Annotated in this window: 43 protein-coding genes (2 of these 43 only partly in view); 22 read left to right on the top strand and 21 right to left on the bottom strand. The window is 65.9% G+C overall.

The window, feature by feature from the left end; genetic code table 11:
- Nucleotides 1-1,083, top strand: partial view of a zinc metallochaperone GTPase ZigA gene (gene zigA, locus ACZ1A1_RS03665; RefSeq protein ID WP_463618807.1) — the 3' portion only. The gene continues 123 nt to the left of window position 1, outside the view; only the last 1,083 of its 1,206 coding nucleotides appear in the window; its start codon lies beyond the left edge, outside the window; it ends in the stop codon at nucleotides 1,081-1,083.
- A 137-nt stretch (nucleotides 1,084-1,220) separates the two neighbouring features.
- Nucleotides 1,221-2,222, top strand: a complete 1,002-nt coding sequence (locus ACZ1A1_RS03660; RefSeq protein WP_463618806.1) for a hypothetical protein — start codon at nucleotides 1,221-1,223, stop codon at nucleotides 2,220-2,222.
- A gap of 6 nt (nucleotides 2,223-2,228) precedes the next feature.
- Here ACZ1A1_RS03660 and ACZ1A1_RS03655 read toward each other — a convergent pair whose 3' ends face one another.
- The 6 genes from ACZ1A1_RS03655 to ACZ1A1_RS03630 form a co-directional block, all read right to left on the bottom strand.
- Nucleotides 2,229-3,248 carry a nickel/cobalt transporter gene (locus ACZ1A1_RS03655; protein WP_463618805.1) on the bottom strand — a complete coding sequence of 340 codons (1,020 nt, stop codon included), beginning with the start codon at nucleotides 3,246-3,248 and terminating at the stop codon, nucleotides 2,229-2,231.
- Nucleotides 3,245-3,901, bottom strand: a complete 657-nt coding sequence (locus tag ACZ1A1_RS03650) for a DUF1007 family protein (RefSeq protein ID WP_463618804.1) — start codon at nucleotides 3,899-3,901, stop codon at nucleotides 3,245-3,247. Before ACZ1A1_RS03650 ends, ACZ1A1_RS03655 begins: the two co-directional genes overlap by 4 nt.
- Nucleotides 3,902-4,027: 126 nt before the next feature.
- Nucleotides 4,028-4,786, bottom strand: coding sequence for an iron ABC transporter ATP-binding protein (locus ACZ1A1_RS03645; protein WP_463618803.1), 759 nt, complete (start codon nucleotides 4,784-4,786; stop codon nucleotides 4,028-4,030).
- Entirely contained in the window at nucleotides 4,783-5,751 is a 969-nt protein-coding gene (locus ACZ1A1_RS03640) for an iron chelate uptake ABC transporter family permease subunit (RefSeq protein WP_463618802.1), read from the bottom strand. Before ACZ1A1_RS03640 ends, ACZ1A1_RS03645 begins: the two co-directional genes overlap by 4 nt.
- Nucleotides 5,744-6,697 (bottom strand): ABC transporter permease, encoded by a 954-nt coding sequence (locus tag ACZ1A1_RS03635; protein ID WP_463618801.1) that lies wholly within the window; start codon nucleotides 6,695-6,697, stop codon nucleotides 5,744-5,746. The genes ACZ1A1_RS03640 and ACZ1A1_RS03635 overlap by 8 nt, the downstream gene beginning before the upstream one ends.
- Before the next feature lie 73 nt (nucleotides 6,698-6,770).
- Nucleotides 6,771-7,703 carry a siderophore ABC transporter substrate-binding protein gene (locus tag ACZ1A1_RS03630; RefSeq protein WP_463618800.1) on the bottom strand — a complete coding sequence of 311 codons (933 nt, stop codon included), beginning with the start codon at nucleotides 7,701-7,703 and terminating at the stop codon, nucleotides 6,771-6,773.
- A gap of 186 nt (nucleotides 7,704-7,889) precedes the next feature.
- Here ACZ1A1_RS03630 and ACZ1A1_RS03625 point away from each other — a divergent pair, with 186 nt between their 5' ends.
- From ACZ1A1_RS03625 to ACZ1A1_RS03600, 6 genes are all read left to right on the top strand, one after another.
- Nucleotides 7,890-9,371 (top strand): glycosyl transferase family protein, encoded by a 1,482-nt coding sequence (locus ACZ1A1_RS03625; RefSeq protein WP_463618799.1) that lies wholly within the window; start codon nucleotides 7,890-7,892, stop codon nucleotides 9,369-9,371.
- A 353-nt stretch (nucleotides 9,372-9,724) separates the two neighbouring features.
- Nucleotides 9,725-12,013, top strand: a complete 2,289-nt coding sequence (locus tag ACZ1A1_RS03620) for a TonB-dependent receptor (protein WP_463618798.1) — start codon at nucleotides 9,725-9,727, stop codon at nucleotides 12,011-12,013.
- A gap of 79 nt (nucleotides 12,014-12,092) precedes the next feature.
- Nucleotides 12,093-12,779 carry a Fe2+-dependent dioxygenase gene (locus ACZ1A1_RS03615; protein ID WP_463618797.1) on the top strand — a complete coding sequence of 229 codons (687 nt, stop codon included), beginning with the start codon at nucleotides 12,093-12,095 and terminating at the stop codon, nucleotides 12,777-12,779.
- Nucleotides 12,764-13,471, top strand: coding sequence for a tetratricopeptide repeat protein (locus ACZ1A1_RS03610; protein ID WP_463618796.1), 708 nt, complete (start codon nucleotides 12,764-12,766; stop codon nucleotides 13,469-13,471). The genes ACZ1A1_RS03615 and ACZ1A1_RS03610 overlap by 16 nt, the downstream gene beginning before the upstream one ends.
- Entirely contained in the window at nucleotides 13,468-14,559 is a 1,092-nt protein-coding gene (locus ACZ1A1_RS03605; RefSeq protein WP_463618795.1) for an alpha-hydroxy acid oxidase, read from the top strand. Before ACZ1A1_RS03610 ends, ACZ1A1_RS03605 begins: the two co-directional genes overlap by 4 nt.
- A gap of 167 nt (nucleotides 14,560-14,726) precedes the next feature.
- Nucleotides 14,727-14,993: a hypothetical protein gene (locus tag ACZ1A1_RS03600; protein WP_463618794.1), complete on the top strand. Its 267-nt coding sequence runs from the start codon at nucleotides 14,727-14,729 to the stop codon at nucleotides 14,991-14,993.
- Nucleotides 14,994-15,044: 51 nt separating this feature from the next.
- Here the strand turns inward: ACZ1A1_RS03600 and ACZ1A1_RS03595 are convergent, their stop codons facing one another.
- On the bottom strand, nucleotides 15,045-17,087 hold the full coding sequence (locus ACZ1A1_RS03595) for a S8 family serine peptidase (RefSeq protein WP_463618793.1): 2,043 nt from the start codon (nucleotides 17,085-17,087) through the stop codon (nucleotides 15,045-15,047).
- Nucleotides 17,077-17,976 (bottom strand): trypsin-like serine peptidase, encoded by a 900-nt coding sequence (locus tag ACZ1A1_RS03590; RefSeq protein ID WP_415214113.1) that lies wholly within the window; start codon nucleotides 17,974-17,976, stop codon nucleotides 17,077-17,079. Before ACZ1A1_RS03590 ends, ACZ1A1_RS03595 begins: the two co-directional genes overlap by 11 nt.
- 273 nt (nucleotides 17,977-18,249) lie before the next feature.
- Here ACZ1A1_RS03590 and ACZ1A1_RS03585 point away from each other — a divergent pair, with 273 nt between their 5' ends.
- Genes ACZ1A1_RS03585 through ACZ1A1_RS03570 form a run of 4 tightly spaced genes read left to right on the top strand, consistent with a single transcriptional unit; the run spans nucleotide 18,250 to nucleotide 29,225 of the window.
- Nucleotides 18,250-25,470 carry a hypothetical protein gene (locus ACZ1A1_RS03585; RefSeq protein WP_463618792.1) on the top strand — a complete coding sequence of 2,407 codons (7,221 nt, stop codon included), beginning with the start codon at nucleotides 18,250-18,252 and terminating at the stop codon, nucleotides 25,468-25,470.
- A 10-nt stretch (nucleotides 25,471-25,480) separates the two neighbouring features.
- Nucleotides 25,481-27,334, top strand: coding sequence for an NHL repeat-containing protein (locus tag ACZ1A1_RS03580; RefSeq protein ID WP_463618791.1), 1,854 nt, complete (start codon nucleotides 25,481-25,483; stop codon nucleotides 27,332-27,334).
- On the top strand, nucleotides 27,331-27,924 hold the full coding sequence (locus tag ACZ1A1_RS03575) for an SCO family protein (protein ID WP_463618790.1): 594 nt from the start codon (nucleotides 27,331-27,333) through the stop codon (nucleotides 27,922-27,924). The genes ACZ1A1_RS03580 and ACZ1A1_RS03575 overlap by 4 nt, the downstream gene beginning before the upstream one ends.
- On the top strand, nucleotides 27,921-29,225 hold the full coding sequence (locus ACZ1A1_RS03570) for a c-type cytochrome (protein ID WP_463618789.1): 1,305 nt from the start codon (nucleotides 27,921-27,923) through the stop codon (nucleotides 29,223-29,225). The genes ACZ1A1_RS03575 and ACZ1A1_RS03570 overlap by 4 nt, the downstream gene beginning before the upstream one ends.
- A gap of 125 nt (nucleotides 29,226-29,350) precedes the next feature.
- On the opposite strand, the gene ACZ1A1_RS03565 is transcribed toward ACZ1A1_RS03570, so the two are convergent.
- Entirely contained in the window at nucleotides 29,351-31,522 is a 2,172-nt protein-coding gene (locus ACZ1A1_RS03565) for a TonB-dependent siderophore receptor (protein ID WP_463618788.1), read from the bottom strand.
- 274 nt (nucleotides 31,523-31,796) lie between these two features.
- Here ACZ1A1_RS03565 and ACZ1A1_RS03560 point away from each other — a divergent pair, with 274 nt between their 5' ends.
- From ACZ1A1_RS03560 to ACZ1A1_RS03540, 5 genes are all read left to right on the top strand, one after another.
- On the top strand, nucleotides 31,797-32,606 hold the full coding sequence (locus ACZ1A1_RS03560; protein ID WP_463618787.1) for an ABC transporter ATP-binding protein: 810 nt from the start codon (nucleotides 31,797-31,799) through the stop codon (nucleotides 32,604-32,606).
- The gene (locus ACZ1A1_RS03555; protein ID WP_463618786.1) at nucleotides 32,603-33,628 is read left to right on the top strand and encodes a FecCD family ABC transporter permease; all 1,026 of its coding nucleotides are present in this window, start codon (nucleotides 32,603-32,605) and stop codon (nucleotides 33,626-33,628) included. Before ACZ1A1_RS03560 ends, ACZ1A1_RS03555 begins: the two co-directional genes overlap by 4 nt.
- Complete coding sequence (locus tag ACZ1A1_RS03550) at nucleotides 33,625-34,656, top strand: FecCD family ABC transporter permease (RefSeq protein WP_463618785.1); 1,032 nt, start codon at nucleotides 33,625-33,627, stop codon at nucleotides 34,654-34,656. Before ACZ1A1_RS03555 ends, ACZ1A1_RS03550 begins: the two co-directional genes overlap by 4 nt.
- A gap of 15 nt (nucleotides 34,657-34,671) precedes the next feature.
- Nucleotides 34,672-35,610, top strand: a complete 939-nt coding sequence (locus tag ACZ1A1_RS03545; RefSeq protein ID WP_463618784.1) for an ABC transporter substrate-binding protein — start codon at nucleotides 34,672-34,674, stop codon at nucleotides 35,608-35,610.
- A 64-nt stretch (nucleotides 35,611-35,674) separates the two neighbouring features.
- Nucleotides 35,675-36,556 carry a MurR/RpiR family transcriptional regulator gene (locus ACZ1A1_RS03540; RefSeq protein ID WP_463618783.1) on the top strand — a complete coding sequence of 294 codons (882 nt, stop codon included), beginning with the start codon at nucleotides 35,675-35,677 and terminating at the stop codon, nucleotides 36,554-36,556.
- A 72-nt stretch (nucleotides 36,557-36,628) separates the two neighbouring features.
- On the opposite strand, the gene ACZ1A1_RS03535 is transcribed toward ACZ1A1_RS03540, so the two are convergent.
- From ACZ1A1_RS03535 to ACZ1A1_RS03520, 4 genes are all read right to left on the bottom strand, one after another.
- Nucleotides 36,629-38,548: a putative bifunctional diguanylate cyclase/phosphodiesterase gene (locus ACZ1A1_RS03535; protein WP_463618782.1), complete on the bottom strand. Its 1,920-nt coding sequence runs from the start codon at nucleotides 38,546-38,548 to the stop codon at nucleotides 36,629-36,631.
- 4 nt (nucleotides 38,549-38,552) lie between these two features.
- Nucleotides 38,553-39,668 (bottom strand): FIST signal transduction protein, encoded by a 1,116-nt coding sequence (locus tag ACZ1A1_RS03530; RefSeq protein WP_463618781.1) that lies wholly within the window; start codon nucleotides 39,666-39,668, stop codon nucleotides 38,553-38,555.
- Between the two features lie 292 nt (nucleotides 39,669-39,960).
- Nucleotides 39,961-40,431 (bottom strand): chemotaxis protein CheW, encoded by a 471-nt coding sequence (locus ACZ1A1_RS03525; RefSeq protein WP_463618780.1) that lies wholly within the window; start codon nucleotides 40,429-40,431, stop codon nucleotides 39,961-39,963.
- The gene (locus ACZ1A1_RS03520) at nucleotides 40,431-42,350 is read right to left on the bottom strand and encodes a HAMP domain-containing methyl-accepting chemotaxis protein (RefSeq protein WP_463618779.1); all 1,920 of its coding nucleotides are present in this window, start codon (nucleotides 42,348-42,350) and stop codon (nucleotides 40,431-40,433) included. Before ACZ1A1_RS03520 ends, ACZ1A1_RS03525 begins: the two co-directional genes overlap by 1 nt.
- 427 nt (nucleotides 42,351-42,777) lie before the next feature.
- On the opposite strand from ACZ1A1_RS03520, the gene ACZ1A1_RS03515 reads away from it, so the two are divergent.
- Nucleotides 42,778-43,776, top strand: a complete 999-nt coding sequence (locus ACZ1A1_RS03515) for an AraC family transcriptional regulator (protein WP_463618778.1) — start codon at nucleotides 42,778-42,780, stop codon at nucleotides 43,774-43,776.
- 365 nt (nucleotides 43,777-44,141) lie between these two features.
- Here the strand turns inward: ACZ1A1_RS03515 and ACZ1A1_RS03510 are convergent, their stop codons facing one another.
- From ACZ1A1_RS03510 to ACZ1A1_RS03485, 6 genes are all read right to left on the bottom strand, one after another.
- Nucleotides 44,142-44,786 carry an invasion associated locus B family protein gene (locus ACZ1A1_RS03510; RefSeq protein WP_463618777.1) on the bottom strand — a complete coding sequence of 215 codons (645 nt, stop codon included), beginning with the start codon at nucleotides 44,784-44,786 and terminating at the stop codon, nucleotides 44,142-44,144.
- 29 nt (nucleotides 44,787-44,815) lie between these two features.
- Nucleotides 44,816-45,193, bottom strand: coding sequence for a hypothetical protein (locus tag ACZ1A1_RS03505; RefSeq protein ID WP_463618775.1), 378 nt, complete (start codon nucleotides 45,191-45,193; stop codon nucleotides 44,816-44,818).
- A gap of 43 nt (nucleotides 45,194-45,236) precedes the next feature.
- Nucleotides 45,237-45,608, bottom strand: a complete 372-nt coding sequence (locus tag ACZ1A1_RS03500) for a hypothetical protein (protein ID WP_313193784.1) — start codon at nucleotides 45,606-45,608, stop codon at nucleotides 45,237-45,239.
- Entirely contained in the window at nucleotides 45,605-46,126 is a 522-nt protein-coding gene (locus ACZ1A1_RS03495; RefSeq protein ID WP_463618774.1) for a DoxX family protein, read from the bottom strand. Before ACZ1A1_RS03495 ends, ACZ1A1_RS03500 begins: the two co-directional genes overlap by 4 nt.
- Before the next feature lie 49 nt (nucleotides 46,127-46,175).
- On the bottom strand, nucleotides 46,176-50,042 hold the full coding sequence (locus ACZ1A1_RS03490; protein WP_463618773.1) for an autotransporter outer membrane beta-barrel domain-containing protein: 3,867 nt from the start codon (nucleotides 50,040-50,042) through the stop codon (nucleotides 46,176-46,178).
- 542 nt (nucleotides 50,043-50,584) lie between these two features.
- Complete coding sequence (locus ACZ1A1_RS03485) at nucleotides 50,585-51,469, bottom strand: helix-turn-helix transcriptional regulator (protein ID WP_463618772.1); 885 nt, start codon at nucleotides 51,467-51,469, stop codon at nucleotides 50,585-50,587.
- A 375-nt stretch (nucleotides 51,470-51,844) separates the two neighbouring features.
- Between ACZ1A1_RS03485 and ACZ1A1_RS03480 the strand changes: the two genes are divergently transcribed.
- A complete protein-coding gene (locus ACZ1A1_RS03480; RefSeq protein WP_415214839.1) occupies nucleotides 51,845-53,488 on the top strand; it encodes a Na+/H+ antiporter in 1,644 nt (547 codons plus the stop codon).
- A gap of 87 nt (nucleotides 53,489-53,575) precedes the next feature.
- Here the strand turns inward: ACZ1A1_RS03480 and ACZ1A1_RS03475 are convergent, their stop codons facing one another.
- A complete protein-coding gene (locus ACZ1A1_RS03475; protein WP_409530008.1) occupies nucleotides 53,576-53,764 on the bottom strand; it encodes a con-10 family general stress protein in 189 nt (62 codons plus the stop codon).
- 325 nt (nucleotides 53,765-54,089) lie between these two features.
- Here ACZ1A1_RS03475 and tauA point away from each other — a divergent pair, with 325 nt between their 5' ends.
- The 3 genes from tauA (at nucleotide 54,090) to ACZ1A1_RS03460 (ending at nucleotide 56,829) form a co-directional block, all read left to right on the top strand.
- Nucleotides 54,090-55,094 carry a taurine ABC transporter substrate-binding protein gene (tauA, locus tag ACZ1A1_RS03470; RefSeq protein ID WP_463618771.1) on the top strand — a complete coding sequence of 335 codons (1,005 nt, stop codon included), beginning with the start codon at nucleotides 54,090-54,092 and terminating at the stop codon, nucleotides 55,092-55,094.
- A gap of 89 nt (nucleotides 55,095-55,183) precedes the next feature.
- Nucleotides 55,184-55,990: a taurine ABC transporter ATP-binding protein gene (locus ACZ1A1_RS03465; protein ID WP_318914301.1), complete on the top strand. Its 807-nt coding sequence runs from the start codon at nucleotides 55,184-55,186 to the stop codon at nucleotides 55,988-55,990.
- Nucleotides 55,987-56,829 carry an ABC transporter permease subunit gene (locus ACZ1A1_RS03460; protein ID WP_463618770.1) on the top strand — a complete coding sequence of 281 codons (843 nt, stop codon included), beginning with the start codon at nucleotides 55,987-55,989 and terminating at the stop codon, nucleotides 56,827-56,829. Before ACZ1A1_RS03465 ends, ACZ1A1_RS03460 begins: the two co-directional genes overlap by 4 nt.
- Before the next feature lie 4 nt (nucleotides 56,830-56,833).
- Here ACZ1A1_RS03460 and ACZ1A1_RS03455 read toward each other — a convergent pair whose 3' ends face one another.
- Nucleotides 56,834-57,671, bottom strand: the 3' portion of a protein-coding gene (locus ACZ1A1_RS03455; protein ID WP_415212139.1) for a MurR/RpiR family transcriptional regulator. 26 nt of this gene lie beyond the right edge of the window; the window shows 838 of its 864 coding nt (coding positions 27-864); the start codon falls outside the window, past its right edge; the stop codon is at nucleotides 56,834-56,836.

The following is a 57,671-nucleotide window of genomic DNA, read 5'->3' as shown; positions in this document are numbered from 1 at the left end:
AGCGAGGTCAATATTGACGCCGCGCTGGTGCGCGACGGCGGCGCGAACCTTTCGCGCACGCAGGAACAACTGGTCGAGATGACCAATGGCTGCATCTGTTGCACGCTGCGCGACGACCTCCTGAAGGAGGTGCGGGCGCTCGCCGAACAGGGTCGCTTCGACTATCTCCTGATCGAATCCACCGGCATCGCCGAACCGCTTCCCGTCGCCGCCACCTTCGATTTCCGCGACGAGAATGGCATGAGCCTCTCAGACGTGGCGCGGCTCGACACGATGGTGACGGTCGTGGACGCCGCCAACCTTCTGAACGACTATGCCTCTTCCGATTTTCTCTCCGACCGCGGCGAGATCGCCGGCGAAGGCGACGACCGCACCATCGTCGATCTCCTCGTCGAGCAGATCGAGTTCTCCGATGTGGTCGTGCTGAACAAGATCGGCATGGCGACGCCGGAGCAGCGCGATGCCGCACGCAAGATCATCCTCTCCCTCAATCCCGATGCCCGGCTGATCGAGACGGATTTCGGCAAGGTCGACCTCAAGGAGGTTCTGGGAACCGGCCGTTTCGATTTCGACAAGGCGAGCGAACATCCGCTCTGGTACAAGGAGCTCTACGGCTTCAAGGACCACGTTCCCGAAACGGAGGAATACGGGATCCGCTCCTTCGTCTACCGCGCCAAGCGGCCGCTCGATCCCGTGCGCTTCCAGCGCTTCATCGACCGCCCCTGGCCGGGCGTGGTGCGGGCGAAAGGCTTCTTCTGGCTGGCGACCCGGCCGCATCACGTCGGCGAGATCAGCCAGGCGGGCGCGCTGGTGCGGACGGGCAGGATGGGCCTTTGGTGGTCGTCCGTGCCGAAGGAACAATGGCCGCGCGATCCGGGCTTCCTCGCCATGATGAAGCCCTATCTCGATCCGGTCTGGGGCGACAGGCGGCAGGAAATCGTCTTCATCGGCGCCGACCCGATGGACGAGGCGAAAATCCGCGCCGAGCTGGATGCCTGCCTCATCGATGCCGGCGCCTTCGATCCGGAACTGTGGCGCAACCTGCCGGATCCCTTCCCGAGCTGGGACCGGCGGGCCGCCTGACGCGGCCCCTCACCAATCGGTGAAAGGGCGACCTCCAGGCTGCGGCTGGACAGAACTTTTTTAAGATCGATAGGATAAGGTCCGCCTCCAAGCAGGCGGGCCTTGACCCCCGCAGGTCTTCAAAGAAAGCAGATCAGGTGCGGACGACCTTCACGATCCGGAACGCAGCCGGCTATATTTCCTGCGCCATCGCGCTCGCGCTCTCGGCGTGGACCCCGGTTCACGCGGCGACCCGCGACCAGACCGTGCCGGCATGGCTGGAAGGGCATGTCGGCGAGGACGACGGCCAGATCGCGCCGGTGGTCCTCAAACGGGCCCGGGCGCTCTACATGCGAAAGGTCCGCGAAGGGAACGTCAGGAACCCCTGCTACTTCGCCATGGATGCGACGCGGCCGGCCGATCTCGGCGAAGGCCGTCTTGGACGGCGCTTCTACATCATATGCGAGGCGGAGCAGACGTTCCGGGCCGTTCCCTCCGGCCACGGCAGCGGCCGCAACCTGAAGGGCGTTCTGGACTTCTCGAACGGCAGGACATGCGCCGGCAATTTCGGCAATGCCGAAGGCTCCAACCTCACGGCCGGCGGCGCCTATGTGACGAGCGAGGTCAAGACATCCTTCAAGGGAATCTACCGCGACTCGACGCGGCAGGACGCTTCGTTGATCCGCTCGTTCGTCCAGTTCGATGGCGAGGGAGAAACCGCCAACGCCCGCGAGCGCGCCATCGGGGGACATGCGGCCCAGCTCGTCAAGGGCATGTGCCTTCGCAGGAGCCCGGGCGACGCGCATGCGAACAAGGACGGCTATGTGCTGTTCGGCAAGCTGGTCGACTATACCGCAGGGCGCAGCAACGGCTGCACGAGCTGGTCCGCCGCCGACGCCAGGCAGATCATCCCGATGATGAAGGACAATCCCACGACCCTCTACATCTATCCCGAATCGTCCGACATCGCAGCCGTCGCAAAAAGGGTGAAAGCCGGCGGCAAGCTCCCGGAAACCGGCGCCTACTGGAACGCGGCATGCCTGAAGCAGATCGGCGCGCCACGCTTCCTGCCGGCCAGCAGGCTCGAGCCGATCATCGCGCAATATGCGGCGGATCACCCCGCGCCGGCCGCACAGCCGCTGCCGATCTGCGAGCCGTAGCGACCGCTAAGAGACGAGCAGGCCGCATAGCATCGTCGCGCCGAACAGGAACACGGCGCAGGCCCCGGCGAACTCGAAGCCCACGGCGAAACGTTGCCCTCCGCCCGCACTCGAAAGAGCGAACCGCGCAAGGAATCCGCGCGCCAGCACCGACAAGGCGGCGAAGAAGCTGACCGTCAGGGCAGTCCCCGCCGCCATGGCCAGCACGGACATCGTTCCGGCCAGCGCGAGATGTCGGGACAGCGCGAAGACCAGCACGATCAGGGCGCCCGAACACGGGCGCAGGCCGACCGAGAGGATCGCCTGGAGCTTTTCCTTCCAGGATGTCCCCGGGCCCGCCGTCGCCAGACGGTCGACGGGGAGGCACCCGCATGCCGCATCGTGCCGGTGAGAACCCCACCGGCCGAACCACGCCGGGCTTGCGCTACCGGCCCTCACCTCTTCGCAGGCGAATGAGCTCACCGAACCCTGCACCCTTCCCCATCGATGCGCGAACAGCCGGCCTTTCGAAACGAGAAGGCTCAGGCCCAGCAGGGTGATCAGGCCGTAGCTACCCAATTCCAGCTTGTCGGTGAGCGAGGTGATCTGCGCGGCGGTCGCATCGAACAGTGCCGTCGCGGCAAAGATGATCGTGATCGCCGAGACCGCCTGAAGGGCGCTTGCGAGCAGGGACATCAGCACCGCCTGCCGCAACCGCTCGCTGGTCGCAAGCACGAAGGACGAGATGACGGCCTTTCCGTGCCCCGGCCCCACCGCATGGAAGATCCCGTAGAGAAAGCTCAAGGCCATCAGCCAGAGGCCCGCGTGCCGGTCACTGGAAAAGGCATCGAGCCCCGACGTCAGCTTCTGGTAGAACAGGGTCTGCAACCGGATGGCGGCAAGATAGAGGGGTGCGGCCGGCCCCGAGATGCCGCCGCCGGCCGGCGAATCGGGCGTGGCGATGCCGAACGGGCTGGAGGCGGCCAGCGCCGCGCCGGACGCGACGAGAAAGACGGCAAGCGCCAGCACGGTGCGCAGGCCTCTCATGGGCATTTGACCGTGAAGATGTTGGCAAGCCCCACCGCCGCATCCTCCAATGCGGGCGGCAGGTCGTGCTGCTCGGCCGGAATGGCCGCCAGCGTGGCCATGATCTGATCGTCGAGCGGCTTGGGAGGAATATAGGTTCCGCGGCAGCCGGACGCCCCGCCGGCAAGCTTGACCGCGCCCTGTTCCGGGAAGGTGTAGGCGACGAAATATTCCGGGTCGAACACCTCGACCTTGAGATCGTCACCGATGGGGGCCGGCGTCTTCAGCGGCATGCTGAAACGCAGGGTCAGCCGGCCGCCGGCAAAGCGGTAGGTATAGTCCCGCGGGGCGGAAAGCTCCAGTTCGGCGCCGTTTCGCGTCACCCAGGTGAAGAAATGGTAGTCGGCCAGCGACTTCATCGACGTCGCGGCGAGAGGCTTGAGCTCCGACGGCTCCAGCTTGCCGTCGTGATTCCTGTCGAGGCCGATCACCGCGAAGGACGAGAACGGCTTGTCGAACGTCCACTCGTTCCTCACCGCCGTCAGCTCTTTTGCGTCATCGATGTCGAGAACCACATGGCCATCGGCGAAAACATGCGGATGCGCCTCGGCCGGCAAGGCAAGGCCGAGAAGCGATAGCGTAGCGAAGACAATCACTCCGGTCTTGTTGTTCATGGTTCGACTGCCGCCGCTGCCCCGATATCGACAGCCGCAGGTGGAGGCCAAAATGCGGCAAAACGATGGGGTTACCAGCGTCGGCAACAGCAAATAGACCGGCCAAACGCGACGGCCCGGTCTATCTCACTCGTAGAACAGGCAGATGCGCCGGCCGTCGACATCCGCCACACGGATTTCCATGTCGTAGATATCCCGTAGCACATCCGGGCGGATGATCTCGTCGACCGGCCCGTGGCGGCAGATCCGCCCTTCCCGCATGGCGATGATGCGGTCGGAATACCAGGAGGCGAAATTGATGTCGTGCAGCACCAGGACCACGGTCTTGCCCAGGCCGTCCGCCGCCTCGCGCATGATCTTCATCATGCCCGAGGCATGCTTCATGTCGAGATTGTTGAGCGGTTCGTCCAGCAGCACATAGCCCGTGTCCTGGCAAAGCACCATGGCGACGAAGGCGCGCTGGCGCTGGCCGCCGGAGAGCTCGTCGAGGAAGCGGTCGGCCATCGGCCCGAGATGGAGATATTCCAGCGCCCGATCGACATGGACCTTGTCCTCCATGGTCGGCCGGCCCTTCGAATAGGGGTAGCGCCCGAAACCGACGAGATCGCGCACGGTGAGCCGCGAGGCGATGTGATTGTCCTGCCGCAGGATGGAAAGGCGGCGCGCCAGCGCATCCGAGGGCGTCTTCGTGACGTCGAGGCCGTCCACCGTCACCGTTCCCCGGTCCATCGACACCAGCCGCGCGACGATGGAGAGCAGCGTCGACTTGCCCGCGCCGTTCGGCCCGATGATGGACGTCACGCCGCCGGCCGGAATGGAGACCGACACGCCGTCGACGACAACCGTCTCGCCGTAGGACTTGCTAACCGCATCGGCGACGATCATCGCGCACCCCGCTTGAGAATAAGGCTGATGAAGACGATCCCGCCGAGGAATTCGATGATGATGGAGAGGGCGGTGTCGAAGGAGAAGATGCGTTCCAGGACGACCTGCCCGCCGACGAGGCAGACGATCGCCACGAGGATCGCGGCCGGCAGCACATAGGCGTGGCGGTCGTTCGCCACGAGGTAATGCGCGAGCGCGGCGACCAGCAGGCCGAAGAACAGGACCGGGCCGACGAGCGCGGTGGAGACGGCGACCAGCACCGAGACGACGACGAGCAGCAGCGTCACGGTGCGCTTGTAGTCGACGCCGAGGCTGATGGCCGTCGGCCGGCCGAGCGAAAGGACATCGAGCGCATGCATCAGCCGGAAGCCGACGACGGTGGCCAGCGCGACGATGACGGTCGACACGGTCAGCAGCGTCGGGTCGATGGTGTTGAAGCTGGCGAAGAGCGTATCCTGCAGCACGGCGAACTCGTTGGGGTCGAGCACGCGCTGCATGAAGGACGACAGGCTGCGGAACAGCACACCGAAGACGATGCCGACCAGCACGAGGAGATGCAGGCTGCGCTCTGCCCCGACGAAGAGCCAGCGGTAGAGCGCGGCGGAAAAGACGACGAGCAGCGTGGCCTCGGCCAGGAACTTGACCTGCGGATCCAGCATCGCCACCGCGCCGGAGCCGATGGTGAAGAACAGCACCGTCTGCACCAGTACGTAGAGCGAATCGAAGCCCATGACCGAGGGGGTCAGGATGCGGTTGTTGGTGACGGTCTGGAACAGGACGGTCGAGACGGCGATGGCATAGGCGACCAGCAGGAGCGAGAAGAGCTTGACGCCGCGGAATTTCAGCACGAAGGCCCAGCTCCCCTTCGCGCCGAGCGTCAGGAAGGCGGCGACGGAGACGAGCGCCAGCACCAGCAGGATGAGCAGGACGATCTTCGCGCGCCGGTCGGCGTGGCGCTCAGGCATGATGGCGCTTCCGCAGGAGAAGATAGAGGAAGAGCGCGCTGCCGGTGACACCGACGACGGTGCCGATGGGAATTTCGTAGGGCGCGCGCACCGTCCGCCCGACGATGTCGCACAGGAGGATGAAGGTCGCCCCCAGCACCGCCACCCAGGGAACGGAGCGGCGCATGTTGTCGCCCACCGTGAGGCTCACGACATTCGGCACGATGAGCCCCAGAAAGGGGACCATCCCCACCGTGACGACGACCACGGCGCTGACGAGCGAGACGATGGTGAGCCCCAGCGCCATGACGCGGCGATAGTTGAGGCCGAGATTGGTGGTGAAGTCGCGCCCCATGCCCGCCACGGTGAACCGGTCGGCGGCGAGATAGGCGATGACCGCCAGGATGAAGCCGATCCATAGCAGCTCGTAGCGGCCACGCAGGACGCCGGAAAAGTCGCCGGTCGTCCAGGCGAGCATCGACTGCATGAGGTCGAAGCGATAGGCGAAGAAGGCGGTGATCGCGGAGATGACGCCGCCAAGCATGATGCCGATCAGCGGCACCAGCAGCACGTCGCGCAACGGCACCTGCCGGAGGATGCGCAGGAAGAGCGCGGTGCCGGCGAGCGCGAAGACGGCGGCCACCAGCATCTTGCCGAAGACCGGCGTGCCTGGCGCGAGCATGGTGACGGTCAGCAGCCCGAGGCCGGCCGATTCCGTGGTGCCCGCCGTCGAGGGCTCGACGAACCGGTTGCGCACCAGCATCTGCATGATGAGCCCGGCGATCGCCATGGCGCTGCCCGCCAGGATCAGCGCCATCGTGCGCGGAATGCGGCTGGCCAGGAATACCAGCATGGGCCGCGCCTCCCCGTCCGACAGCGTCCGTATCGAGACGTCGCTGACGCCGACGAACAGGCTGACGACCGCAAGGCCGAGCATGACGAAGATGGCGAGGACCAAATATTTCAAGAATGCGTCTCAACAACAATCGGCTTCAGCCGGACCAACCGGCTGAAGCCTGTCGACAGATCGGATCGTGCGTCTACTTCTTGGCTGAGACGGCGGCGTAGACCTCGTCGATCAGCGTCGTCAGCGCCGTATAGCCGCTGGCGACGATATAGGCCGCCTGCGGATCGAGGTAGACGATCTGGCCGTTCTTCCAGGCCTTCGTCTGGTGGACGAGCTCGTTGTCGAGCACCTGCGCGGCGGCATTGCCGTCATTGCCCCGGCCGACGCCGGCGTCCCGGTCGATGACGAACAGCCAGTCGGGATCCTTCTCGAGAATATATTCGAAGGAGACGACGTCGCCGCCGTGGAAGCGGTCGTCGATATTCTCCTCCACCGTCTTGAAGCCGATTTCCTTGTGCAGCCAGCCGACGCGGGAATTGGGCCCGTAGGCGCCGATCTTGCCGCCGTTGGTGACGAGGATGATGGCCGTTCCGGCGTGCGGGGCGACGGCCTTCAGGGCCGCGATCTTCTCGTCCAGCGTCGCATCCAGCCGCTGGGCCTCCGCCTGCTTGCCGAAGATCTCGCCGAGCTTGGTGATGTTGGCCTTGGCGCTGTTGATGAAGTCCTTGGAATCCAACGACATGTCGATCGTCGGCGTGATCTTCGCGACATCGGGATATTTCGACCGCGAGCGGCCGCCGACGATGACGAGATCGGCCTCGGCCGCGTTGATCGCCTCGTAATCCGGCTCGAACAGGGAGCCGACCTTCAGGTATTTCTCGTCGGCATATTTCGACAGGTACTTCGGCAGGTTGCTGCCCGGCACGCCCTCCACCTCCACGCCGAGGGCGTCGAGCGTATCGAGGCTCGGCATGTCGAGCACCAGAACCTTGGCCGGCGGGGCCTTCAGGACGGTCTCGCCCTGCGCATGCTCGATCTTCATCTCCTGCGCATGCGCTGCCGGCGCGAGGGCGAGCAGCAGCGCGGCCACTATGGAGCGCGAAAACGTGCGGCGGAACTCTTTCAATTCGGACTCCATCGGATTGGGCAGGTTGTATCGCTGGCCATGGTTGCGATATGAATTAAGTTGACAATAAGAATCCGCTTTATTTCTACAAATCGAAGGCTGTCAACCGATGAAGTTCAGACCGATTCTAAAGTGATTTTGCGGAAACCATCGGTGCGCGGACATCCGGAAGGGAACGAGAGGGAAATGAGCCAGCAAATCAGAGCGCGCAACGAAGGCCGGACGCGCGATGCGGCGACGGAGGAACCGGCGGAGAATCTTGTGCGCGGCCGCCTGATCGTCGCCCTGGATGCCTTGCTGAAGACCGGAAGCGCCACGCTGGCGGCCCGGCGCCTCGGCCTCCAGACACCCGCCATCAGCCGCATGCTGGCGCAATTGCGCGAACTTCTGAACGACCCCATCTTCATCCGTTCCGGCCGAGGGCTCGTGCCGACGGCACTCGCCGAGGAAGTCCGCCCTATCGTCGCCTCCGTGGTCGAGGGCATCGAGGCCACCTTCGAGCGGGGCTTTGCTGGCGACGTGCGGGAGGCACCGTTCGACAGCAGCTGGGACGTGCGGACCGCCCTGCCGGTCGCCGCCCTCGCGGTCCGCCCGGCCAACCTCCTCGAAGGAGAGCCGTCGCCGCGCGACATCGAGCGCAAGCTGTCGCGGATCGACCGCATGGCCTCGCCGCATACCCGGCTGGCAAAGGCGCTGGCGACGATCAGCACCGCGACGGGGCATCGCCGCCCCCTGACGTCCGACGAGGCGAAGGAGGCCATGGGCATCATCCTCGCCGGCGAGGCCGATCCCGTGCAGATCGGTGCCTTCATGAGCATCCTCCAGTTCCGGAACGTGACGGCGGGCGAGCTCGCCGGCTTCGTGGAGGCCGCCCGTGCCCATGTGAAGGAGGCCTTCCAGCCGCGCCGGCTCAAGGCCGATCTCGACTGGCCGTGCTACGTGTCGCCGAACCAGCAGAACCCACCCTGGTTCCTCCATGCGGCACGCCTCGTGGCCCGCGCCGGTTACCGGGTGCTGCTCCACGGCTCTTCCGGGGCGGGCGAGAAGTCGGGCCGGCTGGAATTCGTGGCGAACGCGCTCGCCATCCCGGTATGCCGCACCGCCGCGGATACTGCGCGGGCGCTCGCGGAGGACAACATCGCCTATGTGCCGCTCGCCGCCTATGCGCCGCAGATCTACCGGCTGCTCGCCCTCCACAGCCTGACCGGCCACCGCTCGCCGATCCGCAACGCCGCATACCTGATCAACCTCGCCAATGCCGACGCCAGCCTTTTCGGCGTCGCCCAGTCCGCCTACAAGGACCTGCATCGCGACACGGCGAAGATGCTCGATTTCAAGGACATCACGATCCTCGGCAATATCCGCGACTTCGCCCAGTTCACCCCGTTCCGCGCCACCGTCATGTACCGATTCGTGGCCGGGAACGCGGTCGATACCCGAATCCCCCCGTTTCCGGCACCGCCGGCCCTGCAGCGCCCGAGAACGACGACCATCGAATACTGGAGCGGCGTCTGGACAGGCGCGGTCGTCGAGGAACGCGTGGAAAAGATCATCCTCGCAACGGCGGCGGCCGCATTCATGACCTTGGCCCACGATCCGAACGCGTCCTTCGACGAGGCTTACGCCAGGGCGCAAGGATTGTGGAAGGCCCGGCTGGCGAAGAAGTGACCGTCTCACTTTCCAGATGGTGTGATTTTTTTGTCACTCTTGAGTTATGCCGTTCGGTTAGCCCTGTCCATGCCCCGCGTCAACAAATTGAAAATGTTGTATAAACATCAACATACGCACCAACCGTGAAGGGATGGCTCGCCCTGCCCGGCCATGAATCGCAAGCCGTTTCGCGTTCAGCCTCACCAGCTTCGGGCTCCAGGAGGCAGGCAATTGAATCGCTGGCGAGAATTTAGAATCGTTCTGAAAGATAGCATTTGTCCCACGATTAAAGTTGCACGAATTAGTCAAGTATTCAGCGCGCCATGATCAGCACGCGCTTGCACGACGCCGAAAATTTGCAGGAGAGCTCAATGCAGCAGGACAGGTCATCCAGAACACGCCACCCTCTCATCTCGGGGGCTGCCACGGCAAGCCTGGCGCTCACCATCACGTCCGTACCCGGCACGGTCGAGGCGCAAACGGCAACGACCGACAAGAACCGTCCCAACACCGCTACGGACGACACCACTGTCCTCCAGGCTGTCCTGGTCGAGGGCGAGCCCACCTCCGGCAACGCGAACAACGCTTCCACCGGCATCGCCCGCCTTCCGGGAACCGTCAAGGAAACGCCGAAAATCATCAATGTCGTGTCGAGGGAGCTCATCGAGCAGCAGCGCGCGAATACGCTGGCCGATGTGCTGAAGAACGTCCCGGGCATCACCCTGTCGACCGGCGAAGGGCGCGGCGGCCAGAACGGCGACCAGTTCCGCATTCGCGGCCTTCAGGCCAAGGGCGACATCTACACCGACGGCCTGCGCGATTTCGGCGCCTATAACCGCGACAGCTTCAACACCGAGAGCGTCGAGGTCATCAAGGGTCCGTCCGGTTCGGCATTCGGCGTCGGCAATGTCGGCGGCCTCGTCAACCAGTCGGCCAAGAAGGCCCGGCTCGGCACCAAGACGGACATCGACCAGTCGGTCATGACCGGCATGGGCTACCGCACCCTGCTGGACAGCAACATCCAGCTCGGTGACACCTCGGCGGTACGCGTCAACGGCATGTTCCAGAACCGCGACGTCGCCGACCGCGACCACGCCGTCGATGACCGCCGCGGCGTCGCCATCGACCTCGGCCTCGGCCTCGGCACGGATACGCAATGGCACCTGAACTATTCCTACCAGCACAATGACGGCGTGCCGGACTACGGCATTCCGATGGCGCAGGGCGCGGACGGCATCTATCGCCCGCTGACGGAATTCGGCGTTCCGGGCTACGATCCCTCGACCTCCTATATCCGCAGCACCGACCGCGACATCTCCAACACCCACATGATCACCTCTAACTTCTACAGAGAGCTGGAGAACGGCGTCACGATCAACAACGACACGCGCGTCAGCATCTACGACCGCGAGTTTATCTCCACCAACCCGGCCAGCGTGACCTTCGCCGACCTCCAGACGCTGCTGTCAGGCGGCAACGTGCCGCTGTCCTACGGCGCGGGCGGCGGCATGGCCTACAAGCAGGACGGCTGGGCGATTCAGAATGTCCTGTCCGCCAGGGGCGAGTTCGAAACGGGCAATTTCCGCCATCAGGCGGTGGTCGGCATCGACGCCAACATCCAGAATGACCATCGTCTCTCGGGCAGTTTTGGGGCGACTCGCCCCAGCGACCAGATGGTCATCAATCCGCGCTACGACTACTCCGGCGCGGTCTTGACCTATAGCGGCAACACCGACGCCAGTGCGTCGAATGTCGGCCTCTTCGCCAGCGACCGCATGTGGCTCAACGACCAGTTCTCGCTCCTCGGCAACCTGCGCTGGGATTATTTCCACAGCAAGTATTCGACCGAGGCCTGGGGCGGGGTGCCGGAAGGAACGGCGAATTCGCGCGAGCTCAGCCCGGCGATCAGCGCCATCTGGGAGCCGAACAAGGACATGATGTTCTACGCCTCCTTCGCGCGCACCTATCGCCCGATCGGCACCGACATCGCGTTCACGGTCAGCAACCTCGACTCGGTGCGCGGCGGCATGAAAAACAATCCGGAGCGCTCCGACACCTATGAGTTCGGCGGCAAGATCGACCTGCTGGGCGGCGACCTCGGCCTGACCGGCGCGCTGTTCCAGATCGACAAGAGCAATTCCTACGCCGTCGATCCGGTCTCCGGCGCGATCACGGACGGCTTTACGGACGCTGGCGAAGGCCGCCGTATCCGCGGCGTCGAGCTGGGCCTGTCGGGCAGCATCACCGACGCATGGACGGCGAACGTCTCCTATGCCTATCTCGACAGCAAGATCACCGCGACCCAGGCCGCGAGCACCGCCAATCTCGGCAACGAAGTCCAGGGCGTCTCGCCGCACAACCTCACGGTCTGGACGGCCTATGAGCTGCCGGAGGACGTGGTGAAGCTGCCGGGCACCGTCACCGTCGGCGGCGGCTTCCAGTATGCCTCGTCCTACTTCGCCGACTCGGCCAATACCGCGAAGATTCCGGAAACCTTCTCGCTCGACGCCATGATCGGCTACAAACAGGACAATTTCCGCGTCTCGCTGAACGCCTACAACCTGACGGACCACCAGAACTATTCGTCATCCTTCAACAATGTCCGCGCCGTTCCCGCCTCGCGCAGGACGTTCACGCTGAACATCGGCACGACGTTCTAGGAGCCGGTAACGGCAAGATAGACCATACGTGCCCGAAAAGGCGCGTATGGCTTTATGCGTTCATGGAAAGGCCAAGCCCATGCTCATTCACGTCCCCGATGTCCTGACGGCCGAGGAGGTGCTCCATTGCCGGCAGGTGCTGGAAAGCTCGCAATGGGTGGACGGCCGCGTCACCGCCGGCGATCTTGCCGCGAAGACCAAGAACAACCTTCAGATCCCCGCCGACAGCGCCGAGGCGCGCGAGCTCGGCGAGCTCATCCTCAATGCGCTCGGACGGAACCCGTCCTACAATTCCGCCGCCCTGCCGCTTCGCGTGCTGCCGCCGATGTTCAACCGCTACGATGTCGGCATGACGTTCGGCGCGCATGTCGACAACGCGATCCGGACGGTTCCCGGCACGGGCGGCATGCGCATGCGCGCCGACGTCTCTACGACCCTCTTCCTGTCCGAGCCCGACGAATACGACGGCGGCGAATTGCTGGTGGAGGACACCTACGGCCTGCACTCGGCCAAGCTTCCGGCCGGCCATATGATCGTCTATCCGGCATCGAGCCTGCACCGTGTCGAGCCCATCACCCGCGGCAGCCGCTGGGCTTCGTTCTTCTGGGCGCAATCGATGATCAAGGACGAGGGATTGCGCACCATGCTCTACGAACTCGATCGGTCCATCATCGAGACGCGCCGCCAGCTCGGCGACGACAATCACGCGGTTCTCGGCCTAGTCAATCACTACCACAACCTGTTGCGGCGATGGGCGGAACTCTGAGCCCGGACGCCCCCATAGAACCCGATGGAACACCGGCCCATAAGTCCGGCGAGCCATGCGTCGTCGATGCGCAGCTCGCCCTCGGACAACTGGCGCTCGACCGCGACGATCGCGCGGCGGCCATGGAATGGTTCCGCGCGGCGGCCCGCGGCGGAGACCACCGCGGCTACAACATGCTCGGCCGGTGCTTCGAGCATGGATGGGGAACCACGGCCGACGCGCGGACGGCGTCCATCTATTATCGCCGCGCCGCCGATGCCGGCGACGCCTGGGCCATGTTCAACCTCGCCGATCTCTATGTCCGGGGAGAAGGCGTGGAACGCGATGACGGGCGGGCATTCGGCCTCTATGCCGAAGCAAGCCGCCTCGGCCATGTCAAATCCCTGAACATGCTTGGCCTTTTCTACGAGGAAGGCCGTTTCGTCGAAGCCGACAAGGCGCAGGCGCGCGCCTTGTTCCTCGCCGGCGCGGAAGGTGGCGATTGCTGGGCGCAATTCAACCACGCGCGCATGCTGCTCGCCGAAGGCGCCGGCAGGCAGGCGTCGATCTGGATCGAACGGTCGCTCGCCGGCGGATTTCCGGATTTCTGGCGCGCCGTCGCCGAGAGCCTCGCCGGCTTCCCCTCGGCGGATATTCGCGCGCTCGGCGAGAAAGCCGCCCGCCTTTCCCGCGCGGCCGGAGAGCAGCCGTGACGATACCGCCGGATACGGTCTCGCTCTTCGACTACGAGCGCCATTTCGCCGAACGGGCGCCCGCCGCCGTCCGCGCCTATATCTCGGGCCATGCGGCCGATGGCGTCACCGGGCGGGAGAACAGGGCGGCGTTCGATGCCATCGGGATCCTGCCGCGCGTCCTGCGCGACATGTCGGGCGCCTCGGCAAGCTCGGAGCTGTTCGGCAGGCGGCTGGAATGGCCGGTTCTTCTGGCGCCGACGGCGTTTCACAAGCTGGTCCACCCCGACGGCGAACTGGCGACGGCGACGGCGGCCGGGCTGACGAAGACTTGGATGACGGTCAGCACCCAGGCGAGCGTGACGCTTGAGGAGATTGCCCGAACGGCGACATCGCCCTTGTGGTTCCAGCTTTACGCCCAGCCCCACCCCGACGATACGCTGGCGCTGGTGAAGCGGGCGGAAGACGCCGGCTATGCGGCGATCGTACTGACCGTCGACGCGCCCATCAACGGCATTCGGAACGAGGAGCAGCGGGCCGGGTTCTCGCTGCCGGCATCGATTGAGGCAGTCAACCTGTCCGGCCTGCGCAAGCATGACTTCATCCCCCGCGAAGCCGGCAGCCCCGTTTTCCAGGGCCTCGTCGATGGCGCGCCGACGTGGCGCACGGTGGAGTGGCTCTGCTCGCAGACGCGGTTGCCGGTGCTCCTGAAGGGAATCCTGCATCCCGACGACGCGCGGCTGTCCCTTGAGACAGGCGCCGCCGGCATCGTCGTCTCCAACCATGGCGGAAGGGTGTTGGACACCGTCCCGGCTGCCGTTTCGATGATCCCGGACATCGTCGGGGAGATCGGCGGACGCATCCCGGTCCTCGTCGACGGTGGCATTCGCCGCGGCACCGACGTCCTGAAGGCAATTGCCCTGGGGGCCAGCGCCGTCCTGCTCGGCAGACCCGTCCTGCATGCGCTGGCTGTCGGAGGCAGCGTCGGCGTCGCGCATCTGCTGACCATCCTGCAAACGGAGCTGGAGGCGGCCATGGCGCTCTGCGGCGTGCGGCGCATTTGCGACATCGACCGCAGCCTTCTGCTGGATGCCGGCGGCAGCGAGTAGCGCTTTGCTCTGCCGGCAGCGGTTTCCCGTCGAACCCCGCCGCGCCATGCTTTTCAATAATTTTACATGGCCGCCCTCGCCGGAAAGGCCGGCGAGCCTATCTTTGCCATTGCCGGCATCCGGCGCGATCCGTCAGGCGGATCCCTATCCGTGGAGCAAGCCGACCGATGCGCTTTACCTTTTCCCATAGCCACGCCTTTCCGGGCAGCCGCGTCGCGATCGAGGATGCCGAGGCGACGGAGGGCATGTGCGTGGTGGAATTCAGCGATGGCGTGGCGCTGATCGGGGAGTGGCATCCGGACGGCGACGCCATCCACCTCCAGGTCCCCGCCTATCGCACGGCCAGGGGGACGGATATCGATGCGCAAAGCTGGCGGCTGGTGCGAGGCGATGACGGGCTCTGGCGCGCGCGGCCAAATACCAGATCGCCCTGAAACCCCGCAATTCCCCGGTTCAACCCGAATGGAGAATTGCAAAATTCACGGCTAGAGCGATCTGAAGACGACGTCGCGCACTTCCGAAAGGGGAATTTCGTTGCCGTCGATCGTCAGCGTGCGGCCCGTCGTGTCGCGCTGCGTGCATCCTTGCGCGCCCACCACGCCGTCGGATTCGATGAAATAGTCCACCCTGAAACCGGACGATGTCTGGATGTTGGGCACGACCTTGAGGATTTCGTACTCGTCGGAAAAATCGACGGCATTGTCGCCGCACAGCGCCCAGAGCCGATCGCGGTCCGCGATCTTGCCGAAATGCAGCGCCTTGTCCGCCGTCTCGACCAGATCGCGGCGAAGGCTCACGGTCTTGACGGCGTTCAGCCGGCCGTTGTTCCAGAACTTTCCCTCCAGCTGCGGGTCGGTGTCGACGGCGGCGAGGATCCGCATCTTGATGTCCTTGGGATTTTCCAGCCCGAGCGCATGCACGAGACCGGCCGTGAAGGAGACCAGCGCGGTCGCGGGCGAGGAGCCGGAATCGGCGACGACGGCGCCGTCGCCGTCCCGGGTCGAGACGCCGCAGCCGGGCGCCGCAAGGTCCACATATTCGCGGGCATAGTGCGAGAACGGCGCCTTCTTGCCGGAAAGGCCGTGGGCGGCGACCGTGATCATGTTCTGCGCGCTGAAACCGCCGTAGCGGGCGGGATATTGCCGTGCGGAGACGAGGTTCTGCCCCAACCCGCCGCCCTGCCTGTTGCCGGCTGCGACGACGAACAGCATCTCCGTCTTGTCGGCGAAATAGCGTCTCACGCCGGCATGGTCCTGCTTGCCGGCAAGGCTGATATTGACGATGGCGACCTTGTCGCGCTGCAACTGGTCGACCGCCGTCGGCAGGTTGAGCGGGGAGACCATGCCGCCGCTCAACTGCGAGGAGGCGAAATTGACGATGCGCAGCCTGATCGGCGGGCGCGCCCCGCCCCAGCGGGAGACGATGTCGGGACCGCCGAGCAGCAGCGAGGCCATGCGCGTGCCGTGGAACTGCCAGGCGGGCCGCTCCGGGCCGAAGGGCCGGATATCGCCGCTGAGGGGCAAGCTGTTGAGATTGATGCCGAAGATATCATCGACCGCGCCGTTCTTCGGCAGGTCGTCCTTGCCGTCCTCGCCGTCCATCTCCTCCTGCCGGACGAGGAGCACGTCGAGCGTGAAGAAATCGTCCTCCGGTTCCGACAGGCCTGTGTCGATGATGCCGATATTCGTCGTCTCCACCGCGCCGCCCGACAGGACGCGCAGGCGCGCCTCCTCGTCGAACACGGCCTTGAGGGCGGCCATGTCGATCGGCTCGGCCATGTCCTCCGATCCCGAGCAAGGCGTTTCGCCGTCGGCCGAAGCGATCTGCACCGATTCGACCAGCAGGTAATCCCCCTCGTTGCGCGGCCTTGCCTCGGGCGTCGTCACCTGTTCCGCGATGGCCGCGACCTGCGGGGTGGAATTCTCCTGAACGATCTGCCGGAAATCCGTGCCCGCTGTGCGCGGCACGAAGATCTGCGGCTCGGCCGCATAGGGCAGCGTGATCTTCTGGCCGACGGAGAGCTTGCGGAAGAACGCCTCGGGGCTGCGCGCCCGGCCCTTGCCCCGGTTGAGCTCGAACGTCTTGCGCAGCGTGACATTGCCGTAGACGCCCGTATGCTCGCGCAGCAGGCTTTCGATCGTGTCGCCCTCGCGCACCTCCACGTCGATATGGCGCTCCAGCTTCACGCAGCTCGGAATGGCGACCGTCTCGCCCTGGACGAGGGTTTCGTCCAGCGATTGCAGGCGGTTGAGCTTCAGGGCTTCCGCCGCCAGGGCTTCCTCCACCGCCCGAGGCTGCGCGCCGCAGGTTTCCGCAAGGAGGCTTGCCAACGTCACGCCCGGCCCGCGCACGGTGACGTAGGATGGCTCGAAGCTCCGCGCGATGAGCTCCTTGAGCTCGGACGACATGCCGTCGACGGCGCGCGACGCATAGGCCGGCGTCGCCTCCTCGCCTGAGGCCGTGCCACCGCCGGCCAAGGCGAGCAGGGGAACGATGACGGCGGAAAGACGCAGGGACCTAGAGGACATCCGACGCTCCTTCGATCGCGATGATCGAGACCGCGCTGTTGGCCGAGGTCTCGCAGCCGCCCCGGATATGCACCCCGAGGATATTGCCCTGCTCGTCGCGCACGCCTGCCCCCGACGAGGCGCCGAGCGTGTCGATATCGTCGTAGAAGATGAACGGTTCGCCGCCGGCTCTGGCCGTCCCGACACCGATCTTCTTCGGCTGGCCCTGCGGATGCTGGATGATCACCAGCTTTTCCCCGGCCACCGCCGCCCGGGAGGCGAGCACGGCCGGCGTCGCGAAGGCGCCCGGATAGTTGCCGTCCGCATCGGGCGCCAGCTCGACGAGCGCGAAATCGATGCCGCGCTCCGCATAGACCCGCTCGACGACGCGCTCGATGGCGAAGCTGCGGGCGACCCGGGCGACATGGGTCTCCGGGTTCACCTGATAGCCGAAATGGACCATCTGCAGTTTGGCGAGCTGCTGGTCGGAGGCGTAGACGATGCGGTGCTCGCCGTCGCGCTCGCGAAAATAGGGCGTCGTCCAGCCCGATGCGCCGCCGCGCTGGGTCTCGAAGCAATGGCCGGCGGTGAGCACCATCCGGTCGGAGATCAGCGTGCCGGTGCACCAGGGACGCCCGCCGATCGTGCCGGGCGTATAGCCGGGCAATTCGCGCCGGATCGCCCGTTCCGGCTTCCACTGGAACTGCACCGTGGAGCCCTGGTTCGCGGCCACGTAGTCCTGTGTCACGCCGAGGCTGCCGTCGTAGAGCTCGACGTCCTGGAGGTCGTTTTTCGGGCCGCATACGGTTTCCGGCTTGATGCCCTCGACGAAGGGAAGGCCGTAGGGCGTGGCAACGTTGTCCTGCGTTTCGCCGGGCCGCGCCAGAAAGGCGGCGGCGGCAAACAGCACCAAGGCGATGATTAACTTCGAATTAGCCTGCCGTTCCAAAATGAAACCCCTTCCTTGAGAACGCAGCGCCGGCGCAAAGCCTTCTTTTCATGCCCCCTTGAAGTGTAAGTCTCGTGGAGAACTTTCTATCATAATTTTATAGGTGCATCTATCGTGGACCTGTCGTTGACAAGGACAGATTCTTAATCTTCAATACCCGCCACCTGTCGGAAATAGCATAGCAGTACATGCCGTTCTGGAACTGGAGAACGCTCGTTCTCGAGGAGGCTGCTCATGTCCCGTGCATTCGTTTTCCTTGCCGCAAGCGTGGCCACCGCCCTTATCGCCAGCGCGACCCCTGCACAGGCAGCCGAAAAAGGCGGCGGAACGACAAGGGAAGAGGCGGGCTGGTGCTCTTCCATGGACGGCAGCCGCACCGTCTGCGCGGATATCGTCGCCCTCGACCAGACGCTGGTCTACAACCGCTTCGGCTCCTTCAACCCGTTCGGCATGATCTTCGCCCTGAGGCGCGACGTCGTGTCGACGGCGGAGGTGCCGAGAAAATACGATGCCGATGCCTGCGGCCAGACGGACGGGACGGAAACCTACGGCGATCCCGCATCCCTGAAACCCGGCGCGGTGCGGCTGAAGGACTGCAAGCGCCCGCGGCCGATGGTACTGCGCGCCAATGCCGGCGACGTCCTGCGCATCCGCGTCCAGAACCTGCTGCGCGACAGCCAGCCACGCTATTCGGAAGATTTCTGCCGGTCGGCGAAGGCCGAGCCGGCCACGGGGCGGATGTGGGAGATGCTGGGAGCGGTTCGCTCCTGGGTTTCGGAAGGCCCGGCCGACCGTGCCGCGCACAAGGAGGTGGATTGCCGCACGGACACGGCCGGCAAGCGCCCCGATGCGAAGGCCGGGCTGGAACCGGACACCGACGCGCCGGCAACGCGACTCCTCTCCATGGCGATCCAGGGGCTGACGCTCGTGCCGAGCGGCGTCGAGGCCGACGACCGGGCCTGCCTCGGCCAGCGCGGCATCGCGCCCGGCGCCTTCGCGGTCTGCACCTACAGGGTGGACGACGAGGGCACCTATTTCCTCTCCAGCACGGCGGCGCCCGCGGGCGGGGAAGGCGACGGCGGATCGATCACACACGGGCTCTTCGGCGCGGTGATCGGCGAGCCGAAGGGCTCGGCCTGGTATCGCAGCCAGATCACCGCCAAGGCCTTCCGGGATCTGTGGGGCTCGAAGTCCACGCCCCGCCATGCGGTGCGGGACATGCGCGACACGTTCGAAGGCCTGCCCGACGGCGTCGGCGGTGTGCCGATCCTGGCGATGGCGAAGCGGGTGAACGACGGGCTGCTCGAAATCGTCCATTCCGATCTCAACGCCATCGTCGAGCGCGATCCCGCAACGCGCATCGAGGGCCGGCCGCAGAGCTTCCGCGAGTTCTCCGTCTTCTTCCATGACGAGCTCAAGGCCTTCTACACGCGCAACTTCTCCGAGCTCAGCAAGTTCGGCGAGGGTCAGCTTGCCGGCGTGCGCGACGGCTTTGCGATCAATTACGGCTCCAGCGGCATGGGGGCGGCGCTGCTCGCCAACCGCAAGGGCATCGGCCCGGCCGCCAATTGCGCCGAATGCCTCTACGAGGAGTTCTTCCTCACCTCCTGGGCCAATGGCGATCCGGCGCTGCTCGAACAGTTCGGCGACGATCCCTCCAACGTGCACCACTCCTACCTGAACGACCCGATCGTCTTCCGCAATTTCCACGCGGGGCCGAAGGAGACGCACGTCTTCCATCTCCATGCCCATCAGTGGTTCTCGGGCAACGATGCGAACCGGGGAACCTATCTCGATTCCCAGACGGTCGCGCCGCAGCAGGGCTTCACCTACGACATCTATGGCGGCGGCATGCAGATCTACCGCCGGGGCGCGGCCGGCGAAAAGGGCTGGTACGAGACCCTCGGTTCCGGCAACCGCAACCGCACGGTGGGCGACTCGATCTTCCATTGCCACCTCTACCCCCATTTCGCGCAGGGGATGTGGGAACTCTGGCGCGTGCATGACGCGCTGGAGGACGGCACCCGGAAGCTGCCGGACGGGCAGTGGGAAGCCGGGCTTTCGCTTGCCGAGATGAGCAAGGACACCCGCGCCCGCAAGCGCCCGGGCTCGGTGAGCGCGAACGGCGCGTGGATCAACCCGACGGCCGGCGCGGCCGGCTATTCCGTCGGAACGCCGACGCCCGCGCTCGTTCCGCTACCCGGCGAAGCCTGGCCGCTGCTGCCGAGCTATAGCGGCGAGACGACCGTCGCAGCCGTCGAGGAGGGCAACATCCCGGATGTCGCCGAGATCCATGCCTTTCCCGGCTATCCCTACTATATCGGCGGCAAGCCCGGCCACCGCCCGGCGCAGGCACCGCTCGACATCGCCAAGGCCACGGCCGGCGACGGCGTGCCGGAGGGCGAATATCTCGACGGCGGCCTGCCGCGCCACATCGTGCTCGACGCGGCCGAGCGCAAGCCGGGCGTCGCGGTGCCGGAAGGTTTCCTCGACGCCTATGCGCCCGACGCGGTGACGGACCTCGCCAGCGCCGAGAACAATGCGGCGCTGCGCAAGCGCGAGGCCCGCCAGACGCAGCTCGTCGCCAAGATGCTGGCGCTCGGCGACCTGACGATGCATTTCGAGAAGGCGCCGCTGAAACTGCTGCCCTATGACGGGACGGCGCTGGAAAAGGCCGCGATGGCCTTCCACCACAACGGGTCCGGCCTCGACCTCCTCCTCGCGGACGGGGCCAAGGCCGAATATGACCTCACGCGCGGCGGCTATGCGCGCGCGGCGGCCAGCGGCGGCATGCTCTTTGCCGTCAACGGCGGCAAGGCAAAGCCGGGCGCGCCCTTCGCCGATCCCTGCGCCGCACCGGACAGCTACCAGATGCTGGTGCGCGTTCCGGGCTCGGGAAGCGACCCGGCGAGATACACGTTCGAGGACCGGCCGCTCTATTTCACCACCGGCCCGGTGGACCAGATGCCGGCGGGCGCGACGCCCGTGGCGGCCCGCGACGAGGAGGTCTCCAACTGGGTCAAGTGGCGCCGGTCGGACGACCGGATCGCCAAGCGGCCGACGCTCTACTATCTCGACGACGACCAGCGGCCGACCGCGCTTGCCGGCGGCGATATCGTCACGGTGAGCGAGGTCGATCCCTTCACCGGCGAAGCGGGCCTGACGACCGATCCCGGCGTCGTCGGCTTCCGCCGCTACAAGGCCTCCGCCGTGCAGCTGGACATGGTGACGAACAGGGCCGGCTGGCACGATCCGCAGGCGCGCATCGACGTGCTGACCGAGCGCTCGCACACCTACAAGGGCGAGATCGGCAGCAGGCGCATCTCGCCGCTCATCAGCGCCAGCGAACAGCCGTTCTTCTTCCGGGCATTGTCCGGCGAATGCATCGAGTTCCGGCACACCAACGAATTGCCGAAGGACCTGGCGCTCGACGACTTCCAGGTCAAGACGCCGACCGACACGATCGGCCAGCACATCCATCTCGTGAAGTTCGACGTGACCTCGTCCGACGGCTCGGGCAACGGCTTCAACTACGAGGACGGCACCTTCGCGCCGGACGAGATCGCAAGCCGTATCTGCGCCGCAAAGAATGCCGGCATGGCGACCTATCCTGAGGGAAATGCCACCGAGCCCCGGCTGCGCGAGTATCCGGGATTGTGCCGCAACGAGGCGGCGGCCGGCGAGGACCCGCATTGGGTGGTGGACAGGCAGGAGATCTGGCGGCTTTCCATCAAGGAGGGCAACCAGCGCCGCCTGTTCCAGACGACGACCCAGCGCTGGTTCGCCGATCCGCTGCTCTCGCCCGTCCGCAGGAAGGGCGACGGCGGCCAGCAGAAGAAGGACGAGGATTTCGTCGACCGCACGCTTCGCACCGTCTTCAGCCACGATCACTTCGGGCCCTCCTCGATCCAGCAACACGGCTTCTACACCGCTCTCCTGATCGAGCCGCAAGGCTCGCAGACCTGCGAGGTCGACGGCAAGGACTGCACCAAGCCCCGCATCGACCGCACGCTGGTCGACGCCGGGCCGATCGATGTCGGCAGGGACAAGATCATCGTCGACTTCGACACGCTGGACGACGTCTCGACCCGGGAATTCTCCCTGGCGATCGCCGATTTCGCCACGCTCTACGATCCGAGCGACACGATGGCCAAGGAAACGCTCCTTGCCGCCTTCCCGAACAGGACGGCCGACAGCACGAAGGCCGAGGCCGCGCTGGAGGAGCCGAAGCTCGCGAAAGGCATGGCGACACTCTATTGCGAGGCGAAATATGCCCGCCTCGGCCAGACCGGCAACATGAACGAATATTGCGGCTCGGGCCTGATGCGGGAAAAGGGCGCGGTCTTCGCCGTGCCGGGCGACGTTTCGCCGGCCTGGCTTGCCGCCGGCATGCCCCGGGATATCAAATCCCATTCCGCAGACCTCTTCCCCGGCCTGATCACGGCAGAGGACGTCGACGGCCTGCGCGCCTATCTGACCGCCTATCGCCAGAAGGCGGCGGGCAATGACGGCAGCGGCGTAATGGCCCGGCCGGTCGCCGCCGTGAAGCGGCCGGAGAGCATTTCGGTCGATCACCACGACCCATATCTCGTGAACTATCGCGGCGAGCCCATTCCACTGCGCATCGGCACGGACAAGGCACAGAAATGCCAGTTCAAGGACGATACGCCCGAAAAATGGGTCGGAAAGCTCGAAGCGGGCATTTCGGGCGACGATTCCTGCAGCATCAGCGTTCAGAAGAAGGGGAGCGAGGGCGATCTCGCCAATGTGTTCCTGTCGGCCTACCACAACGATCCCGCCACCCACATCATGAAGACGATGACGGGCGACCGCGTGCTGTTCAGGCTCATCCAGGGCGCGCAGGAGGTCCAGCATACGTTCAACCTCGAAGGCTACACCTGGCCGCGCAACATCGACCAGCGCTTCCCCGCCGCCGCATGGTCGCGCGACGAGACCGCGCCGCGTGCGACGCTGACGCAGAAATGCGACGACGCGACCTTCCTTGCCGGCGGCAATGCGATGAGGCTGATCGACGCCGGCCATGCGGACGAATATTTCTACTGGCTGCGCAACGGCGCGGCGGGCCTTCCCGACTCGATCGATTTCTGGGAAGCGGCCGAACAGGGCATGGCGTCCTGCTTCAATCGCGAGGGCCGCGTCAGCGCCCAGGAAGTGGGGATCTCCGAGCATTTCGAATTCAGCGGCACCTATCGCAACGACGTCAACACGGAACGCTTCGGCGCGACGGACGCCCTTGCGAACGCCGCCGACCTTCCCTCCGACACGCTCCAGCATTTCGGCTCGCAGGACGCGCTGTGGAACGGCGCCTGGAGCCTGCTGCGGACCTATCCCAGGGCCAGCAAGGAGATCGCCGGCATTACGGAGGTGCAGGCGAAGGCCGACGCGCTGAAACGGGAACTCGGCGATTCGGCGAAGAACAGGTTCCCCGAAGGCGTCGAGGCCGAACGGGCCGGCGCCTTCGCCAATATCCAGCCGGCCGCCTGCCGCTACGAAGCGCCGGTGGTCCATGCCGCCGTGGTGGCCATCGAAACGAGGACCGTCTTCGGCCCGGACGCCTCGGTCGGCGACGTGGGCGTCGCCTATGGCCCCGGCCTTTACGACCGGAACGGCCTGTTCCTGGCACAGGTCGATCCGATGGCGGTCGCCAACCGCAAGCCGGCGAATGTTCCATGGCCGGACTATCTCGAAAGCCCCGATGCCTGGCGGAACGTCAAGCTGGAGTCGGTGGTCAAAGCCATCAAGGCGGCCTATGCGCATCCCGAACCCCTCGTCCTGCCCGTGAAAGCCGGCGATTGCGTCGTGCTGACGGTCATCAACGCGCTGCGCGACCATACGGGCGTGAAGGGCCTGATAGACGATCTGGGCGATGCGCGGATGCCGGCGATCACCGCCCTCAACACCGAGCCCGAATGGGCGACCCGCAACACGGAGGAGGAACTCGGTCCCTGGCATTTCACGCAGAAGGACAATGCGAATGTGCGGCCGTCCTCGCGCCTTGCCCTGATGCTGCCGCTGCCGACGCTGAGCTACACCAATGCGATCGCCCGGCCCTTCGGCGCCAATGCGACGGGCGCGCTTGCCGGACTTCCCGCCGGCGGCACGACCCTCACGATGGACGAGGCCGGCACCGGCATCCTGCGGACGGCGCAGATCGAGCAGATCTCGTTCTATGCCGGCCGGGCGGCGGCGAAGTCCAACGAGGACCTGACGACCGTCACGCTCGATGAGAACCACGCCGAGGATTTCGTCGCCGCGCTGAATGCGGCGCTTGCCGGCGCCCCGCAGGGCCGCACGGTCGTGAAGCTGAGCGCGATCGACCCTGCCGATGACGGTCCCTTCGTCTTCGCCGGGCGCCGGTACAAGGTGAGCGTGACCCTCGACGACAATAGCGTGGCCGACCTTGCAGGCCTTGCGCCCGCAAATGCCGCCGCCCGGCAGGCCGTCGACCGCCTGTGGGGGGCCTATGCTCGGCTCAGCCTCAGCGAGAAGATCAACTTCATCCCCTATGCCTACGGGGCGCTGCCCCTCAAGAGCATGGGCGACGTCATCGGCCACCCGACGCATGGACTGGTCGGCGCAATCGACGTCCTGCCTTCAGGCGCGGTGGTGGCCGGCGAGACGCGCACCGAGGTCGGCCAGCTCACCTTCGAGCGCGACCTCTGCGACGACACGAACCCCTCCAGTCGCGGACAGGACTGCAAGGTCCTGGTCACCAGGCCGGTCGCCGGCAGGACGGGCCGGGTGGACCCGTTCGGCGCCTTGCGCATCTCCACGAAGGACCCGCAAGGCGGGGAGCACGACATAAGGGCCTTCACGCTGTTCTGGCAGGATGGCCTCAACCTCCGCGACCGCTTCACCGCCGACACCTTCGCCGCGCTCGGCGGCACGCGCCCGAAACTCGTCAGCGATTGCAGGATCTGCGACGACACCTACGACTTCGGCGATCAGGGCGCCAGCTACCGCTCCAGCCCCTTCCATATCCGCCTGCGCAAGGAGCCTGGCAATACCGGGCTTCCCCAGCCCGAGCGGCACACCGACCTCAACGCCTACCGGTTCCCGGCGGAATTCTTCCGCCTGAAGCAGGCCGAGATCGGCAAGAGAGGCTCGCCGCCCGTCCTGAAGGTGGTGGCGGGCGAGGAGATCGTCGTGCATGTGGTGCATCCGGGCGGACGCGCCCGCCAGCATGCCTTCGCGACGATAGGGCTGAACTACAACGACCTCTTCCCGGGCTTCGGCTTCCCGCGTTCGGCGCTGGTCGCGCCCGGCAAGGCGATCACCGCCTCGCTGACGCGCAAGGCCGCCGTCGGCTGCTACCTCTTCCACGACGGGCCGACCTATCTGCAGGCGGGCGGCCTCTGGGGGCTGATCGACGTCGTCGCCACCGAGAAGGACCTCGACGACCCCGCCAAGACCTCCTGCGCCCGCGCACCGTGAGGTGACGAGGATGGCCACGGGCGTCTCGAAACGGGGATCGGTGCTTTGGCCGGGCGTTGCCGCGGTGCTGGCAGCGGCCCTGCCGGCGGCCGGCCAGACGGCCGACAGCGGGCTTGTGGTCGAGATGACCGTTCGTGACCGCGCGGGGCAGGCGCTACGCATGCCGAGGAGCCGGGAGCCGTTCCGCCTCGCGCTGAAAATCTCAGACGCGAAGACCGGCCAGCAACCGACGGGCCTGAAGCCTTCCGCCTGGATCCGGCCCGTCGCGGCGGACAACGCCTCCTGCACGGACACGGCCCGCGCGCTGCGGGTAACGCGCGGTACGCCACGCGGCGTCATCGATCTCAACGGCGAACTGATCGGCGTCCTCAACGACGATGCGAGCTTCGGCGTCGTGGATCGCCGGCTCGACCAGAACGGGGCGAACATGATCGCCGCCGCGACCTTCGAGCGCCGGCCGGACGCCATCGCCTTCGACCGGGCAGGGCTACGCGCACTCGCGGTCCTGACCGCCGAGGGCCGGATCGAGGCGGTCGACCTCCTGACGGGCGAACGGCAGCCTCTTGCCGGCGACCTCGCAACGCCAACGGATGTGCTGGGAACCGCGGCGGGCAACCTCTGGATCGCCGAGGCCGGCCGTGACACTCTCGTGAAGCTGAAACCGGACGGCACGATCGGTGCCCGCCTCGTGCTTCCGGGCGGGCCGGGCGCGACGGAGAACCGGCTGTTCCTGCGCGAGACCGGCCTTCCAGGTCTGCTCGGCGCCTATTCCGGCGACGGCCGGCTCGCCCTTCTCGACGACTGGGCATCCGCCATCGTCTGGAGCGCATCCGGACCGCCCATCACTGATGCCCGTTTCATCGGGAACGGAACCGTCGTCGTGCTGCCGGCTGGGGTGAAGGCCATGGACGTCCGCTACACGGACGATCCGGGCGTTCCGCTCCGCATCCCCATCGGCATCGATGCGACGCGCCTTGCGATCAGCGAGGACGGGCGCCATGCCATCGCCTACAGCCCGGGAGAGCCGCTCTTCGTCATTGTCGACCTTGCGACGTCCCAGCTCGTCGAGGCCGGCCACATGCAGGAGCGCATGGTCGTGCAGGAAGCGGCGTTCGTCGGCAGGAACCTCTATATCCTCAGCGAGGACGGCGGGGCGGTGGCGATTTTCGAGATTGCGGCGCTCGGGCGGAAGGACCGCCCCGCGCCCCGCATCGTCGGCCTTGCCCGCGGCCAGCCGGAGGCCGGCGGCGCCGGCACGCGCATCGCGCCGCTCGATGCATCCCGCGCGCTGGTCGTCGACCGGGGCGGCGCCATCGGCCTCGTCCTCCATGACGCCATGGCCATCGGCAACGTACCGCCGGAAGACTATGTCCGCCTGCGCAGCGGCGTGCCGCTCTCCATCGGCGTCGTCGACAGGAGCCTCGCCGAGATCGCGCCCGGCCGTTTCGAGACCGTCGCGCGCGTCGAGGCCGGCGGCGAGCACGAGCTGATCCTCACCACCGGCGTCGGCGGCCTCACAACATGCATCCGCTTTACGGTGGACGGCGACGACGCGCACAAGGACCGGATCTTCACCCTGAAGGCGTCCCCGCGCGACGGGACCTACAGAGCCGGCCGGCCGGAGACCGTCGATTTCGAGTTCCATGACGGCGACGGCCGGGAGATCGCCGTGCCCCGCGCCCGCTTCCTCGTCTCCAGCCTGCAATCGTCCTGGACGATGCCGGTGGACGCGCAACGCGATGGGGACAACCGCCTGCAGGCGCAGATCCGCTTTCCCCATCCCGGTCTTTTCTCGATCAGCCCCGTCGACATACCCCAGGCCTTCGAGCTGCGGGAGCCGGCCCTCGCACAGGTGTCGCCATGAACAGGATCGCCTCCGTCGCCCTCCCCCTTGCCATCTTCCTCGGCCTTGCGGCATCGACGGTGATCGTCGCGGGCCGCGTGTTGCCTTCCCGGCAAGCCGCGACGCTGGCGCAGGAGCCGGTGGACCTGCCCGACGTGCGCCTGACCGATCACCACAGGCGCGAGGCAGCGCTGGTCAGCGAGCTTGCCGGCGACGATCTCCTCGTGGTGACGTTCAACTACACGTCCTGCCAGTCCATCTGCGGGGTCGGCAACGCGATCATGCAGGAGCTCGACAAGGCTGTCCTGCCGCGCATCAGGCGGCCCGTCCGCCTGGTGTCGATAACCATCAACCCGACGATCGACACGCCGGATATCCTTGCTGAAGCCGCGCGGGAATGGGCACCGAGTGAGCGCTGGCTCTGGGCGACCGGACGGCCCGGCGACATCGACAAGGTGCTGCGGCAGGCCAATGCGCGGACGGCCGATATCGAGCTGCACGAGCTCGTCTTCATCGTCGGCGACGGCAAGCGGAAGGATTTTCGCCGCATGCCGGTCAACGACGCGACCGTTTCCGGCGTCCTTGCCGCGCTCGACGGATACGGCAGTTGAAGTTTCCCGCTTTCGCCGGCCTGGCGCTGCTGCTCTGGACGGCTTCCGCTGCCGGGGCCGAGGGGCCGGACGCTGGCAGCAGCCTCTATAACGGCTTGGGCGATATCCCGGCGACGGTCTCGATAAGCGGCGCGACAGCGCTTCCGGCGGCGCGGTTTCCGTGCCGCACCTGCCATGGCCGCGACGGCGCGGGCGGCCGGGAGGGCGCGGCCCCGCCGATCCGGGGAAGCGACCTCTTCCGCGCCACCCCTGCCCGCCCGGCCTATGACGCCGCCAGCCTGAGACGCGCCCTTGAAGAGGGGCGCACACCGGACGGGCGCATCCTTTCCAGCCTCATGCCGCGCTATGCGATGGACGATGCGACATTCGCCAGCCTCTCGACCTATCTCGACCGGCTCACCGGGCTGCAACGGCGCGGCGTCCACCCCCGCTCCATCACGCTCGCCGTCGCCGTTCCGCCGGACAATGCCGCAACAGCCCGCCGCTATGGAGAGGCGCTCAAAGCGGCATTGGACGAGTTTCTCGGCGGCCGGCCTATCCACGGACGGACGGTCGCCGTCACGCTCCTTGCCGGAGACACGGCGGCGATCCTCGATGGGGTGGAGGATGCGGTCGCCGTCATCGGCCTTGCGCCGTCCACGCAACTCGACGTTCCCGCATTCACCGACCGGCAGGTCCCCGTCCTCTTCCCGCTGTTTCCGCTCGCGGGCAGCGAGGACACGACGATCGTGCGCGGGCTGATGGCGGACCGGCAGGATGCCCTTCGCGCCATCGCCGACCGTCTCGCATCCGACAGGGCGACGGCCGTGACGGTCATCGACGCCCCGGGATGCGGCGACGAGGGAGACACCTTCGTCCGGCGATACGCCTTGCCAGGCACCCGCTACACGCTTTCGCCCCTTCCACTCTCCGGTAAGCACCCGCGCGACGTGCTGCTGCTATGCCAGGACCGGAAGACGGCAGGCCGTATCCTCCACGACCTGCCCGCCAGCTCCCGGATCTACGGCCTTGCAGGCGAACTCCTGTCATCGACGGAAGCCGGCCGCCACCATCTGGTCCTCGCCTCGCCCGAAGCGTCCCTCGTTTCCCGCGAGGTGCAGGCAAACATCGTGGACATCCACGCCAGGACCGCCGCCAGCCTCCTCGTTTCCGCCTTGAAGAGCGCCGGCCGAAACCTCGACCGGACGACCCTGGTGGCCGCCATCGGTGCCGTTGCCGATGCCGAACGGCAACTCGACTACGCAGCCGACCCCCTCAACGGCACCACGTTCGTTCCCTTCATCGAAACGAAGCCGCAGTGAACGGCCAGTCATCCTGATACAGAGGGCAAGAACGCCATCCGTCAGAAGCCGAGAAAGCCTCAGCCCCAACCGCCTCCCGTTAAAGCATTCTTCTGCCCAGGCAAGCCTGGGCACATGACGCTCCCTCAGAAGCTCACCTTGGCGGTCAGCGTCGCCGAAAGCGGTTCCCCGATGGCATTGCCGAGCGCCGTCGTGCCGATCGATGACGTGTAGTAGGTCCGGTCGAAGAGGTTCTTCACATTGAGCTGCAAGGCCAGCGGCCGTTCGAGATTGAACGTGTAGGTCGCAAAGGCGTCCGCGACCATGTAGCCCGGCAGGAAGTAGCTATTGTTGTTGATACCGGGCCGTTCGCTGACGGCACGAACGCCGCCGCCAATCTTCAACGTGTTGCCGTTGGCATCGATCTCGCCGAAATCATAGGTCATGTAGAGCGAACCGGTGTGGCGAGGCACGTTGACAGGCTTCATCCCCGCATAGTCGCCCTTCAGAATCTTCGCATCGGTGAACCCGTAGCTCGCGATGAAGTCGACATTCTCCGTCAGCGAACCCGCCACGTCTATCTCGAGGCCGCGAGCACGAACGAGACCGGCGGTCTTGACCACCGTCACGCCGTTCTCGATCTCGGAATAGGCGACATTCTGCTTTTCTGACGTATAGAGCGCGACATTCGCCGTGAGGCCGGACGCGAGCTCGGCTTTCGCGCCCACTTCGTATGAGACGCCTTCCTCCGGGGAGAGGTTGCCGTAGAAATTCGCAATCGAGGACTGCGGCCGGAACGTCCTTGCCGCATTGCCGTAAAGCGAAAGGTCGGGCGTCACCTTGTAGACGATGCCGGCATTCGGAATGAACGCATCGCCGTAGCTGTCCGTGTTCTGCCGGAACGGCCGCCCCTTGCCCGCCATCAGGTCGTAATATTGATAGCGCAGGCCGCCGACGAGGATCCACTGGTCGTTGAGATGCCAGTTGTCCTGGGCGTAGACCGAGGCCGTGTTGATGATCTCCGTCTGATCGCTGTCGGCCGCCGAGACGTTGGTGCAGGCGGGAAGCGTGCCGTAGACGGGATTGTGAATGTCGAAGCCGGGAACGTTGCCGCAACGGATGAGGTCGGTGCGCAACGTATTGGCATAGTCGTAGGAGGCGCCGACAAGGATCTCATGCCGGAAATCGCCGATCTCGACATCGCCGGTCAGGTCCGCCCGCAGGGCGTGATTATAGATCGTCGAGCCCTGCGTCGCGTCGGCACGGCGCGTCAGGATCCCGGTCGCGGCATTGTAGGACATGACGCGCGCCTGGTTGTCGGAATAGACGTTGCGGCTGAAGCCGTAGTCTATGGCAAGCTTCCAGTCTTCCGAAAGCTGGTGGTCGACCTCGACCTGGAACGCGTCGGACTTGCCGTCCGTGATGTTGTACGGCTCGTCGAAGCGGATCTTCGGGTCGACGTCGACCATGCGGCCCCTTGTCAGGTCGAAGATCGTGCCGCGGTCGAAGGGAATGCTGTAGTCCTGATGCAGGTAGGAGACGGTGACCTCCGTATCCTCGCCGGACCAGGAGAGCGACGGCGCGATGAGCCAGTCCTTCGTCTCACCGAAATTGCGCCAGTAATCGACATGCCGGTAGTCGCCGATGAGGCGATAGGAGAAGTCGGTGCCTTCGATGGGGCCGGTAACGTCGAAACCGGCCGAACCGCCGCCGAAACTCGAAAGGCTGCCATAGAGATCGGCGCTGAACGTGTCCTCGGGCTTCTTCGTCACCACGTTGATCACGCCGCCCGGATCGAGGATGCCATAGAGCGTCGAGGCCGGCCCCTTCAGCACCTCCACGCGGTCGGTCGTGGCGTTGAAGGAGCGGTTCAGCGCGGTCTTGAGGCCGTTCGTCAGGATGGAGCCGTCACGGTTCTCGCCGAAGCCGCGGCGGATGACGGCTTCCTGCGTACCGCCAAGCGTGTTGGCCTGCGAGACGCCGCTGATATTGGCGAGCGCATCATCGAGGCTCCCGGCGTTCTGGTCCTCAAGGACCTGCCGGCTCACCACATTGACGGCCTGGGGGATATCGAGAAGCGGGGTTTCGGTGCGCGTCGCGGTGGAGGTCGAAACCGGCTGGTAGCCCTTCGTCGCACCATCCTTGCCCTCGCCCTCGACGGTGACGGCCTGGAGCTGCGTCGGCTCGTCCTGCGTCGTTACGCGTTTCGATTTGGCAAGCGGGGCATCCTGGGCAAGGGAGGGCGCCGCAGCCGCAAATCCGGCCAGGAAAACCAGCGAAACCGCCGTCGTGCACTCGAAACGCATTGTCTTTTTCATGCCCATCAAACCCTGCAGGGACCCTCTAAAAACCTCTCGGTTCCCCGTTTCATGGATTTCATGAATGTAGTAGTCAACTTTTATGGCGGCGACAGGGCAGCGTAATCCGGGGCTTCACCCGCCTTTCGACCGGCAGAATCCGCACGGATGGCCCCGGTTTCCACCCTTTCAGCCGCTGCGTCGAGAATTTTTCTTGCCGCTTATATTGACTACTACAGTCAAGAATTACAGGCCAAACCTTCGGAAAACAGGCAAGGCAGCCATGACGGCAGGAATGACAGAAGCAGGCGAAGCGATCGTCGAGGCACGCGGCATAGAGGCGGGCTACGGCGCCAGCACCGTACTGCACGATGTTTCCCTTCTGGTGCCGGAGCGACGGCTCACGGTTCTTGCAGGCCCGAACGGCTCCGGCAAGTCGACGCTGCTGTCCCTGCTCTCGCGCGTCCTGAAGCCGATGCGCGGCACCGTGCTGCTGGACGGCAGGGCGATGGCGACGCTGCCGACGCGCGCGGTCGCCAGTAGGCTCGGCCTCCTGCCGCAGGCGCCGCTGGTGCCTGAGAACATCTCGGTCTACGATCTCGTCTCGCGCGGGCGCTATCCGCACCAGGGATTTCTCAAGCAATGGACCGACGCCGACGAGGCCGCCGTCGACCGGGCGCTTGCCGCGACCACGCTCACCGCGCTTGCCGGCCGTGCGGTGGACAGCCTTTCCGGCGGCCAGCGCCAGCGTGCCTTCATTGCCATGACATTGGCGCAGGAAACGCCGGTCATCCTGCTCGACGAGCCGACGACCTTCCTGGACCTGCGCTACCAGAGCGAGGTCATGGACCTCGTCGGCAGCCTGACGCACGAGCACGGCCGCACCGTCGTCACCGTGCTGCACGACCTCAACGCCGCGCTGCAATATGCCGACCGCATCGTCTTCCTGAAAGCCGGTCGTATCCATAGCATCGTCGAAGACCTCGACACCTGCACGGAAGACCTGATCGGCGATGTGTTCGAGGCCGCCGTCACGCGCCTCACCCATCCCGTCACCGGCAAGCCCGCCTTCCTTGCAGTTCCCTCCGGCAGGGCGGGCGCATGACGGGCGCGGGTATCCTCGCGGCCCGGCGGCGGCATGGCGGCTGGGTCTGGCTGCTGCCCGCCGCGGCGCTGGCGGTGACGCTTGCTCTGCTTCATCTTTCGACCGGCGCGCGGGCGACATCGCTCGCGGCGCTCCTCGACGCGCTCACCGCCTTCGATCCCGCGAATTTCGACCAGCGCATCCTCATCAGCCTGCGCCTGCCGCGGCTCTGCACCGCGCTTCTCGGCGGGGCGGCGATCGGCCTTGCCGGGCTGCTCCTGCAATCGCTGCTGCGCAACCCGCTCGCCGAGCCGCATATCCTCGGCTTCAATGCCGGCGCAAGCCTTGCCGTGGTGATCGCGGCCGCCCTGCCCGCCGCGCTTCAGCCGGTGGCCTTCGCCCGGCCGCTCGTCGCCGCCCTCGGCGGCGCGGCGGTGTTCTCCGCCGTCTTCGCGCTCTCCTCCGCCGGCCGGCTGGGGCTGACCATGGCCAAGCTCACCTTCTGCGGCATCGCACTGTCCGCCCTCGCCTCCGCACTCGTCTCCGCCATCCTCATCCTCGATCAGGAGACGCTGGAGACGGTCCGCTTCTGGCTGGTCGGCGACCTTGCCGGGGTCGCCTGGCCGGAAGTGAACGCCGCGCTGGCGCCCGTCCTCCTCGCCGCTACCGCAGCCTTCGTCATCGCGCCGCGCCTCGATGCCATGGCGCTCGGGGACGTCTCCGCCGTGGGGCTCGGCGTGCCGGTGCGCGCGACGCGGCTGGCAGGGCTCGGCGCTGCGGCGCTGCTTTCGGGCGCGGCGGTCTCGACTGTCGGGCCGATCGGCTTCGTCGGGCTCATCGTGCCGGGCCTTGCCACCCGGCTCTCCGGTGGCCGGCACCTGCCGGCACTTGCACTTTCGGCCGTCGGCGGCGCTTGCCTGCTCGTTGCGGCCGACCTTGCAGCCCGCACCGTCATACCCTCGCGAGAGATCGCCACGGGCATCATGACCGCCCTCGTGGGAGCGCCCGTCTTCCTTGCCATCGTCGCGCGGAGGATCAAGTGACCGCAGCCGGCTATCGCCGCCTTCGACTCGGCCCGCTCTCGCTGCGCTTCCATGCGCGGCGGACGGCGCTTTGCGCCGGGCTCGCCCTCATGCTTCTTGCGCTCAGCCTTGCCGCGCTTGCCACCGGCAGCGGAAATGCCGGCCTTGCCGATGCGCTCGCCTTCCTTACCCGTCCGGCGGAGGCGGCGCATTCCATCGTCGGCGACCTGCGCGCGCCGCGCATCGCCATGGCGCTTGCCTGCGGCGCCATGCTCGGCCTTTCCGGCGCCGCCCTGCAGACCGTCACCCGCAACGGACTGGCCGATCCCGGCCTGCTCGGCGTGCGCGAGGGCGCGAGCCTTGCCGTCATCGTCCTGACGCTCTCCTATCCGGGCGCGCCGCTCATCCTGCGCCCCCTTGCCGGCATGATCGGAGGCCTCGTCGTCGCGTTCGCCGCCATCGCCATCGCCCGCTCGCTGTCGCGCATGCGCTTCATCCTCGTCGGCATCGGGCTTTCCTGGTTCCTGTCGGCCGTCATCGCGATGATCCTCGTCACCGCCGACATCGACAGCGTGCAGGCCGCCATGATCTGGATGGCGGGCAGCCTTTCCGGCACGCAGCCCGACATGCTCCCGCTCGCCTATGGGTGCCTTACCCTCGGCGGCGGATTGCTGGTCCTGACCATGCGCGCGGCCGAGGCCAGCCTGTTCGGAGAAACCGCCGCAATCGGCCTCGGCGTGCATGTCCTTCGCCTGCGCATGGCCATCATCGCCGCCTCGGTGCTGATGACGGCGGCCGCGGTCTCCTGCGCCGGCAGCCTCGGCTTCGTCGGGCTGCTTGCGCCGCATCTCACACGCTTCCTCGTCGGCGGCGGGCAGGCAGCGCTCATCGCCGGCAGCGCGATCCTCGGCGCCGGCCTCGTGCTGCTCGCCGACACTCTCGGCCGCACCCTCTTCGCCCCCGTGCAGATACCGGCCGGCATCGTGCTCTCCGTGCTCGGCGTCGTCCTGCTCTTCGTGCTGCTCTGGCAGCGCCGCAACCAGATCTAAGGAGTATCCCGCCCGATGCGCAGCCTGCTCTTCGCCCTTCTCCTCTTCCTGCCTGCCGCGGCGCTCGCGCAGGAGACCCGCAGCTTCACGGACGATACCGGCCGCACGGTCGCCGTGCCGGCAAAACCGCTGCGCATCGCCGCCCTGCACGATATCGACATCACCATCCCGCTCATCGAGCTCGGCGTGATGCCCGCCGCCAGCCACGGGCGGGTCGGCCTCGACGGAAAGCCGTATCTGCGCTCCGGCGCGCTGCTCACCGGCGTCGACTTCGACAATTCCGCCATCCTCTTCCTCGGCGCCAACGATATAGACCTCGAAAAACTGGTCGAGGCCAGGCCGGACCTAATCATCACCACGGTCGGCAGGCCGACGCCCATCGAGGCGCTGGAGCGCATCGCCCCGACCGTCGCGCTGGATGCCGCGAAGTTCGGCGCACCGCATGTCTACAGGAAGCTTTCCGAGCTGACCGGCACCGAGGCGCGGCTCGCCGTGCTGGAGCACCGCTACGAGAGCGGTATCGCGGCGCTGAAGCAGGCGGTCGATTCCGCCGCGATCACCGTTTCCGTCTTCCAGCCGCTGAACGGCAAGATCAGCACTTACCACACCTACCGCTCGCTCGGCCGCGTGCTGCGCGACGCCGGCTTCCGCTTTCCGGCGCTGATCGACGGAATCGAGGAGGGTGGCCGCCTCGAGGTCAGCGCCGAGCGCCTGCCGGAGCTCGACGCGGACTTCATCTTCGATCCCTACCGCAGCGACAAGGGCGACACCTCGGACAAGGAGATCGCGGCCATGGAGAAGGTGCTGCCCGGTTTCTGCGCCTTCCTGAAGGCCTGCCGCGAGGGGCGCTATGTCATGGTCTCGCGCGAGGAGGCGATCTCCAACAGCTATGCCGCGCTCTTCCTGATGACGGCGATGGTGCAGGCGACCGTCGCCCCCCGGCCCGTGCCCTGAAATCTTCCAGCGGGCGGACTTTGCCCCTATAACAGACCAGCATCTTCGTGAGACCCATCGGCCCATGCACCAGACCCGCAGCAACCGGCGTCGCGACCAATATGGCGAAAGGCTCAGAAAGCGCCGGGCGACGCTTTCGCCGAGCCTTCTGACCGTCGCCGAATATATCGACGGCCACCGCCATGCGGTGCTCGGCAAATCCGCGCTCGACATCGCCCGCGAGACTGGGACCTCCGACGCGACCGTCATCCGCGCCATCCAGATGCTCGGCTTCGACGGCCTGATCGACCTCAAGGACACGCTCGCCGCCCATATCGGCCAGACGGATTCGCCCTCCGAGAAGATGGCGCTGACGACCGATGCGCTCGGCCGCGGCGTGGATGCGGCCATCGACTTCGTGCTGGAGGACCAGAAGCATGCCCTCGCCGCGCTGTCGTCCGAGGAGAACCGCCGCGGCCTCGGCGAAACGGTCAGGATCCTCTCGCAGGCCCGCCGCATTGGCGTCTTCGGCATCGGTGCCTCGGGCATCATCGCCACCTATGCGGCGCGGCTCTTCAAGCGGTCCGGCTACCCTTCCTACGCACTGAACAGCACCGGCATCATGCTCGCCGAGCAATTGCTTGAAGTCGCGGAAGGCGACGCGATCATCGCCATGATGCACGGCCGCGTGCACAACGAGGGCATGGCCGTCATCACCGAGGCCACGCGCCTCGGCGTGCCGGTCGTGCTCATCGTCGGCAAGGCCGACAGCCCGCTCGTCAAGCACGCCGCCGCCCATATCGTGATGCCGCGCGCCAAGAGCGAGCATGTCGCGCTGCATGCCCCGATGCTCACCTGCGTCGAGACGATCATGCTGGGCCTTGCCGCCATCGACCGGGATCGCACCCTCGCCTGCATAGACAGGCTGATCGACATTCGCGAACAGGTGAGGCCGAGTAAAAGGTGATGTCTACAAATACGGCAGCGGCGTTCATTGCCGCATGAAGAGTGTCGTCCACTCAAACGCGCCAAAAGGAAGCTATCCAAACAGGTTGCGTTGAACGGCCTGCGGCGATCGCAATATGTCTGCGAGCAGTTCCGGCCGGTGGAACAGGTAGCCCTGGCCGATGTTGAGGCGTGTATGCGCCATCAGGTAGAGGTTTTCCTCGGCCGTCTCGACGCCTTCCGCCACCATGGAAATGCCGAGCGCCAGGCTCATGGATTCGATGGCTCGAAGAATGCTCTGGCTTCGCGGCCGACTATGGATCGAGCTGATGAGCGACCTGTCGATCTTGAGTTCGTCGACCGTCAGGTCCGCCAGCGTGGCGAGCGAGGAATAGCCGGTCCCGAAATCGTCGATGGACAGACCGATGCCCGCCTCCCGCAACAGGGGAAGGACCTGGCGCTGCAAGGGCCCGATGGCGGCTATCGTTTCCTCGGTCAGCTCCAGGATGAAGGACCGGGGTCTTCCGGAGGAATGAAGGCGTTCGACGAGCTTCTGGATGAACGGCAGGTGCGTCGCCTGCGTGGGGGAGACATTGATGCTGTAACGCACATTCGTTCCGAAACGCGCATCGAGCAGCTTGAGATGGTCCAGAAGATCGCCGACCACGAGATCGGTCATCTCGTCCACCAGCCCGAACTCGCTTGCAAGCTTCAGGAAATAGCCGGGCGCGTGAACCTCGCCGTCCTCGTCGATCCATCGCATGAGCGCCTCGAAGCCGACGACCGCGCGGCTGCGGATGTCCACCTTCTGCTGAAGCGCGCAGCGGAAGGCGCCGGTCTCCAGGGCGCGCAGAAGCCGTTGCTCCAGCCGTTGCCTTTCCGACGTCCTTCGGCCGAGCTCGCGCCGATAGAAAGCGATGCTGCCCTTGGAAGCCTTCTTGGCCTCGTACATGGCAATATCCGCGTGGCGCCGCAATGTTTCATAGTCCTTGCCGTGGGCGGGGTAGAACGCCACGCCGATGGAGGCCGAAGGGCGGATCAGGGCGCTGTCTATCCAGAGCGGCTCGCACAGGTCGCCGCGCATGCGGGAGACCATCTCGGAAATATCCTGGCGCCGGTCGATATCATCCAGCACGATCACGAATTCATCGCCGCTGATGCGGCCGAATATATCTGTGTCCCGGATTCGCGCGCACACACGGTCGGCAATCGTCTTCAGCAGCGTGTCGCCGGCGGCATGGCCGTGAAGGTCGTTGACGCGCTTGAAGTCATCGAGGTCGATAAAGGCGAGCGCCATCCGCTTGCCCTTGCCGCAGCGGGCTATCGCATTGTCGACAAGCTCCTGAATATGCGCGCGGTTCGGCAGGCCGGTCAGTTGATCGTGATTGGCGCGGTGGCTCAAGGCCGCCTGACTGATCCTCAGTTGCTCCGTCAGCCGCTTCAGCCGATGGCTTTCGGCTTCGCTCTGATGCGCCTGCCGCGCCGCCAGGGCATGCGAGGCGAGCAGGGAGAACTTCTTCGCGAGGGCCACATGCGCCCGGTCGAAGCCCGGCTGGTCCGGCGCGCGCAGCAGGAGGAGCAGCCCGCGCTTTTCACGCACGCCCAGCGGCATGTGCAGCGCCGGCGTGCCGATCCTGAAGTCGCGTTCAAGCGCGTCCGGCCAGGAGGAGACATCGGAGTCGGAGATCGTCGCGACGACGCGGCCGGCCAACGCCTTCTCGAAAAGGCGGCTGCTGCCCCAGACCGTGCCGACAAGAGCCGGCGAATCCGCGGCGATGCATTCCAGTTCCCCGGCCGACCCGTCACGCTCGATCAGCACGATCGCCCTGCAGCTTTCGAAGACCGTCATGAGCGCGCTGAAGACACCGGCGAACGGATCGTCCCTGCTGTCCACGCTCAGGACGGCTTCGAGCGCCGTGAGCAGCAGCTTCGCATGGGTGGTCTCCGTCCGCAGCAGATCGTTCTCGCGGCGGAGCGCCACCAATGCCTCGCGAAGCTCCTCGGATCCTTCCATACGCCTACTTTCCGAACGCTATGGCCGAGATCATCAGATTGCCATGGGCGTTGCGCCCGAGCATCGTGCCCTGCTCGCCGAATGTAAAACATCCAAGGAAAGGCTTCTCACCGAAGCGCCTGGTAACCGCCCGGGCCACTTCCGGCATCTCGTCGCCGACCGCCATCATGCATCCGGCGCAATAGACGACGAGCCCACCGGCAAGGCTGTCCTCGCCCTGCGGCAGCTCGGCCGCCGCGGCGGCAGCCACCCTCCCGGCGCGCTCGACGAGGCGCGAGCGCTCCCCCTTCATGCTGTAGAGCCTTGTGCCCTCATCGATGGTGGCGAAGGTGGAGAGCACCCCATCCTCCAGCACGGCGTCCAGATGGACGAGGAGGTAATGGGTGATGCCCTCGATTTTCCCGACATCCATGCCGACGGGATGCATCGTCGTGGAAGCGAGCACATTGCCGCCCGTGCCGATCTTGTCGTCGAGGAGGCCGCCGGTCCAGCGATTGTAGACTTCCGCCGCCGGCGCACCGTCGATTGTCACGATCCTGCGGCCGCGCGACTGCGTGACGACGCCGCTTTCACCGCTCGGTTCATAGCCGCCCTGGAAGGCAAAGCCGATGCCGCCCGACGAGAACAGGACACCGATCGCCAGTCCATCGGAAAGAACGCCGTCATTTGCGAGCTGCCGCCATAGGCCGGCGACATGGTTGTCGGCCGAGCTGCCTCCGATGATCGGGCAGCGATCTCCAACCACGCGGCGAAGCCCCTCGATCACCTCCTCTTCCCGGCCGGGCGCCTGGTAGAGCCAGATCAATTCGGGCAGCTCCCCTGCACAGCCCGCGCGTTCGAGTGCATCATGCAGGGCCTGCTCGGCGCAGTCGGCAGCATTCGCCTCGAGCTTCACGATGGCAGCGCCATAGTCGCCGTCCCGATCCTCGATCACCAGCAGGCCGATGGATCCCGCCTCCGCCAGCCCCGCTTCGCTCATCACGCCGTTACACGACGTGCCGCCGAGGATTGCCGCATCTGCGAAACGCTTCCGGGCGAATGCCAGGATGGCGTCGCTGTCGTGAAGGGCGTCGTGGAAGATATAGACGAAGCTCGCGCCGAGCGGATCTCGTTCAAGCACCTCAGCCAACCTGGAGAGGGTCTCCGGTGTCGTTTCTCCCGTGGCGACAAAGGATTTTACTCTTACCATTACGCGTTACTTCATGTTTCCTTGGTCGAAGAACCATGGCCTGGCTTGAACAAATCGTAGGCCGATATCTCGAATATTTTGGATACGAATATGGTAAATTAGCTATGTTCGCGCCCGTGCGCCTGCCACGATCCTGATCATGGCAGGGCGGCTCCGGCACGCCGACCAGGAGCGCATCCTCTCCTGACCGGCATTGCCGGAAGCGGCCATGGCGTCCCAGGCGCTATGCAGCGTCCGGCCAGTCTGCTGCGTTCGCAAATATCGCTTCCAGGTCGAGGAAGCAGATCATCTCCCTGTCGCGCGCGATGATGCCTTCCGCATAGGATTCGGTGGCGACCCCTGCCCCGACAGGAACGGGCTGAAGCTCGGTACCGGTGACCGTCAGGATATCGGAGACCCTGTCGACCATCAGCCCGATCGTCTGTCCCTTCACATGGGTCACGACGATGGCGCTGCGCTCGGTCGACTGTGCCGGCGCCATGCCCAGCTTCACCGAGAGGTCGATGATCGGAATGACGGTTCCGCGAAGGTTCATGACGCCGAGCACTTCGGCCGGCGCATGCGGAAGCGGCGTCACCGGGGCCCATCCGCGGATCTCGCGGATGGAGGTGGTCCGCACGCAGAACTGCTGCTCATGCAGCATGAATGCGATGATCTCCAGCGTATCGGCCGCGGCTTTCAGAGATGTTTCCATCAAAATTCCTCCCACTCGCCCTTGGACGTATCGACCGCGGCATTGCCCGAGAATGCCGAGGCGATCTTGCGGCCGAGCGCGCGGACGGGCGATGTCGTCGGGCGGTCGTCGGGCGTTGCCGGGCGGATGGAGAAGGAGCCGGATCGTCCCTCCTCGGACAGCTTGAACTGCGCGAGAAGCTGGTTCAGGGAGGCGACCTCCCGGGCGAGACCATGGCTGGCAGCCGTGGATTCCTCGACCATCGCCGCGTTCTTCTGCGTATCCTGGTCCATCTGGTTGACCGCCGTGTTGATCTGCTGAAGACCGGAGGACTGCTCCTGCGCGGCATCGACGATGGCGGAGACATGGAGATTGATCTCCTGCACCTCCTGGACGATCGCCTCCAGCGAGCGGCCGGTATCGCCGACGAGCTGAACGCCCTGCTGGACATGCTCGTTGGAGGCCGTGATCAGGGCCTTGATCTCCTTCGCGGCGTTCGCCGAGCGCTGCGCAAGTTCACGGACCTCCTGCGCGACGACGGCAAAGCCCTTGCCGGCATCGCCGGCGCGGGCGGCCTCGACGCCGGCATTCAGCGCGAGCAGATTGGTCTGGAAGGCGATCTCGTCGATGACGCCGATGATGTTGTTGATCTCGTTCGCCGAACGGGCGATCTGCTCCATCGCCTGCACGGCGCTGCGGACGACATTGCCGGATTGCTCGGCGCCGCTCTTGGCCCGGCCGACCAACTGGCCGGCCTCCTGGGCGCGCCGGGTGGAATCCTTCACCGTGGTCGTGATTTCCTCCAGCGCAGCGGCCGTCTCCTCGACGGCGGCGGCCTGCTGCTCGGTGCGCTTGGCGAGATCGTCGGCGGCCGACCTGATCTCGTTCGCACCCGCCTCGATGCCACGGGCATTCTGCGCGACATTGACCAGCGCGACCTGCAGCTTCTCGGCGGACTGGTTGAAGTCGCGGCGGACCGAGTCGAGGCTTTCCACGAAGGACTGGTCGATGCGGAAGGAGACGTCGCCGTCCGAAAGCCTGGCAAGACCGGCCGCCAGACTGTCGACCGCGAACTTCACGTCCGCCGCCTCCTTGGCCTTCTGCTCCTCGCGGGCGATGCGTTCCTTCTCGCTCAGCGAACGGTTCGCCTCGGTCTCGCGCTCAAGGCGCAGTCTCTCGATCGCATTGTCGCGGAACACCTGGACCGCAGCCGCCATCGCGCCGATCTCGTCGCGGCGCTCGGCGAAGGGCACGGTGCTTTCGATGTCGCCGCCGGCAAGCTTGCGCATCGCATCCGTGATCCGCTGGATCGGGTTGGCGACGCGGGCCGCCGCGATATACATGCCGGCCAGGCTGACGAGCGTGGCGACGGCGGCGATGACGATGGTCACCAGCAGCGCCCTGTCGGCGGTATCGTCCGCATGCTTCACATTGTCCTGGGCGCGGTTGGTAATGAACGTGACGAGCTCGTCGATATCCTTGTTCACCTCTTCGGCGCGCAGCTTCATCTCGCCGTGGAAAAGATCGCGTGCCTCCGCCCGGCGGTTGGAACCGACGAGTTCGACATAGCGCGCGCCCTCCTCCATGTAGCTCTTGGCGGAGACCTTGATCTTGTCGGTCAGGGTGCGCCCGGTCTCGGTCGAGATGCCGGCCTCGTATTTGGCGATGTCCTGCGCGAAGTGCTCCTTGATCTCACCGAGGGTCCCGGCTTCCGCCTGGAACTCTTCTTCGTTGGAGACGAGCGCATAGCGGGAATAGGCAAGGCGCAGGTCGGCGAAGCCGCCCTTCACCTCGCGCGCCGACACGAGGCGCTCGAACCAGTATCCGCCGATTTCCTGCGTGGCGGCGCCCATCGTGCTGATGCTGCGCAGCGACATGGCCGAAAAGACCAGGATGGTCGCGACGATCGTGCCCATCAGGCCGATGAGGATAACTTTCAAGGACAGGTTTCTCACCCGGAAACTCCCGTAAATCTTGTTCTGTTCCTTCCCGTGCAGAAGGTGCTCAGATGGAAGGCATCGCACGTTCACGGCCTCGTTCATCGAAGCCCGGCCGGATATCCTCGCCCTTGAAATGCAGCGGGCCGTTCTATCCGGAGGAACCCGAGACATCTGGGTCCTTTGCGTGCAGTCAGGATATGACTACAACTTCACGCACCCATGCTTTCGTTCCTTGCTATTTAACGAAATATGTATGTATCCCGCCCGCCGGGCGGTTCTTTCGTATATCGGCCAGGATTGCGCAAATTGGATAGCCGGCGGGATCGATCACGGAAAGGTTGCACATCCTCTCCGTGTTTTAGATTGCGCTTGAACTTCATATTGCCGTTTCGTACATCTCGTTCTGTGCTGCAAAGCGGATATGAATGTGAGTGACGAACACCCGAAGCGTGCAAGCGTGACCCTGGGCGGTGACGATTTCGAAGGAGCGGTGGAACAACTCTCACGGGTTTTTGGTCGGTTCGACGGCAGGCCGACCGGCAGGACGAGCGAGTTCGCCTGGTCGACCAGCCTGCATTCTGCTTCCGGACTGGTCCTCGTCTCGGGCCATTACGAAGGCGAATGGGATCTGTGGCCGGTCGATGACACACCGGAAATGCTGTCCATTCTCCGCTGCCACCAAGGCGCGACCCAGACATCGTTCAGGGGCAGCACCGTAGAAAGCACCGCGGGCTCGCTGCTATTGGCAAACAATCTCGAGGCAGGCCGCTACGCCTTGCGCGGCGACAGGATCGTTTCGGACGCGCTCTTTGTCGACTGGGAGATCATCGCCAGGAACGCTGCCAGCCTTTTCGACCAGCCGCTCAAGGGTTCCTTGAACATAGCGCCGGAGATCGCGCTTTCGGATTCATCGGCGGCATGGATGGCGGGCCTGATGGACACCATCGCCGATGGCATGCGGGCGAACGGGCCTTTGCTGCATTCGCCGCTGGCGGCCGCGCATATGGCCGAGGCGCTGAGCAACCTGATCCTTTTGAACGTTCCCAACCATTTCACGCAGTTCATCGACAGGAAGCCCGCAGCCGTAGCGCCGAGGCAGGTCAAACAGGCAATCGACTACATGCACAAGCATATTGCCCGCCCGATCACCGTCCAGGCCATCGCGCAGGCCATCGGGGTCTCGTCGAGATCGCTGGAAATCAGTTTCCGCTCGTTCAAGGGTGTGACGCCGGCCGCGTATCTCCGCGATATTCGCCTCAAGGCCGCCCATGCCGAGCTGTGCGACCCGGCCTCCAGCCTGACGATCAGGGAAATCTGCCTCAAATGGGGCTTTTTCCACATCGGCCGGTTTTCCGCGGTCTACCGGGATGCCTATGGCGTCTCCCCTTCGGAAAGCAGGCGCCGCTTCAACAAATCCCAGGGCTAGCGGCGCGGTCCATGATCGCCGCGCCGAACGGCATGAAAAAGCCCGGTGCGGGAGGAGGTGCACCGGGCTTCGATTCTGGCTGGCAACTTGGGAGGAGAAGCGTCACCAGCCGCCCGGAGCCACTGGGAGGAGGAGAGCGGCTCCGACAATCACAATATATGCTGCATTGCAGCATTCTTCAAGACCCGCGGCATGCCGCACGGGGCTGGCCGGGGGATATCAGTCCAGTACCGAACCGCGTTCGTGGGGCAGGACGGACGCGACCCGGCAAAAGGGTGGAAGCATCAGTTGATCCGCGGTGCTTGCCTGGCGAAAGGAAAAACGCGGCTTTTGGGGCACGCGGATCAAGTGACAGCGCGCCGGGCTCACCGGGATAGCGCCTCAACCCGGTCGAGCGCTGTGCCGAAACCCTGCAGCGAAATCGAGAATGGCGCGGCCGTGCCACCGTCGGCAAGCGCGTTCACCTTGAGCGCGGTGCCCGCCCGCAGGGCATCGCGTGCCGGCGCGTCGAAGCGGACATCGACGATGCAGCCGCCCGGCATGCATGTTCGGAAGCGCAGCGGCTGCATCGGGGCGCCTTCGTCGACCTGAAGGGTGATGCCGGCATCGAGCGAGAGGCCGAACGGCAGGACGAGCCTGCCCGGAAGGGTATCGCCGTCCGGGGCGTTGAGTTCGATGGCCAGAATGCGCTGGCCGTCCTGCCGGGCCAGTATCTGCGAGAACGCACAGCGCTTGCCGGCCTCCTGCTGGACGCAGACGACGCGCCAGTCCCTGTATGTCTCGTTGAGCGACGAGGCGCCGCCGGGCAGGCCGGTATCCGCAGCGCTACTACGGTTTCCGCCTTGCGCCTGGGCGAGTTTCAGGCGCTGCGGCGCCGGATCCTTGCGGGCGTCCGCATTCGAGGCCGCCTGGCCCGGCGTGGAAATCGCTCCCGCGGATGCCAGCCATATGGTCGTGGCAAGGGCGGCGAAAGCCGGCAGGCCGAGCAGGGGGAGTCTATGACCCATCATGGTAGTGCCTTTCATTCGATTGAAGCCGTTCAGTTCCCGCCCGCCGGCTTGCGTCCCGAGGGCGTGCCGTCGGGGTTCATGCCGTAGCGCCGGTACAGGGCCTGCTCGTCGCGGGCCAACTGCGCCGCCATCCGAGCATCGGCGCTCCTTGCCTGCGCGTTCCGCGCCGCAAGCGCGACCGGCGCCTTGGCGAAGCTGGAAAGGCCCGTCGGATCTGCGGAAGCGGCGATGCTTGTCGCACCCTGGGCCGCTCCAAGCGCGGTAGCTTCGGCATTCAGCTGCTTTTCCAAGGCTCTCGTTTCATCGGAGAAATTCGAGCCCTGGAAATTGGAGGGCGGGCTCTGGCACGCGGCCAGCCCGGCAAGAGACACGAGAGCGGCACGAAGGATAAAGCGGTTCCAGGACATGTTCGGGATGACGGCCTGCACGGTTGAGGTTGAGGTGCGCCGCCTAGTAGCAGGCGACGCGATACTGGCCTTGGCTTTGCAAGGCCATGCCGCTCACGGGGGCCAGCGAGCGGGCGGCCAAGGCACCGCCAGGCCCCGCGAAACTCACGGCGGCAAGGGCGCTTCTCGTCGCCATGCTTGTCGCCTGCACGCTTCGCGAATGGGCCTGAAGCTGGTCGATGCATTTCTGCGCCGAGGCGTAGCCTCTGGCGCGCTCCTTGTCCTCGGCCGTGCCGTCGGGACGGCTGGCGGCCCGTTCCGCGGCCGCCTGCCGGCTGGCCATGTCGGCGCGCAGGGCGCTCATCCGGGCATCGCCGCTGCTGCAGCCGGCCGCGAGCACGCAGAGCGCACCTGCCAGAAAGCGTCCTGCTATCATGGTTGAAAATATCCCTTTCGCGATGCGATCTCGAACAGTCGGGAGTCCGCGTCACCGCCGGTCCGCTTCTTCCGGATCGCCGATGCGTAGATGGCCACAAGCAAGCCGCCGACCACGGTGATGTGCTCCATCGCCACATGGAATTCCGCCGTCTTCCGCGGCTCCTCCATCGCCCAGAAATCATGGGCGATGGGGATGGTCAGGAGGGTGAAGACGGCAAGGGCGCCCACGCCCAGCCATGTCCACCGATCGCAGATCACCAGCAGCGAACCGATGACCAGGGTGATGACGGTCAGGAAATAATAGAGGAGATCGGGCTCCAGCCCGAAATGCCGCATCTCGGCAAGGGCGGCCTCGGCATCGCCCAGCTTTGCCAGCGCGCTCGACCAGAACATGAAGGTGAGCACGGTTCTGGCAAGATAGCCGAACCAGGCCGAGCGCAGGATCGATGCGGCTGCGCCGATCCTCCCCGGTGTGGTTGCCTTGGGCGCCGCGTCATTGGAAATGTCGAAGTTCATGGTTTTGTCCGTTCATATCGTGTTGTCCGGGGAAGCGATCCGCTTCGCCTCAGAACCTGATGTTGAGATTGGCCTTCAGCGACTGGTCGACGGCGCCCGAGCCGAACTGCGCGCCATAGGAGACGCCGAAATCGGCGTTCGGCGTCAGCGCGACGTCGAGGCCGGCTTCCACGACGGCCACGTTGCGGGCGACCGGCACGCCGGCAATGGTGAAGGCGTCGCCGGCACCGGCAAAACGCATCCGCGAGGTCGGCGTCATGCCGCCGAAGCCGTGCCGCCAGCCGACCATGCCCTTGGCGGTGACCGCCGTGCCGTCGAGGTCGAAATTCGTCGAAGCCCGCAGGCCGAGCGTCGTGAAGGTCATGTCCATATTGGACGAGCCGGTCGTCAGGGCCGCCGCGCCGCCCTTTTCGGTAAAGCCGTCCGTATGCAGGTTCACATGGGCAAGGTTCGCGAAGGGCTCGAAGCGGGCTTCGCCCATTTTGAAGCCATAGGCCAGCTCGCCGAAGATCTGCCCCGTACCGGCATCGTAGTCGGCCTTCAGGCTATCGGTGAAGCCCGCGAAGGCGACGTTGCGGCTGGTCGAGATGTCGTGCCACGTATAGGCGCCGCCCGTGCGGAAGGCGAGCTCGCCCCATTGCGCGCCGCCATAGACGCCAAAATGGTAGTTGTCGCTCGATCCGGAGGAGCCACGGTCCTTCACGTCGAAGCTGCTGTGGCTGTAGCCGGCCACCGCGCCGAAGCGCCAGTTATCGAATATCGACGCGTCGGCACCGGCGAAAAAGCCGCCGGTGGAGCGGTTGAGGCGCGCGGCATTGCCGTCGCCGCCGGTATGATCCCACGCGCCGAAGCCCTGGCTCCAGAGCGCGAAGCCATCCGTGCCCGCCTCCGCCGCGCCCGGCCTGCCGTCGTCATAGGTGGTGACCACGCCCGCCGGGGCGCCCGCGGTGTCGAAGGCCGCCCGCAGGCGGTCGTTGACGGCATTGCGCAGGAAGCGGCTGTCCTCGACCCGCGCGGTCTTGGCCGAGGCGTGGATCTCGCCCGAGAGCCGGTCGAAGGCGCCGCGCGCCTGCTCCTCGGAAAGGCTGAGGGCCGCGTCGTAGACGGTATTGCCCGCCCCGAGGCTTTCCACCGCCCCGCCCGTCGCGATCTGGTTGCGCGTGTTGCCGACATTCTCGAAGGCAACGCCGTTGCGGGTCATCGTCAGGTAGACGTTGTTCTCGTCGTATTCGAGATCCGGCGTGAGGAAGGCGAGGTTCGAGGTCACGCCGTCGAAACGGTCCTCCTCGCTTCTGAAGCCCTCATCGGCATGCAGGATCGTGTAGCGGGTGGAGGCCGCGTAGTTGCCGGCACCGCCGAGCGCGCTCACCGTGCCGCCATTGATCGTCGCCACGCCGGAGGCGAGGATCTGGTCCGATTCCCCCTCCGCATTCAGCTCGACCTCGAAGACCGAGCCTTCGTTGAAGGTGATGTCCCCGACATGAAGCGTGCCGATCGACAGGCCCGGCGCGATGGTGCCGGAAACGACGACCTCCTCCAGCGTGCCGATGCCGGTCAGCCGGCCCTCGCCCCCCACCTCGACCAGGCCGGCGATCGAGCCCTCGTTGGCCTCGTCGCCGATCTGGAGCGTGCCCTGGCGCACTTCGGTGCCGCCTCTATAGACGCCCTCGCCCGTGAGGATGAGCTTGCCGAGGTCGGTCTTGATCAGCTTGCCCCCGCCGTCGATCTTGTTGGAGATGGTCGCCGTGTAGTTCGCTCCGGCGGCCGTGCCGTCGCCGACGCGAATGAATGCGTCGCCGGTCACCAGCTCGAGCAACTCGCCCGAGATGACATAGCCGTCGGTGGCGAACTGCATGCCGGTCGCCTGCACCTCCCCGAAGCCGGTATTGACGACGACATGGCCGGCCTTGCCACCGAACACGGCGAAGCCGGGCCGGGGATTCATCGAGCCGTTCTGCATGCCGTATGCATCGGTGAAGGTGCTGCCGGTCTTGCTCCATTGCCCGTCGCCGCCGTCGATCTTGCCGTTGTTCCGGTTCGCCGGATCGCCGCCGTCCCAGAACATCACCGGACCGTAATCGGGATCGTCCGCGACGAGGTTCACCTGCCCGCCGATCGACGTCTGCACGGCGAGATTTTCGGCGTTGTAGCCCGTCGGCGCGGTTCCGATCTCGAGGCCCCGGTCGTCGAGAGCGCCGCCGTAGCTGAAGAGGCGGTAGAGGCCCGGACCGAAGCCCCCCGCATTGTTCACATTCAGCGTGCCGTCGAGCACGATGTCGCCGGCGACGTCGAAGAGCGCCGCGCTGTTCTCCGTGCCGAGGTTCGCCTCGACGATCGCATTGCTGGTGAGGTGCAATTCATGCATCGAAAGCGTGGTGCCACCCGTGCCCGCCAGGGTGCCGCCGTCCACCACCACGTCGCCGAGCTGGCCGGCTCCCTTCAGGCGGCCGCCGATCACGAGGACGGGCGTGCCGGCAAAATCGCCGTTGACGATGAGCGTCCCCTCTTCCACCGACATCCGGCCATAGTAGTTGAGGCCGTTGCCGTTGAGCGCCTGGGAACTGGCGCCCACCTTCACCAGATGGGCGTCCGGGTCGCCGACCAGGCTGCCACTGAAGATGTTCCCGCCCGCCCCCTTGCCGAGCGTCAGCTTGCGGGAACCGAGATCGAGCTTGCCGTCTCCCGAGGCCATGCCGAGCTGCTGGTCGGCCTCGAGCTTCAAGGTTGCCGCGTCTGCGATATAATATGTGCGCTCGCCGCCGATGACATTCTCGGCGGCTGCCGTCAGTTGCCCCTCGGCGATCCTGAACTCATATCCGGCGTTGATCGCGCCGGTAACGACAAGCTCGCCGGCGCCGGTCTTTCTCGGGAAGATCACGCTCCCGCTTGACTGATCGATCCGGCCCGACTGCGTCGCCGTGCCGGCCGCGACATGAAAATCCGTATTCGCGGCCAGGAGGAGGTTGTTGCCGATCGTGACGCCATCCGCGTAGGACAGCGCCGCCGTGCTTCCAAACTGGCCGATGTTCACCACCCCCGTGCCGAGCGCATGGTCGTTCCCGACATGGACGGTCCCGTTCCGTATTGTCAGCTCGCCCGAGAAGGCGCTGTTGTCCGCGGAAAGGGTCAAAGTCCCGCTGCCGGTCTTCGTCAGGCCACCCGTCCCCGACAGGGTGCCCGAAATCGTCGTGTGCTGCACGGTATCGAGCGTGGCATTGCCGTTGAACGCCATGTCGTTGGAAAGCGTCGTCAGGGCGGGCGCGTAGATCCCGAGCGTCCCGCTGTCGAAGGTGATCCTGCCGGAGCCGAGCGCCTTGCTGTTTTCCGCCCGCACGGTCCCCTCGTGGATGAGAAGGCCGCCCGTGAAGGTGTTCTCGCCCGTCAGCGTCAACGTCTTTTCGCCGAATTTCTTGAAAAGCGACCCGCCGGAAAGCACGCCCGACAATGTCGTGTCCTGCATCGTGTAGAGGACGGTGGTATTGTTGAACACCATGTCGTTGGACATGGACAGCGCATCAGGCCCCAGGAAGCCGAGGCTGCCGCCGTTGAACGTGACGGTTCCGGTGCCGAGACCGCTGCCATGCGTCAACCACACATAGCCGCCGGCGATGTCCGTGCCGCCGGAATAGGAATTTTCCCCTGTGATCGTCAACGTACCCTGACCGGTCTTGGAAACCGATCCCGTTCCCGAGATCGTCCCTGCCATGGTCGCCCCCGTTGCTTCCTTGACGAGGAAGGTGGTGTTGCCCGGCTGCGAGATCGCGCCGGTTTCGACCTCGCCGTTTTCCAGCTCTATCGTTGCCGCCGATGCCGGAAGGCCAAGCGCGATCATCGAGGCGCCCGCCAGAAGCGCCTGCACGTGCCGAAGACGCGGCCCCCTGGCCGAACGCGACGGATCGAAAGTTCTGTCCTGCAATTTCCTGCTCCCGTTTTGGCCGGCTGCGGACATGGCGCCGCCGGCGACGGACGCTGCCGCGCCCGAAGACTGAAAAGACGATTGTTTTGATTGATGCCCCGCTCTGCCGCGGGCGCGGCGCAGACCCCTCGGATCGCCGCCGCCAACCGGCGGGCGGGGCTAACGTTCGCGATCTATCGCAAAGCCCCTCGTGCGGCCGAAAAGACGATCAGCGACAATTCTTCTGTCGTTTCCCGCCCTGATGCCTGCTGCGTGGCAGCAAGGGAAATGCCGCCCGGCCGAATGGATGGATATGGTTGCGGGCGCATCCTCTCGCGGAACCGCACGCGATACCGCCAGCGGGCCGTTGCTATGAAATACCGAGCGCACCCCGTAACTCCCTGGTCATGTCGAACTGTCTCCGATGTGGATATGCGACGCGGAGACTGATTCCGCATCGTTGACGCTGAACGATACGAAAAGGGGCCATGGCGCTCTTGGGAAATACGGAACCGATTTTTGATGCTGGACGCACAAATCCGGCCCTATCCGGCCACTCGATCTCAGAAGGACGAGCGCCGGATCTCGGAAGGCGTGGCGTTGAAGCGCCGGCGAAACGCCCGGCTGAACGTGGAGAGGTCCGAGAAGCCGACATCGTAGGCGATGGCGGTGATCATGCTGGAATCCGCCTCGCGCTCCTTGAGCAGGCGGAAGGCGAGATCGAGCCGACAGTCGCGCACGAATTCCGTGAAGGTCGTGCCTTCGCTCTCGAACAGGCGCTGGATATAGCGCGGGGTGACGCCCTGGCGCTGGGCGACGAGATCGATATGGAGGCCGGGATCGGAGAGGTTCTCCAATACGTCCCTTTGCACCAGCCGGCGCCGCGCGGCCGCCTTGCTGCGCTCGTTCCGCTCCGCCCCGCCGCGGACGAAACCGTCGAGCACCAGCGCCGTCAGATCGTAGACGTGTCGGGACGCCATGTCGCCGGCCCTGGACGAGGCGGGCGGGTAACGCCGCAGCGTCTCGACATAATTCGCCAGCAGCGGCATGCCGCAGGCCGTCGCCGGTATCATGTAGCTCGCTTCCAGCTCGATGCGGGGGGCGAGATCGGCAAGCGTCTGGCGATCCAGCGACACGAGGTCGACGGTCGTCGGCTTGCCGTACCAGAATTCATGGCAGGTCCCTTCGTTCAGGAGAACGATATCGCCCGGAGCGATCTTGATCAGCGCCTTGCCGTCGATCGAAATCTCATGCTCTTCATTGTGGATCAGCAGCAGGTATTGTTCGCGGCCATCCTGCAGCAGCTCCCGCGTCCGGGCGCCGCCCATCGGGTTGTAATGGCCCCGGGCCACCGTCAGGCCGCTGGGCAGGGGCATCGCCTCCATGTCGATGCGGACATTGTCGCGGTCGGCCGGGGCAAACCGGCGGCCGCCGATATGACGCGCCATGAAATCATGCACGAATGCAAGCCGCTCCCGCCGGGGAACGTCTTCCGTTGACAGTCTGCGCGTGGGAAACAGGACGGAACCCAACCGCTCTCCTTTCAGTTTGGCGACTTCGAAGGTATCCAGCAAATACGACAGGTGCACAGAATTAAATTCTGTACGGTTTTGCGGAATTGTACAGCTATTGGCGTTCCATTGGCTTGACCGAAGGCGAACAAGTATTTTCCCCCGGGCGAACATGGATATGCCCGCGCAAGCAGGAAGCGCACTTTTCCGGCCATGACGGCTTGACCGGCGAAACCGCCGTTTTCAAACTTGAAAGATTCGGGGCCTGCGAAGCCTCGCCACATAGTCGCTGATCCGCAGGCAGGAGATTGCATGGAGAATATCGGTATCGCGCTGATCCTGTTGCTGGCGGTGGTCGTGAGCGGGACGCTTGCGCGCCTCTCCCCGGTGGCCGTTCCCCTGCCGCTGGTGCAGATCGCGCTGGGGGCGGCGATTGCCGGCGTCACGGGGTCCAAGGTGGAGCTCGAGCCGCACATCTTCTTCCTGCTCTTCCTGCCGCCGCTTCTCTTTCTCGACGGCTGGCGCATTCCCAAGGAAGGGCTGTTCCGCGACAAGGGAACAATCCTCGAACTCTCGCTCGGCCTCGTGATCTTCACGGTGATCGGGGTCGGCTTCTTCATCCACTGGCTGATCCCCTCGATGCCGCTGCCGGTCGCCTTCGCGCTGGCGGCCATCGTTTCGCCGACGGACCCGATCGCCGTCTCGGCGATCACCGCCCGCGTGCCGATCCCCAACCGCCTGATGCATATCCTCGAAGGGGAGTCCCTGCTGAACGACGCCTCGGGCCTCGTCTGCATGCGCTTTGCCGTTGCCGCCGTCCTCACCGGCGTCTTTTCGCCGGTCGCCGCGCTGGGCACCTTCCTGTGGCTCGCGCTCGGCGGCATCGTCATCGGCGCGGGCATGACCTGGATCGTGATGAAGGCCAAGGACCACCTCTCGCGCAAGCTCGGCGAGGAGCCGGGCTCGCAGATCCTCATCAGCCTGCTCATCCCGTTCGGCGCCTATCTCCTGGCGGAAGAGCTGCATTGCTCGGGCATCCTCGCGGCCGTCGCCGCCGGGATCACGATGAGCTATGCGGAACAGACCGGCCAGACCCTCGCCGTCACGCGTGTGCGCCGCACCGCCGTGTGGGATACGGTGCAATTCGCCCTCAACGGCATCATCTTCGTGCTGCTTGGCGAACAGTTGCCAAGCATCGTGGCGGGGGCGGCGCAGGTGGTGACCGATACCGGCCATCACGAGCCGATCTGGCTGGCGATCTATGTCGTCGCGATCAACGTCGCGCTGGCACTCTTGCGTCTCGTCTGGGTCTGGATATCGCTGCGCTTCACCCTCTATCGCGCGGCAAGGCAGGGGCGAACGGTGACGAGGCCGAACTGGCGGCTGGTGGTGGCGATGTCGGTGGCCGGCGTGCGCGGCGCCATCACGCTGGCCGGTATCCTCACGCTGCCGCTCGTCCTTGACGACGGAACGCCGTTTCCGGCGCGCGATCTCGCCATCTTCCTTGCGGCAGGCGTGATCATCGCCTCGCTCGCCGCCGCCAGCATCGGCCTGCCCTTCCTGCTTCGCGACCTGGAACTACCGCCCGAGCCCGGCCACCAGCGCGAGGAGGACGCCGCCCGCATCGCCGCGGCGGAAGCGGCGATCCGGATGATCGAAAGGCTGCAGCACGAAATCGGCGAAGGCCGGGGCGATGCCGACCTCTATGCCGATGTCGGAAGCCGCCTCATGGAGCTTTACCGACAGAGGATCGACACGCGCTCCAAGACCGGCGACGAAGCCGATCAGGTAAAACATCTCGAAGAGATCGAACGGCGGCTTCGACTGGCCGGAGTAAGGGCCGAGCGCGACGAGATCTACCGCCTCGGCCGCGCCCGCAAGCTTTCCGACGAACTCGTGCGCAAGCTCGTGCGCGAAGCCGACCTGATGGAAGCCCGCTACGCCGCGATGGGATAGGCCAGTACCTGCGGTCCACCAACCGCCGTACAGGGAGCATGGAAAGGCCCGCCACCTTGCGGCGGCGGGCCCTCTGGAATTGACGGGTTAGTGCTGGCCGCCCTTGCGGCCGGCTTCCGAGGCCCGTTCGCGGTCTTCCGCGAAGTTGCCCTTGCCGCCGCGCTGGCCGTCTTTCTGGTCGCGGTTGCTGGAGGCGTCGAGCTTGCGGTCCTCGTTCTTGTGGCTCTGCTGGCCGGCCTTCACATGCTGTTCGTGGGTTCCGCCTTGGTTCGGCATAATGCTTCTCCTTGGAGTCAAAAGGCAGGCGTTCATTCGCCTGCACGCAGTCAACCAAGACGGCGGGCGGTCGTTCCTTATTGAAACATATCGTGATGGCTGAACCCGGCCGGCGAGCATCCAAGCCGGCTGCCGCCGTCGTGGCGGCGTGATGAGAGAACGCCGCGGACAGCCGCCATTCCGATCCTTCCGCCGGAAACGCAAAAGCAATTGCCGCGCGCCCGGTAAATTGAGGCGAAAATTTCTCTACTAAATTTATTGATTATATAGCTTTGAGAAACCGGCCCGCAGAGATTTCGGGCGACGGCAACTTGAGGAGAGGACCATGACCATTACCCGCAGAGCCCTGCTCGCCGCGACCGCCGCCCTTGCCATGGCGGCTTCCCTCGGCGCGGCGCATGCCGCAGACGTGACGCTCAACATCGGCTACCAGCCGATCGTCGAGCCGTCCCGCGTTCCGCAGGCCGACGGCACCTATGAGAAGGCGACCGGCGCGAAGATCAACTGGCAGAAATTCGACGGCGGAGCGGACGTGATTGCCGCCATCGCCTCCGGCTCGCTCGATATCGGCTATGTCGGCTCCTCGCCGCTTGCCGCCGCCGCCAGCCGCGAGCTGCCCATCGAGACGATCTTCGTCGTCGGCCTCATCAGCGAGGCGGAAGCGCTCGCGGTGAAATCCATCGACAAGCCGGAGGACCTTGCCGGCAAGAAGATCGCGACGCCCTTCGTCTCGACCGCCCATTACAGCCTGCTGACCGCGCTGAAGCACTGGAACGTCGATCCGAAATCGGTCGAGATCCTCAACCTGCGCCCGCCGGAAATCGCGGCGGCCTGGGAACGCGGCGACATCGACGGCGCCTATGTCTGGGATCCAGTGCTGGCCCAGCTGAAGAAGAGCGGCAAGGTCCTGGCGACCTCCGCCGACGTCGCGGACTGGGGCGGGCCGACCTTCGACGCCTGGATCGTCAGCAAGAAATTCGCCGAGGAACATCCGAACGTGGTGACCGCCTTCGTCAAGGTGACGGGCGATGCAACGGCCGCCTATCGCGCCGATCCCGATGCCTGGAACGCCGCCTCGCCGGAAGCCGAGAAGATCGCCCGCCTCACCGGCGCCAAGCAGGACGAGGTGCCGGCGCTGCTGAAGGGCTACATCTTCCCGACGCTCGAGGAACAGGCCGGCGAAAAGCTGCTCGGCGGCGGCACGGTGAAGGCGGTCGCCGACACCTCGGCCTTCCTGCTGGAACAGGGCAAGATCCCCGCGGCCCTTTCCGACTATTCGCCCTACGTCTCCACCCGCTGGGTGACGGACGCGACGAAGCTTGCCTACTGACGCCTGAACCCCTGCGGCGGACGGGCCCGGTGGCGCGAAAGTGCCGCCGGGCCATCGCCCGACATCACGGCATTAATCTTGGAGGGCCCATGAGCATCCTGACATTCCGCAACGTCGCGCTGCGCTACCCGGCAAGGCCGGGCCGGGGCGGCGCGGGCGAAAAGCTGGTCCTCGACGGCATCAACCTGCAGGTCGCTTCGGACGAGCTGGTCGCCATCATCGGGCGCTCCGGCTCGGGCAAGACGAGCCTGCTCAACCTTGCGGCCGGCTTCATCGCGCCGAGCGCCGGCACCATCGCGCTCGACGGCGAGCCGGTGCGCGGCCCCGGCGCCGACCGCGCGGTCGTCTTCCAGGACGATGCGCTCTATCCCTGGCTCGACGCGCGCGACAACATCGCCTTCCCGCTCAAGCTGAGAGGCATTCCGCTTGCGGAGCGCCGGGCGCGGGCCGATGCGCTTCTTGCCCGCGTCGGGCTTGCGGAGGCCGGCGACCGGCGCATCTGGGAGCTTTCCGGCGGCATGCGCCAGCGGGTCGGCATCGCGCGGGCGCTGGCGGCGGAACCGCGCTTCCTCCTGCTCGACGAACCGCTCGGCGCGCTGGACGCGCTGACCCGAACGCGCATGCAGGAATTCCTCCTGCGCATAAAGGCCGAAAGCGGCGCGGGCGCGATCCTCATCACGCACAGCATCGAGGAGGCCCTGCTGCTCGGTACGCGCATCGTCGTGCTCTCGCCCAATCCGGGACGCCTGACGGCCGAGATCGAGGCGGGCTTCAATGCGGAGGTGCTGAATGGCGCCTCGGTATCCGCGGTGAAGGCATCGCCGCTCTTCAAACGCATGCATGCCGGCCTCACCGGCCTCATCCATTCCGGCGCAGACGAGGAGCTTGCCGCATGACCCTCTCCACCGACGTCACGTCCCTGCCCGAGGTTCAGGCGAAGGACCCGCCCTGCGAGCGCGCCGAGCGGCGACCGCTGCCCGTCGCGGCCATCTCCGCGATCACCGTCGCCGTGCTCGTCGGGCTCTGGGCTCTGGCCGCCGCCTATGCGCTGGTCTCGCCGGTCTTCCTGCCCTCGCCCCGGCAGGTGGTGGTCGCGATCTACAATCTCGTCGTCACCGGTTTCGTCGATGCGACCCTTGCCGAGCATCTCGGCGCCAGCCTCACCCGCATCTTCGGCGCGCTGGCCGCCTCCATCGCGATCGGCATTCCTGCCGGCCTTGCCATCGGCACGAGCCGGATCGGCCGCGGTATCCTCGATCCGGTGGTGGAGTTTTTGCGCCCGCTGCCGCCGCTGGCCTATCTGCCGCTCATCATCATCTGGGTCGGCATCGGCGAGGCCTCGAAGATCACCGTCATCGCGCTTTCCATGTTGCCCTCGATCATCCTGTCGACATCGGCCGGCGTGCGCGGCGTCTCGAAGGACCATGTCAACGCCGCCCGTTCCCTCGGCGCGAGCCGGCGGCAGGTTTTGTCCGACGTGGTGCTGCCGAGCGCGGTCCCTTCGATCCTGACAGGCATCCGCATCGCGCTCGGCGCGGGCTGGACGACGCTGGTGGCGGCCGAACTTGTCGCGGCGACGAGCGGTATCGGCTTCATGATCCAGTCGGCGGCGCAGTTCCTCGTCACCGACGTCGTGATCGCCGGCATCGTCGTCATCGCGCTGGTGGCGATCCTGCTGGAAGCCATCGCGCGCCAGATCGAGCGGCGGCTCGTGCCCTGGGCCTCGCACCGTTGAGTTTCTAGTCGCCGAGCGGCTGGCGGTCGTCGCCGTCGCGGTGGCTGACGAGGTCTTCCTTGATGGCGCGCAGGGTCTTCAGCGCCTTCGGCCTGTCGGCATAGGCGACGAGGTTCGCCAGCATGTCGACGACGGCGAGATAGGCATAGCGCGTCGAGGTCGGCCGGAAGATGTTGGTCCCCTCCGGCAGGTCGACCGCGATCACCACGTCCGCCGCTTCGGCGACCGGCGAATGGCTCTGGGTGACGACGACGGTGGGAATGCCGCGCTGCCTAGACAGGTCGAGGCAGTGGACGAGGGCCGTGTCGCGCCCCGTGAAGGACGAGGCGAAGACCACCGTGCCCGGCCGGGCGGCGGCGGAAAGCATCGCGTTCATGTTGTGGTCGTTCGAGGCGCAGATGCGGCAGCCGAGCCGGAACAGCCGGTTGTGCAGCTCGTTGACCACCATCGACGAATTGCCGCTCGCGCCGAAGGCGAGGATGAAATCCGCCCCGCGCAACAGGCCGGCCGCCTTTTCGAGCGCGGCAAGGTCGATCTGGCGGTGCAACTGGTAGAGCGCGGCCTGCGCATTCGCCAGCACGTCGTCGGCGACCTCCTGCGGCGTTTCGGTCAGGACTTCCGGCCGGACATAACGCAGGCCGACGGAGGCCAGCCGCGCGAGCTGCACCTTGAAATCCGGAAAGCCCTTGCATCCGAGCCGCCGGCAGAACCGCGTCACGGTCGGCGGCGAGACGCCGGCCCGCCCGGCAAGCTCGCCGATGGAAGCATGCATGACGAAATCGACATTCCCCAGCACGAAATCCGCAAGCGTCCGGTCCAGCCCCGAAAGGCCGCCCTCCTCG

The sequence above is a fragment of the Shinella sp. R2-11 genome (assembly GCF_055330205.1).
Note: the sequence above shows the minus strand (reverse complement) of the source record. Positions and strands in the feature narration are given on the sequence as shown.

What these genes read in the sequence shown, in the direction of transcription:
- ACZ1A1_RS03510 (WP_463618777.1), bottom strand. Translation starts at nt 44,786, where the DNA reads ATGATGGGTCATAGACTCCCCCTGCTCGGCCTGCCGGCTTTCGCCGCC.
- ACZ1A1_RS03650 (WP_463618804.1), bottom strand. Translation starts at nt 3,901, where the DNA reads ATGAACAACAAGACCGGAGTGATTGTCTTCGCTACGCTATCGCTTCTC.
- ACZ1A1_RS03475 (WP_409530008.1), bottom strand. Translation starts at nt 53,764, where the DNA reads ATGCCGAACCAAGGCGGAACCCACGAACAGCATGTGAAGGCCGGCCAG.
- ACZ1A1_RS03505 (WP_463618775.1), bottom strand. Translation starts at nt 45,193, where the DNA reads ATGTCCTGGAACCGCTTTATCCTTCGTGCCGCTCTCGTGTCTCTTGCC.
- ACZ1A1_RS03485 (WP_463618772.1), bottom strand. Translation starts at nt 51,469, where the DNA reads ATGGCGCGTCATATCGGCGGCCGCCGGTTTGCCCCGGCCGACCGCGAC.
- ACZ1A1_RS03640 (WP_463618802.1), bottom strand. Translation starts at nt 5,751, where the DNA reads ATGCCTGAGCGCCACGCCGACCGGCGCGCGAAGATCGTCCTGCTCATC.
- ACZ1A1_RS03465 (WP_318914301.1), top strand. Translation starts at nt 55,184, where the DNA reads ATGAGCATCCTGACATTCCGCAACGTCGCGCTGCGCTACCCGGCAAGG.
- ACZ1A1_RS03620 (WP_463618798.1), top strand. Translation starts at nt 9,725, where the DNA reads ATGCAGCAGGACAGGTCATCCAGAACACGCCACCCTCTCATCTCGGGG.
- ACZ1A1_RS03480 (WP_415214839.1), top strand. Translation starts at nt 51,845, where the DNA reads ATGGAGAATATCGGTATCGCGCTGATCCTGTTGCTGGCGGTGGTCGTG.
- ACZ1A1_RS03535 (WP_463618782.1), bottom strand. Translation starts at nt 38,548, where the DNA reads ATGGAAGGATCCGAGGAGCTTCGCGAGGCATTGGTGGCGCTCCGCCGC.
- ACZ1A1_RS03555 (WP_463618786.1), top strand. Translation starts at nt 32,603, where the DNA reads ATGACGGGCGCGGGTATCCTCGCGGCCCGGCGGCGGCATGGCGGCTGG.
- ACZ1A1_RS03610 (WP_463618796.1), top strand. Translation starts at nt 12,764, where the DNA reads ATGGGCGGAACTCTGAGCCCGGACGCCCCCATAGAACCCGATGGAACA.
- ACZ1A1_RS03495 (WP_463618774.1), bottom strand. Translation starts at nt 46,126, where the DNA reads ATGAACTTCGACATTTCCAATGACGCGGCGCCCAAGGCAACCACACCG.
- ACZ1A1_RS03560 (WP_463618787.1), top strand. Translation starts at nt 31,797, where the DNA reads ATGACAGAAGCAGGCGAAGCGATCGTCGAGGCACGCGGCATAGAGGCG.
- ACZ1A1_RS03615 (WP_463618797.1), top strand. Translation starts at nt 12,093, where the DNA reads ATGCTCATTCACGTCCCCGATGTCCTGACGGCCGAGGAGGTGCTCCAT.
- ACZ1A1_RS03545 (WP_463618784.1), top strand. Translation starts at nt 34,672, where the DNA reads ATGCGCAGCCTGCTCTTCGCCCTTCTCCTCTTCCTGCCTGCCGCGGCG.
- ACZ1A1_RS03655 (WP_463618805.1), bottom strand. Translation starts at nt 3,248, where the DNA reads ATGAGAGGCCTGCGCACCGTGCTGGCGCTTGCCGTCTTTCTCGTCGCG.
- ACZ1A1_RS03540 (WP_463618783.1), top strand. Translation starts at nt 35,675, where the DNA reads ATGCACCAGACCCGCAGCAACCGGCGTCGCGACCAATATGGCGAAAGG.
- ACZ1A1_RS03600 (WP_463618794.1), top strand. Translation starts at nt 14,727, where the DNA reads ATGCGCTTTACCTTTTCCCATAGCCACGCCTTTCCGGGCAGCCGCGTC.
- ACZ1A1_RS03585 (WP_463618792.1), top strand. Translation starts at nt 18,250, where the DNA reads ATGTCCCGTGCATTCGTTTTCCTTGCCGCAAGCGTGGCCACCGCCCTT.
- tauA (WP_463618771.1), top strand. Translation starts at nt 54,090, where the DNA reads ATGACCATTACCCGCAGAGCCCTGCTCGCCGCGACCGCCGCCCTTGCC.
- ACZ1A1_RS03500 (WP_313193784.1), bottom strand. Translation starts at nt 45,608, where the DNA reads ATGATAGCAGGACGCTTTCTGGCAGGTGCGCTCTGCGTGCTCGCGGCC.
- ACZ1A1_RS03525 (WP_463618780.1), bottom strand. Translation starts at nt 40,431, where the DNA reads ATGGAAACATCTCTGAAAGCCGCGGCCGATACGCTGGAGATCATCGCA.
- ACZ1A1_RS03580 (WP_463618791.1), top strand. Translation starts at nt 25,481, where the DNA reads ATGGCCACGGGCGTCTCGAAACGGGGATCGGTGCTTTGGCCGGGCGTT.
- ACZ1A1_RS03595 (WP_463618793.1), bottom strand. Translation starts at nt 17,087, where the DNA reads ATGTCCTCTAGGTCCCTGCGTCTTTCCGCCGTCATCGTTCCCCTGCTC.
- ACZ1A1_RS03460 (WP_463618770.1), top strand. Translation starts at nt 55,987, where the DNA reads ATGACCCTCTCCACCGACGTCACGTCCCTGCCCGAGGTTCAGGCGAAG.
- ACZ1A1_RS03645 (WP_463618803.1), bottom strand. Translation starts at nt 4,786, where the DNA reads ATGATCGTCGCCGATGCGGTTAGCAAGTCCTACGGCGAGACGGTTGTC.
- ACZ1A1_RS03565 (WP_463618788.1), bottom strand. Translation starts at nt 31,522, where the DNA reads ATGAAAAAGACAATGCGTTTCGAGTGCACGACGGCGGTTTCGCTGGTT.
- ACZ1A1_RS03575 (WP_463618790.1), top strand. Translation starts at nt 27,331, where the DNA reads ATGAACAGGATCGCCTCCGTCGCCCTCCCCCTTGCCATCTTCCTCGGC.
- ACZ1A1_RS03625 (WP_463618799.1), top strand. Translation starts at nt 7,890, where the DNA reads ATGAGCCAGCAAATCAGAGCGCGCAACGAAGGCCGGACGCGCGATGCG.